Here is a 56,889-nt window from a genome sequence, read left to right as displayed (position 1 = left end):
AATCTGCCGACGAGCTGCGCCAGCTCGAGCTCGAGGCCCGCATCAAGGCGGTCCTGCGCGGCCACTACAAGGTCGGCGTCATGGGCAAGGGCGGCGTCGGGAAGACGACAATGTCGGCGAGCATCGGCTCGATATTCGCCGAATTGCGCCAGGAGGACCGGGTCGTCGCGATCGACGCCGACACGTCGTTCGGCAAGCTCGGCAGCCGCGTCGATCCCAAGGCCATGGGGTCGTACTGGGAGCTCGCCTCCGATCAACACCTCGAGACGTTCGCGGACGTGCGAAGCAGGGTCGGCAACAACGCTGCCGGGTTGTTCGTGCTCGCAGGCGAGGCCAGCCCGGCGCGCAGACGCGTGCTCGATCCGGCGATCTACCGGGAGGCGACCTCGCGGCTGGACCGCTACTTCTCCATCTCGATCATCGACTGCAGCTCGACGATGGACTCGCCCGTCACTCAGGAGGTGCTACGCGACCTCGACGCGTTGATCGTCGTCTCGTCGCCGTGGGTCGACGGGGCGGCCACCGCCGGACAGACCATGGACTGGTTGGCCAACCGCGGCTTGACCAGTCTGTTGCGGCGAACGGTGGTGGTGCTCAACGACTCCGACGGCCACGCCGACAAACGCACGCGGGGCATCCTCGCCAACCAGTTCGCCGGGCAGGGTCAGGTCGTCGTCGAGGTTCCCTTCGACGGTCACCTCCGACCGGGTGGGGTCATCGCGGGCACCACTGAGTTGGCACCCGCGACGCGACGCAAGTTCATCGAGATCGCCGCAGCGCTGGCCGAGCACTTCCCGCCCCCCGACGAACACGGCCGCGAACGCCGCTGAGGCGCAACGTTATTCGAGCTGTCCCAGTAGGACTTCGATCAGCTCCGCCGATGGCGCCGACACCGGTTGCTCCATCTCGACCTGGGCGATCGCGTCCTCCGGCACGCCCGCGGCCTGGGCCGTTTCCGCGATGGTCAGGTTGGCGCGACGGCGTGTGGCGTACACGCGCTGACCAAGGGAGGCCGTCGGCGCCGCGGCCGCATGCATGGTGAGCTCGTGGAGTTCGCGGCGAACCGTGCTCAACGCCTTGATGAGCGGCGGGGTCACGCGGCCGATCCGCGCGGCCCTGGCCGCTACCTGCTCGAGTTGACGTAGGTCCGTCAGGATCGCCGTCGCCCGTGGGGTGAAGGCCGGATCGTCGAGGGCCGGCAACGCAGCTATCGTCGCGCCGAGCGTGTGCACCGCTGCTTCGACGGCTTGCGCGATCAACGGCACCTCGTCGGCGACCGCGATCGGCACGCTCGGCTCGGTCGGAGGAGGGGCTTCGGCGCCACCGGTCCTAAGCTGCGCGATCGTGCCCTCTGGCCACTGAAGGACTTCCTCGAGCTTGGCCCGCGTCCGGTCGCGTGGCCAGCTTCGCCCCTTCTCGAAGGCGATGAGCGCGCCGGCGTTGATGATGCCGTCGGCCGCCAAACTCCTTTGAGAGATGTCCAGCTCGCGGCGCCGTGCGGCCGCTGCGGCACCCGCCCGGACCATGCCCGGGTGGAGGGCAACGGTGGCGTCGTCGTCCGGCGCGACGAGCGTGGTGTGCTCCGGGTCGGGCGCGACGCGCGACTCCGTGGGGGCGACGTCGAATTGCACAGTGGGCCCGGCCACCGGATCGCCCAGGCGCACCGTCAGCCCGTCGGTGACCGCTACCGAGTGCGCGCGCGAGCTCCCAAGGAACATTCCGTTCATGCTGGTATCGACGGCCCGCCAGTTGCCGTCGACGAATTCCACGCGTACGTGCACGCGGGAGATCCGGGCATCGTCGATCTTCACCTGGGCGTGCGGGTCGCGACCGATGGTGGCCACGCCAGCCCGCGGCGATACGACATAGGAGAAGCCGTTGGTCCGGACGACCAACGAGCCTGGTTCGAGACTCGGTTCTGGTCTCGTCATCTCCGGTGATGCCTCAAATCGGGTCTCCGTGCGTCGCTGCGGTGAGGTAGCTGCGGTGAAGGTAATCGTAAGCCAAATCCGATGCACTGCTATGGCTTGGGCTCAATTTACCCGAAGCATGTCACGCAAACCGCTGCGGTTCCGCGACCGGGTAACCATCTCATCGCTACGGCTTCGCGCAACGGGTCATCCTGACGTGGAAATGCCGTTGAACTGGGGTTACTGATTGCAACGCGGTTGAATATCGTCGCCTTTAGTGCCAATCGCTATCAACCTTCGGCATCCCGCCACGCTTCCGCTCGACTCAAACTGTTGCGTCGCTACGGTTATTGCTATACATTTCCATCCATCGCGCCGCACCCGACTGCAGCGCTCGGACGAGGGAGTTGGAAATGAACGCAGTAGCACTGGACGGGCTGCCCATCGGCGCATGCACTCGCAACCCCGATCGCTGGACCTCGGCTGCTGACGATGAGGCCAAGACCATCTGCCGGATGTGCCCGCGCCGGTGGGCGTGCGCACGCGAGGCCGTCGAACTGCCCAAGGCCGAAGGGTTGTGGGCCGGCGTCGTCATTCCCGAAGGGGGTCGCGGCCGGGGTCACGCGCTTCGCCAGCTGCGCGACCTCGCCGAGCGCAACGGCTACCAGGTGCGCGCACGCCGGATCTTTCTCGAGCCCGCAGAAGCTCTGCTAGAAGCGTCCTGACGATCGTCGCCCTCGCTGCCGATCAATCGAGGGGGCGGCAGCGGGGGCGATCCCGTCCCGTCGCGCGGCGGTGATGTCGTTGCGACGCTGGATCTTTTGGCCGGAGCAGAGCCCGCCCGGAATACGCGCGGCCACCCCGTCGTTGACGAGGCGACGGTGTCGGATTTTGCCCCGGGTACCACCCCAGAACTGTCGCCTCGAGCGACCACTTGCCGAGAGGCGCAAGCCCGGCACCGTCCCCCGAGCCGCCGACGTTTTGCGTCGGCGGCTCGGTCGTTTTCTCCAGCATTTCGGCCTGTGGATAACTTCTGGCCGCTGTCGGACCGCGCTCCTAGCGTGGGCGCCATGACGTATTGGATAAACACCGTCAGTCGCGGGCACGTGCAACGCGGCGTGGCGGGCGGATTCACACAGGCCAACCATGGCAAGCCCCACATGTTGCGCCGGATGGCGCGCGGCGACTGGATCGTCTTCTACTCACCCAAGACCGACTATCCCGACGGCGCAGCGCTGCAGGCCTTCACCGCAATCGGTCAGGTGGCCGACGACGAGGTGTATCAGGCCGACCTCGACCCGGAGTTTCAGCCGTGGCGACGCAAGGTCGAGTTTCTGCCGACCAGCGAGGCGCCCATTCGTCCGTTGCTCGACGAGCTCGGGTTCATCGAGGACAAGACGCGCTGGGGCTACCCGTTCCACCGCGGTGTGTTCAAGATCGGCGAGCAGGACTTCGAGGTCATCCGCTCGGCGATGACGGGCTGACGCGACGCGCTAGTGTGGTCGGGTGAGCAACGTCGAGGCCGAGCCCGATGAAGTTGCTTGCGGTGCTTCGACATTCACTGGGGTACTGCATCCGCGCGACGTCCCACTGGGCGGCCCGCGAGCCATGCGCGTGCGACGGACACTGCCGCAACGGGAACGGTCGCTCATCGGCGCCTGGTGCTTCGTCGACCACTACGGCCCCCACGACGTCGGCTCGGGTGCGGGCATGGACGTTCCACCTCACCCCCATACCGGCCTGCAGACGGTGAGCTGGCTGTTCCGCGGCGAGGTGGAGCACCAGGACAGCGCCGGAGTGCGGGCGCTGGTCCGCCCCGGCGAGCTCAACCTGATGACGGCCGGCGCGGGCATCTGCCACTCCGAGGTGTCTACACCGGCGACCACCGTGCTCCATGGCGTACAGCTGTGGGTGGCGCTTCCCGACGAGCACCGCGACACTGCGCGCGACTTCACGCACTACGCGCCCCCGGTGCACGAGCACGACGGCGCGCGAATTCGGGTGTTCCTCGGCGACCTCGCGGGCGCGCACTCGCCGGTGCCTAGCTTCACCCCGCTGCTCGGCGCGCAGGTCGACCTGCGGCCCGGCATCACCGTCCGGCTGCCGGTCGCACGCGACTTCGAACACGGGGTGCTGGTGGACACGGGGGCGCTGACCGCAGGCGGTACCCCGCTGGAGGGCGGCGACCTCTGGTACCAATCGCCCGGCAACGACGAGCTGGTGCTCGACAACTCAGATGGCGGTCCCGCCCGGGTACTCGTCCTCGGCGGCCCACCGTTCCCCGAGCCGCTCGTCATGTGGTGGAACTTCGTCGGCCGCAGTCACGCCGACATCGTCGAGTACCGCAGGCGGTGGGAGGCGCACGACGAGCGCTTTGGCTCGGTCGACAGCTACCCCGGCGCCCGGCTGTCCGCCCCAGCGCTACCGAACGTCGAACTGCGGCCCCGTCGCAATCCCCCGTCGCAATCCCCCGATCAAGGAGCCCGATGACCACTACCCCGGCTGACAAGACCGGCGCGTCCACAACGGTGTCCCGGGAGCCCGACCGCTTCACCATCGCCGTCGACGGCAGGCAGGCCGGGTTCGCGGAGTTCACCGACGCGGGCGGACGGCGCACGTTCCCTCACACCGTGGTCGACGAAGCGTTCCAAGGTCGCGGGCTCGCCACGATCCTCGTCGCCGCCGCGTTGCAGGCGACGCGCGCCGACGGACTGCGCATCGTCGCTCCGTGCTCGATGGTCGCGAACTACCTCGACAAGAGCGGCGAATACGACGATCTTGTCGATCCGGTCTAGGCGGATCCGGTCTAGGCGGGTCCACCGTGGGTCGACGTACCGGGCTCCCCTTGCCCGTCGAGGGCATACCTGGCGATGCGGCGGCCACGCGCCTTCGCCACGTACATCGCTCGATCCGCCTGACGCAGTAGCTCCGCTGCATCGAGGAGCTCACCGTCGGCGGGGTCGACTACGCCGATGCTGCCGCCGACGCCCACCGTCAATCCGGCCACGGACATCGGCTCACTCAAGCTGGCGCTGATCCGATCGGCGAGGTCACCAGTCTCCGCGGCGCCCAGCGGTCCGGCGACCAACACCACGAATTCGTCCCCCGCTAGCCGGTAGACGCTGTCGTCCTTGCGAACGGTATCCCGAATACGTTGGGCCGCACGCTGAATCACTTCGTCACCCGCGTCGTGGCCAAGGGAGTCGTTGATGCTCTTGAAGTCGTCGAGGTCGACGAACAGCACCGCACCGAGGGCGCCGTGCTCAAGCAGGCGATCCGCATGCGCGATCAGGTGCACCCGATTGGGCAACCCGGTCAGTGGATCGTGCATGGCCTGATGGGCGAAGTGCTCGGTGGCGTTGCGGACCGCAGTGATGTCGCGGAAGGTGATCAGCACCGCCGAACGGCCACCCTCTTCGGGATTGAGCCTGCGCGAGCTGACCGACAGCCAGCGCCGCTCACCGTTGGGTCCGACGCTATACGCCTCTCCGCTGAACGGGACGCCGGTCGACAAGGTATTCCGTACCGGGCGGTCGACGCCGCAGGGCGGTGCGACCTCCGGGTCGAGCTTCCAGCGCTCCGCAACGGTGCGGTAGTCCGGACCCTCGTCCTCCTCGGTGATTCCGAATACCCGCCGCACCGCGGGGTTGGCGGAGATGAGCAACCCGGTGTGGTCCAGCACCACCACGCCCTCTTCGAGCGATCGGACCACGATCTGGAAATGCTGCTCGGCACGCCGCAACGCCGTCTGGTCCGTGCACAGCAACACGTACCCGCCGTCCATCTCGGCGGCCGAGAGCCGGATCGCGAGAGCGGAGCCGTCCATGCCACGGTGGGTGACGCTGACTCGTCCGCCCGCCGCGATGATCTCAGCCGGATTTAGTTCGGCGCCAACGGCTTCGCTGACCGGCAGGCCCAACGCGTCGGCGGCAGGTCTGCGGTAGATCGTCTCGGCAGCCGGGTTCCAATTGGTCACCACACCGGTCGCGGTCGTGGCGATGATGGCATCGCTGACGTGATCGGCCAGGGCGGCCTGGAAGCGCAGGGCGGCCTGAGCGACCTTCCTCGCCGTGACGTCACGGAAGATCACCTGGTAGGCGGGTTCACCGTTCCACACCGTGAGTACCGACACCGCTTCGACGTCGAGCTCGGTTCCGTCGAAGCGGAGCATCACCGCTTCCGATGCCTCCGAGATGTCGCCCTGATGGCGCAACGCCGATATGCGATCCAGCATGGCGGGGATGGACTCTGGTTTGACGAAGGTCGTGATGGCCTGGCCGACCAGTGCGTCGGGTGAAGGCGCCGCGATCCAGTCCACCCCGGCCTTGTTGACGTAGACGAGCCGACCGTTCTGGTGCACACAGATCGCATCGGGGCTGTGTTCGAGCAACCGTTGGTAGCGGTCTTCGGCGGATTCGCTGCGGGCCCTCGACAACTCGGCCGAGGTGTCGTCGGTGACGCTGACGTCCTCGGCGGCGCGATCTGGGTCCCCCACAGTCACCGTCTCCCCTCGGCTAGCGAACCAAACTAGCACCGAATCGGCGCCCAACATCTCGGTCGGTCCAATCGCCTGACTGGTCAATTGTGCCTGATAGGGGGTTAATCAAGAGAGGTCCAAACGGGCTCCCCCAAACAGAATTTAACGGAGACGTCAATGGTGCTACAGGGTGCGCCCGGCGCGAACATCGTCGGCATCGGCGCGGTGACGGGTTACGGCTGGGGTGCCGATGCCCTGTGGGCCGGACTGCTCAGCGGCAAACCGGCCGCCGATCTCGTTCAGGGCTACGGTCACGGTGGCGAAAGTGCCTGGCTGGCAAGGGTTCCGGCGGGAGGTGAGCAGCGCGACGGCGCCAGCCGATCAGCGCGCGCCATGCGGTCCGCAGCCAGGGAGGCGCTCGGCGACGCCGCCGCGCGCGGCTGGACCCCTGGGCGGCGGGTCGGGCTACTGCACGCCGTGGTGATTCCCGAGGTGGAGGGCTGGCGGCAGTTCTACGTCGCCGAGGGTGGTCACCGCAGCGTCCGCGACTACCTGGCGTTGATGCCGTCCACGCCTGTGTCGATGCTCATGCAGGAGCATGGGTTCCACGGCCCCGCCATGAACGTCTCTGCGATGTGTGCGTCCGGCAACGCCGGGCTGATCACGGCGAAGATGTGGCTCGACACCGGATTCGTCGACGACGTGGTGTTCATCGCCACCGATCTGTCGCTGACACCCGAGAACGTGGAGCACTTCGTCAAACTGGGCGTCGCCGTGGTCGACACCGAGCCACTCGACGCGTGCCGCCCGTTCCAAACCGGCAGCCGGGGGTTCGCCGTTGGCGAGGCGTCGGTCAGCTTCGTGCTGTCGGCGGGCCCGATGGACGGCGTCTACACGACGGTCCTTGGCGGAGCCATGACGCACGACGCCTTCCACGTCACCTCGGTCGACCCGGCCCGCACCCACGTCGACGAATGCGTGCGCGATGCACTCGAGGCGGCCTGCGTCGATCCGTCCGAGGTGCGGTACATCAACGCCCACGGTCCGGGCACCCAGCAATGCGACGCGGCCGAGGCGGGCATTCTCGACGAACTGTTCGACGGCAAGCCCGAGATCTTTTCGGTCAAGCCGTTGGCCGGACACTGCCAGGGCGCGGCAGCCGCCGTCGAGGTCGCGGCGACCGCGCTCGGCTACGAACACGGGGTGATTCCTGCGCCGCCGACCGTCGCACCTGGCCATGCCCGGCTGCTGGACGGCACGACGCCCATGGCCGAAGGGCTGACCCTGAAGACCTCGCTGGGAATGGGCGGGCAGAACTCGGCGATCGTGCTCGCACCTCCCGCCCAGCGGGCCGCGTGAGCCGGTGGCGGTACCGATGACACCCGTCGATATCGTCTGTGCCGATGACCATTCCCCTGCCGACCGCGTACTTCCTTCCCGACGGTGACGCGTTCGTCCCGACCTCGATTGCGCGCGGGCCGTGGGGATCGTCGATCAGTGGCAACCACGTGGGCGGGCTGCTCGGGTACGCGATCGAACGCGATGCGAGCGATCCGGAACTCCAGCCTGCGCGACTGACCGTCGACCTGTTGCGGCCCGCGGCCATGGCGCCGCTCGAGGCCCAAAGCACCGTCGTCCGGCAGGGGCGTCGGCTCAAGCTGGTGCACGCCGAGCTGACCCAATCCGGCGTCGTCGTGGCACGCGCGAGTGCGCTGTTGCTGCGGCGTGGCGAGCAGCCGCCCGGCGAGGTGTGGAGCAGCCCGGTCACCATGCCGCCGCGGCCGCCCGAGCCCGAGGGGCCGCTCGACGCAGTGACGATGATGGTCTGGGCCTACGGAAAGGACGCCGCAGCGGCGGGCCTGAGCTTCGACCTAACCGAGTGGGGGCATGACGGCCCGAAGTACGTGTGGCTCCGGGACCGCAAGCAGTTAATCGACGGTCAGCCCATGTCCGCGTTCACCCGCGCCGCGATGGCCGGCGACGTAGCGAGCTCGCTAACTCATTACGGCACAGCGGGTTTGCACTACATCAACGCGGACTACACCGTCACGCTGAGCCGGCTTCCGGTCGGAGCCGACATCGGCTTGGCCGCGTTGACGCACTCCAGTCACGAAGGGGTGGCTACCGGATCCGCGGCGATGTTCGACAACCAGGGCCCGATCGGAAACGCGACGGCGACCGCACTGGCCAATCCAGGCTTTCAGCCGCCGCGGGCGGCGGGCTAGCGCTAGAGGTATTGCGCGGTCGACCCCGACAGCGGCATGTCGCCTAGTCCTAGCTTGCCGTGATCCCAGCTGCGCAGCCGATTGGGCACCACGCGGACGGCGATCCTGTTGTTCATCATCTGGTCGACGAAGGGTCTCATCTCGTCGGTGTACGGGCCGGTGTACCGCTCCCAGACGCTGATGCCAACGCGCAGAAGCAGATCCGGATCGTCGTCGACGATTTCCGCCGTCCCGTCGATGGAGACGCCGCGCAGCGTGTTGTAGGTCTGCCCGTCCTCGATCATGACGGTGATCGTCGGATCGCGGCGCACGTTGACGGCCTTCTGCGACTTGGCCTTGGTCTCGAACCAGATTTCGCCGTCGAGCACCGCGTACCACATGGCGACCAGGTGAGGTCGTCCGCTGGGCAGCACCGTCGCCATGGTCGCGGTGCGACTGCGCTCGATGAACTCCGTGATCTCGTCGTCGGTCATGACGATCTTGCCGCGCTCGTTCTTTCCCACGGATCGATACTTACAGGTCGAGGGAACGGCGACCGACCCGGGATGCCGTTGCGCGCCGCCGTTTGAGTGCGCCGGGTAACGACGTCGACCAAGGAGTGCGCTCGTCGTCACCGCGGTCGGTATACCCTCAGCGCTGATCCAGGTACCTTCTCGCGAGATTCGTCAGGATATGAACCAACGCGCAACGGCATTGAAGAAGTCGCTGGGGGTCGCTTGCGCGGCTCTGCTCTTTGGCGGGCTCGTTGCCGGTTGCGGCGGCGTCACCCAGGGCCACGCAGTCTCCCCGCTCTACGACCCGTTCCGGGCCGGCGGACTACCCGCGGCGGACGGGCCCAGCGGCGTGCGGGAGGACGCCCCGGCGCCCGTCGGCGACGTCAAGGACACCGACGACGGACCCGTCGACAAACTTGCACTGCTCGCCGTCAACGACGTTGCCGAGTACTGGAGCAAGAACTACCCAGACTCGTTCCACGGCAAGTTCTCGCCCATCGAGAGGCTGCTGTCCTGGGATTCGGAGGACCCGTCGAGTCCGACCGTCTGCGGCACCGAGACCTACCAGGAGCCCAACGCGTTCTTCTGCCCAAGCAAGGACATCATGGCGTGGGACCGCGGCGTGCTGGTCCCGATCGGCAAGCAGTTCTTCGGCGACGTGTCCATCGGCGCCCTGCTCGGTCACGAGTACGGCCACGCCATCCAGAACATGGCCGGCCTCATCGACGACAACACGCCCACCATCGTCGCGGAACAGCAGGCCGACTGCTTCGCAGGGAGCTACACCCGTTGGGTGGCTGAAGGGCAGTCTCCGCGATTCCGACTGAGCACGGGCGACGGGCTGAATCATGTTCTGGCGGCTGCGATTACGCTGCGCGATCCCATCATCACGCCGACCGACACCGACATGCTCGAGCAGGGCCACGGCACCGCACTCGACCGTATCAGCGCATTCCAGATGGGTTTTGCCGGCAGCCCAGGCGACTGCGCCACGATCGACATAGACGAGATCGAGCAACGGCGCGGCGACCTCCCGATGGAAATGTCGCTCGACCAGAGCAGTGGTGACGTGCAGAGCGGCGAGGTGACACTCGACGAGAGCACGCTCACCGACCTGATGGAGGTGCTCGGGCAGATCTTCCAACTCAAGGAGACCCCGACGCTGAAGCTGGGCACCGAGGACTGCTCCGACGCGAAGGCGAGTCCCCCGGCCTCCTACTGCCCGTCCACCAACACCATCTCGGTGGACCTGTCGGCCCTGCAGGACCTCGGCCAGGCCGCCACGGAACGCAACAAGGTGCTCATCCAGGGGGACAACACCGCGCTGTCGGTGCTGACGTCGCGATACGCCCTGGCGGTCCAGCACGAAAAAGGCGACAGCCTCGACTCGCCGACGGCCGCACTGCGCACGGCGTGCCTGACCGGCTTCGCCCAGGCCGCGATGTCCAAGCAGGTCGACGTGCCCAGTGGCCGGGGGCTGACGCTGACCGCCGGCGACCTCGACGAAGCGGTGGCCGGGCTGCTCACCAACGGCCTGGTGGCCAGCAACGTCAACGGCGAAACGGTGCCTGCCGGCTTCACCCGCATCGTCGCCTTCCGCTCCGGCCTTGGCGGCGACCAGGACCTTTGCTACGAACGGTTCAAGTAGCTTGCTGACGGAGGGCGCACAGGTCGCGGGCTATCGGATCATCCGTGAGCTCGGCAAGGGCGGAATGGGCGCCGTGTACCTGGCGGCCAACCCGACGCTGCCGCGTCACGATGCGTTGAAGGTGCTCTCGCAGGAACTGTCCCGCGACCCTGACTTCCGCACCCGCTTCCTGCGGGAGGCGGACGTTGCCGCCGGCCTCGATCACCCGAACATCGTCTCCGTCTACAACCGCGGCCAGAGCGAGGACGGTCAGCTGTGGATCGCCATGCAGTTCGTCGACGGCACGGACGCCGACGCAGCGCAGCGCTCCGGAACGATGTCGCCGTACCGCGCCGTGCACATCATCACCGAGGTCGCCAAGGCCCTCGACCATGCGCACGCACACCAGGTGGTGCACCGCGACATCAAGCCGGCCAACTTCCTGCTGTCGGGGCCCATCGGCCCGAGTGAGCGAGTGTTGTTGGGCGACTTCGGAATTGCCCGCGCGCTTGGCGACATCGGATTGACGGTGACGGGCGCGGTGCTCGCGACGGTGGCCTACGCGGCGCCCGAGGTGTTGGCGGGCGAGCCGTTCGACGGCCGCTCCGACATCTACTCGTTGGGCTGCACGCTCTTCCGATTGCTGACCGGCCGCGCACCCTTCCCAGGCACCAACGGCATGGCGGCCGTGATGATGGCCCACCTGCAGCAGCCCCCGCCGCGCGTCACCGACCTGGTGCCGACGCTGCCTCCGGCCATGGACGCCGTGATCGCGATCGCCATGGCGAAGGACCCGGCCGCGCGCTTCCCGACGGCGAGCGCGCTCGCGGATGCGGCGATCAACGCGTTGCAGAATCCGCACGCCGTGCTCAGAACGCCTGCGGCACCATCATTTCCGGGTCCGCCCGCGGTGCGGCCGCTACCCCCGCGCCGCCGTCGGACTGCGCTCATCGGCGCTATCGCCGCGGTGGCCCTGCTCGTCGTCGGGACCGTCGCGGTCATCGTGTGGCCCAGTGGCGACGACCCATCGGCTGCCAGCGGTTCCGGCCCAGAACTGACCCGTCAAACGACCTCGAGCACGCAAGCCGGCCCGCCTGCCACCGACGTGGCCCCGGCTGCGCTGCGCGGGATTCTGCTCCCGGCATCCGCGGTCGGCGACGACGGTTCCGGCGCTCCCCTGGTGCTCGAACAGGACGGTTCGGAGCTGCTGAACGACACCGCGACCGTCAACGACCCCCAATGCCTTGGCGCGTGGCTTCCCGCGCAACAGCCGGTGTACGCCGACACGTCGATCAGCCAAGCAGTGCCCACCGGCAGTGCCGTTCAGGTGCTGCGTGCGCTCAACAAGAGCTTGTGGCAGGACAGCGTGATTCAGGCGGCCGTGGCCTTTCCTGCCAAGGGTTCGACACCAGCCATGCCGGTGGGGATGGCGCGAACCGTTCAACAGAACGGGTGGGAGGCGTGCGCCGGGCACGACATCGTGGTGACACCACCCGGCGAGACCCCGCAGACGTGGACGTTCGGCCCGACGCGAAACACGTCGGGGGTGGCCACGCTCGAGGCCACCCTCAGCGGCGGTGGCGGCTCCTGCCAGCGTGGAATGCTCATCCGCGGCAACGTGCTGATCGACGTGCGGCAATGCCGCTCAGCGGGCGGCAACGACGTGGCGAAACTGGTTTTGGCCATCGCCAACCGGGTGCCAAATCAGTGACACGGGCTACTCCGTCCTGGCCCTAGGCTAAGAACAACCGCCGTTCTCCTAGTTCCCGGAGGTTTGCCCGTGATCGCGCTAGCGCGTCTCCTCGTCGTCGCCACTGCGGCGGCCCTGCTCGCCGCGTGTTCGAGCGCCGAACAGCAGGCTGCGCCGTCGGCCAGCTCGTCGGACACCTCGGCCGTCGCAGCATCGAGCACCCCACCGCCCGCGGCGCCACCGCCTGCGCCGCCGCCCATGTCCGACAAGGACCAGGTCATCGCGGCCCTGCAAGCGGTCGCCGACGCGTACAACACGAAGAACTGGGACGCGTACCTGGAAATGCAGTGCCCGGCCATGCGGGCCAAGTTCGTCGGGCCGGTCCTGGAGATGCTGAAGCAGACCCGCGACAAGCAGGGGCTGAGCACGTTCAAGGCCATCGACGTGACGATCAACGGCGACTCCGCGAAGCTCAAGGTTCAAGCCTCGAATGAGTCGCTTGGCACCCAGGAGATCACGATGCCGATGGAGCGCAGCGACGGTTGGAAGCTGTGCGCCCCGAACGGTGCCTCCTGAACGTGCGCGCTTGCGCGTTCGTCGCAGCGATGACCTTGCCCATGGTCGTTGCGGTGACGGTGCTCGCCGGATGTGGCGGCGCCCCGGTCCAGGGCAAGGCGGTCCCGGAAGGCAAGGACGCCGCTGCGGCCCGAGTCGACGTGGGCAAGCTCGACACCGGCAAGTACCCCATCGCGCCGCTGGCCCCGCTCGGCGTCGCCGGCAGCCCAGACGCGGGGCGCCGGCTCGAGGCCCAGCTGATGGCGCCCTACGTGCTCGGCCCGTGGCAGGTCGACGACACTCTGACCGAAGGCAGCGCTCCAGCGGGTTCTATTGTCTTGAGCAAGGACGACTTTGCGTTCAATCTCCGGGCGAGAGTCGCCGCGGGTTTGTACGGGCAGCCCTTCGTCGTCGGCTTCGTCGCCGACCGGCACAACGCCGACTCGTCGGCCCCGATGTCACTGCGCAATGGGGTGCTGCGGTTCGCCGACGACAGAGCCGCGGCCGACGCCGTCACGTCGATGACCGCCTCGACGATGACGCTGCCAGTCGACGCGAGCGTCCATCCGGTGCTCATCGAGCCGCCCGTCGCCATCCCGGTGCCCGGCCATCCGGCGTCGTCGGGGTCGCTACAGAAGTACAACGACGACGACACCATCAAGCAGGAGGTGACGGCACTCACCGCCCACGGACCCTTCGTGGTGTTCGACGTGGCGCAGCACCCGAATGGCCCCGACGCAGCGGCTGCGCTTGCGGCCCGCGCGATCGACCTCCAGCTTCCGCTGCTCGACGGCTTCCAGCCGAGTAACCCCACCTTCTTCCCTGAGCTGCCGCTCGACCCCACCGGCTTGGTGGCCCGCACGCTTCCGACAGCGCCCGACGAAGCGACCCCCATGTCCGGTTCGGCCTACCCGCCCGCGGGCGCGCTGCACGCCGAGGCCAACCCCGTCCTGGTGGGTCCACAGCTGGCCGCGGCAGGCGTCGACGAGGTATCGATCGGGGCATCCACGCTCTACCGGGCCAAGGACGCAGCGGCGGCGATCGCGCTGGCGAAGGACTTCGAGGACGCGGCCACCAAGCAGCCGTCGACTCAGTCAGCAGCGGGCGTGCCAGGGCTGCCCGACAGTCGTTGCCTGTTGGTGGCCGACGCCAACGGACTCGTCCCGAAGTACCTGTGCCTGGCCTCCCGCGACCAGTACGTGTTCAAGACCTCCGCGCGAGACTTCACGCGCGCTCAGCAGCAGCTTGCCGCGCAGTACCGCATGCTCGGGGGCTAGTTGCGTCGCCGCGGGCACGACCTTGACGCAGATCTCGACGGGCGCCGTTGCGTGTCTGGCGATTTTTGTCGGTGCCAGCTCATAGCCTCGGAGCTGTGTTGACTGAGCCGGCCGCCGAACGGCGTGGGTGCCATGCGGATCGCCGCGAGATCGCGGACATGGTGCGCAGCGCGCGCGAGTCCTGCGGGCTGACGCAGCACGAACTCGCCATTCGGATGGGCTCGACGCAGTCCACCGTCGCCCGCTGGGAAACCGGGTCGCATCAACTGACGCTGGCCACCCTCGACCGCATCGCGAACGCACTCGGCGTCGCGTTGCAAGTGCAATTCGGGCCACGCCGATGAAGCGGGTCGCGGAGCCCTACCGCAGCGAGGTCGTCGGGGGTAAAGGCTCGGTGTTCTACCGGGCGCACAGTTACCACACCAAGGTTCCACCCGAGGGCATCGTGCGCATGATCGAGCACTACACCGATCCCGGCGCCGTCGTCGTGGATCCCTTCTGTGGCTCCGGCATGACTGGCGTCGCGTGCCTGCAATCCGGACGGTCCGGCCTGCTGTCCGACCTGTCGCCCGCCGCCGTGCACATCGCGTCCGGGTATGCGGCCGCCCCGCATGCCCCCGACTTCGACGCGGGCGCCGCCGCACTGCTCGAGGAGCTTGCCCCATTGGAGCAGGAGCTCTACGGGACGCGCTGCGTCCACTGCAGGAAGTCGGCGCGCATCGAGTACACGGTGTGGTCCGACACGCTCGACTGCCCGTCATGCAGGCACCGAATCCGCTTCTGGGACGCGGCCAAACAACCCGACGGAACCCTGTCGAAGACGCTGCGCTGCCCGCATTGCGCGAGCACCTTCCGCAAGGGCGAGGCCAAGCTGGCCGCCCAGGTGCCCGTGCTGGTGTCCGTGTCGTGCCCGCACTGCCGCCGCCGCGACCAGCGCCCGCCCACCAAGCGCGAACAGGCCGCGGCGCTGCGCTCGCGGCGCTCCGACATCACCGACTGGTATCCCACCGCGCCGTTCGAGCCGTGGCGCGAGATGTGGCGCGGCCAACATCGCACGCTCGGAATCCACACGGCTGCAGACTTCTTCACCGACCGCAACCTCTGTGCGCTGGCGGCGGTGTGGCGCGCAGCCAATCAGTCCACGCAGGCCGCGATGCTGCGGTTCGCGGTGACCGCCGTCGTCAACCGGGCTTCCCGCCGCTACCAGTGGAATCCCAAGCGCCCCACCAACGTGTTGTCGGGCACGCTCTACGTCGCGTCGCTGACCTACGAGTTCAACGTGTTCTCACTACTGCGCCGCAAGCTCGCCGCCGTCGGGCAACTCGTCCGTGCGTTGTCCGACGCCCCTGGCACGTGTCGAGTCGTTCCGGCGTCGGCCACCGGCCTGCACCACATCGATTCTGGCAGCGTCGATTACGTATTCACCGATCCGCCGTTCGGGGCCAACATCTACTACTCGGACGCGTCGTTCCTCTGGGAGTCCTGGCTGGACGACTTCACGCCCACCGCCGACGAGGCGGTCGTGTCGACGTCGCTACCCGTCGAACACGGCGCCAAGACCCTTCAGGACTACGAAAAGCTGATGTCGGCAAGCTTTTCCGAGGTGGCGCGGGTGCTCAAGCCGCAGGCGTGGGCCAGCGTCATGTTCCACAACAGCGACGACGCCGTCTGGAGTGCGCTGGAGCGGTCGCTGGAAAGTGCCGACCTGCGGCTCGAGTCAGCGATTGCGTTCGACAAGACGCAGCCGAGTTTCAAAGGAATCAAACAGATTACCGATCAGGAGCGGGTGTCGAGCTTCGATCTGGTGCTTCACCTGCGGTCCACGCGCATTCGGCGGAAGGCGGCCGCGCGCGCCGATGCGTTCCCGCGCGAGAGGCTCGTCGCGGCCATCGGGGCGCACCTGGAGTCGGCGACCCCGCGGCGGCGCACCACTCCGTACGTCCATTCGTTCGTCATGCGTACGCTGCTCGAGGCCGGTTGCCCGCTGGCGGGATACTCCTACCGCGACGTCGAATCCCTACTCGCCGAACACTTCCTGGCCGTCGGTGGCGCGTGGACGAACAAGCCGTGACGCCCACCCTCCGCGCCATCCCGGCTACCACGTCGGCGTCCAAGGGCAGCAGTGCCTACCAGGTGCACACCTACCCGACCAAGGTCCCACCCGCCGCGATCGAACCGTTCATCCTGGCCAGTACGGAGGCCGACGGGCTGGTGCTCGATCCGTTCTGCGGGTCCGGCATGACGGGCCTGGCGGCGCTCAACGTCGGGCGGCGTACCATCCTGTCCGACCTCGGCCCTGGCGCAGTTCACCTCGCCCACAACTACACTCACCCCGTCGCACCGGACGCGCTCGTCGACGCGCTCCGCAAGCTCGCAACGGCAACTGGCACGTTCGAACAGCGGCTCTACCGCTCGGCCTGCCCCACGTGCGAACGTCCAAGCACGCTGCGCCACCTGGTCTGGACCGATGTCCACACCTGCGCGAGCTGTGCCGCCCCCATCCGGATATGGGACCAGAAGAGCGAATCCGGTCACACCGCACGCACACTCACGTGTCACACGTGCGGGCACACGCAATCGCGCTCCGGGATCAGCGGTGTCGCAAGCGAGCCGGCCGAGAAGGCCGTCGCCTGCGCCGCGTGCGGGAAGCTGCAGCGGGGCCCCGTCGACGCGGCGGATCTCGTGCTGCTCGCGGCCATCGCCAAGCGGAAGGTGACACGCTGGCTGCCGTCGGTGCCCCTTGGACCGGATCGCGAAATGCACCGTCGCTCCGCACTTCAGCTGCGGGATGTCACCGACGTGGCCGACTTCTGGAACCACCGCAGCAAGCTCGCGCTCAGCGAGCTGTGGCACCTCATCGCCCAGCTTCCCGACGAGCGCGTCCGCGCAGCGCTTTCCTTCGCGTTCACCAACACCGCATGGCACGCCACCCGGATGCGGCGCTACAACGCGTACGGCGGGCAGCGTCCACTGACCGGCACGCTCTACATTCCCCAGCTCGTCGCCGAGGGCAACGTGCTCGAGATCTTCCGCCACCAGGTCGCCCAGGTCGCCCGGTTCTATGCCACCCACCCCGCCGCCGACCGCACCGACGTGCCCGCGTTCGTGCGGCGCTCGTCGGCCACCGACCTGTCGTGGTTGCCCAGTTCGAGCGTCGACTACGTCTTCACCGATCCGCCGTTCGGCGCCAACCTCTTCTACGGCGACTGCAACGTCGTGTGGGAGTCGTGGCTCGGCGACGTCACCGACACCAGCGCGGAGATCGTCGTCAACCGCTCCCTGCCCCCCGCCGCGGGCGGCAAGACACTCGACGACTACGAGAAGCTCCTTGCCCAGGCGTTCAACGAGATTCGACGGGTACTGCGCCCCGGCGCGCGGGCCAGCGTGGTCTTCCACAACGCCGACGACAAGGTGTGGTCGGCGCTGCTGGCCGCCACCGACCACGCCGGACTGATCCAGACCGACGTCAGCCTGCTCGACAAGGTGCAGCGCTCCATGAAGGGCTACCGGGGCCGCAGCGGCGCCGAGTTGGTGCCGTTCTACGACCTGGTGATCACGTTCACCGCAGGCTCGCGCGCGCCGAACCCCCGACGCACCGGCGCACTCGACGTCGCGATGGACGCCGTGAAGGCGCATCTGCGTGCGCTCGGCGACGACCCCACCGATTCATCGCAGCGCAGCCTCGAGTACCTCTACTCACTGTCGGTCGGCGCAGTCATCGCCTCCGGCCGTCAGCCCACCGGATTGTCCTTCCGGGCGTTCGAGCAGCGGCTCCGGGAGATGGCACCGTGACCGCGGTAGACGACGTCGTCGCGGCGTTCGACGCGGCCGGATGGACGGCGCTCAAACAACAGAGCGTGCACGGCGGACGCAGTGTGAACCCCACCCGCGTCGACCTCGCCCGCGGCAGGCAGTATCTGCAGCTGCTCGTCTATGCGTGGAAGATCACCGGCGAGGGCAAGGGCCGCGTCGGCACCAACTACCGCATCCAGACAACCCGTAGCCACGACGGCGATCTGATGTCCGAATCATCTCGCCTCACTCTGGGTTTCGGCATCGACGAGGAACGCGGCGTGCTGGCCGTGTTCGACGGGTGGACCAAACGCGCGACGGGCGGTTCGTCGAGCGTCCACATCAAGCGCGAAACCCTCGAGGGCGCGGTCGAGGCAGGCTTCGCCGAGCAGTCGCCCCTGTGGGACAGCCGGGCCGCGGTCCGGCTTCCGTCGGTCGAGCCGCTACTGCCGTGGATCGCCCGTCAAAGAGACCGCCGGCGTACGGCGGTGCACGCGAAGGAACTCGTCATCGACGCGAAGGGCGCGCGGATCACGTGCGATCTCTGGGACGCCGCGCCCGCGGCGTGGTTGCGGCCGAAGGACCAATTGATGGTCACCGATCCGACGGGCGTCCAGTTCGTGGACCCGTCGCTATGGGAGGTCGACGACGTCACGCTTACGGTGACCACACCGGGCCGCAACGCGCGCCGTACCGTGACGTTCGACTGCCACCGATACGGGCGGGTACACGCCGCCGCCGCCAAGCCTTTGCTCCACGAACTGACGGGGAGAGCTCGTGGTTGACCTGAAGCCGTACACGCACCCGCGCGGTGTTTCGCTGCTCTACTTCGACGAGAACTACGCGGCCGCAGAGTCGGTGGCCGCGCTGAATCTGGAATCGGCTGACGTGCAACGAATTACCGCGCGAGTCAGGGACCTCGCCGCCGCACGACATCTGGTGTTCCCCGAATCCGAGACGCTGCTCGAGCGGTGTGTCATCGCGCTCCTTGGCGGCCACGTCATCCTCCAGGGGCCTCCCGGCACCGGCAAGACGACGCTCGCCTATGCGCTGGCCGAGGCCTTCGACGCGACCACGCGACTCGAGACGGCGACCGCGGACTGGAGCACCTACGACGTCATCGGCGGCCTCCACCCAACCTCCAAGGGCGGCATCGAGACCCTCGAGCCGTGGCTCGGACACGTACCGCGGGCGGCCCTGGAGTGCGCCAGCGTCGTGGCGCGGCACGAGGACGCCGAGGAGCACGAGCCCAACCAGGCGCACTGGCTGATCATTGACGAGTTCAATCGCGCGGAGATCGACAAGGCCATCGGCCCGCTGTACACCGTGTTGGGTGGGGGCAGCGCCGACAACCGGCTTCCACTCTGGTTCGGCGACGAGAACGGCAGCGGCACTTCGGTGTGGATCCCCAAGCGGTTCCGGATCATCGCCACAATGAACACCGTGGACGCGAACTACGTCTACACGCTGTCTCAAGGCCTGAGTCGGCGCTTCCAGTTCATCCACGTCGGCGTGCCCGACCCCCCGCGACTCGATGACGAACTGCGCCAAGCCAGGCACACGGCCGCCGAGTGGTACGCGGCGACGTATGGAGCGGCGGATTTCGACGCGGATGGCTTCATCGACAGCGCCGCGGTAGCCCTCGCGACAGACGTATTGCGAGACATGCTGACGTCGCTGCGCTACGACGACGAGGCGACCGGTCGCGCTGGCTGGCCGTTGGGTACCGCGCAGCTCGTCGACGTGTACCGGCAGCTCGTGTTGCGGTTGCCCGGTAGCGAGCGGTCCGACGAATCCGTCTTGCGTGCAACCGATCTCGCGCTTGCCGACCGAATCATCCCGCAGGCCGGAAATCTGAGCAGTGCTCAACTCTCGGCGATCGAGGCGTGGCTGACGACGGCGGGTCTTCCGACGGCCACGCTCGCGCTGCGGCAGCTGCGGTCGGCTTCGGCTACCGGGTACTGATGTCCGACGACGACGTCGTTGTCGGCGGTCAGTTCACCGCGGGCGGCCGGCGCAGCGCGATCGACGCGGCTTTGCCGCTGCTGGTCACGTACTTCGCGGGCGCGCAAACGTGGAACCTCGAGGTCAGTCCCCAGTTGGGCACCGGCGCCGAAGACGCGGAGCTGGCCGAGTTCGCCGCGGCGACGCGCCTTAGGGCGTCGTTGGCGGCCGCCGGTCGGTTGGTGGATGTCGTCGGCAGGATCATCGCCCGTCCGACCTTCCGTTACACCCATGTCGCCTCGGAATCCGTTGGCACCATTCAAGGTCGGCTCGATCTGGCCCGCTACAGCCGGCAACGAGGTCGCGTCGACGTGCCGCGGCGCTATCCCATTCGGCTCGTCGAGCGTGCCACCGCCACACCGGAGAACATCCTGGTGACCTACGCGGTCATCTGGATGAAGCGCGACCTCGAGCGGACGCCGTCGCGGCTGCTGCCCGTCGGATCGCCCGAGTTCCGGGAGCTTCGTCGACTGGTCGACGTGCTGGCGCGATTGCAGGCCGTCCCGTTGCTTGCCCGCACGGTGCCACAGGCCACGGAGGTGTGGCACCGCTCGACCGTCGATGCCTTGCTGGACCGGGTGACGCAGCGGTTGGCGGCCGGTCACATCGCCCACGCCAGGCCGTACCAGGAGTTGGCCGACTGGATGAGCACCTGCCTCGCGGGTGATCCCATTGCCGCTCCGGGCGAACGAGATTGGAGCTTCTACGACGAGCGCTTCGACACCAAGCTGTTCGAGATCTGGTGTTTGACGAAGCTCGCGGCAGCCATCGCGCGGCACCTCGGCGAGCCCACTGGCAGGCCCACCAGCCTGGCCACCCGGGCGCATGCCCCGATCTATCAGTGGACGGTCGGGGAGCACGTGATCCGGCTGCACTTCCAACCGCCGCTGCACACACTGACACCTGGCGGCGTGCACTGGCGATACGAGCCGGGCGGCGGACCGCTGATGGGGTTCCCCGACCTGGCCGTCATCGCCGACGGTCCGGACGGAAGAAGCATCGCCATGTTCGACCCGAAGCTGCGCAGGCGCTCGACCGCGCCCACCGAGGAGATCTACAAGCTGCTCGGCTACTTCGCGAACCTGCAACACGACCAACCGCCGCGGGGCGCGATCCTCTACTACGGCCCTGGCGCACCCGCGTCGTACGCACTGCGAACGGCCGGGCGCGGCGACATTCGTGCGCTGGCCGTCGACCCTGAGGCCACCGACGATGAGTTGTTCGACATCGCCGCGCGCATCGCCGTGCCGACGAGCGCGTTCAGTACCGCGCTCCCGCTCATCTAATTGTCCCGCTGGCCCTATTTAAGCCGCCGATCTTGATTGTCGTTTACAACGTTTCGATCACGATGCACATCACGATCAATTAAGAAGGCGCGTGAATTCTTGAGAGCATTGGCGTTTGGACGGGTTATTCGACTGAATTTGAGAGCAGGATCACCCGTCGAACCTGTAACGCCCTGAACTCGGGGTTCGCGCAGCGTGACGTCGCTCGACCGGCCATTCCCGTGGCCGCTACCGTGGAATTCGGGTCGGGTAAATCATCGACGAATCGCGGTATCCGCGACGGAGGAAACAATCACATGAAGTTCACTGGAACAAACGCGCGCCGGAGCATTGTCGGCGTCACCGCTACCTGCCTGCTCGGCGGCCTCGGCGCGGCGACGGCGCTGGCCCCTACGGCCTCGGCGGCGACCGACTGCAGTGCCGGCGCCGTGGCCAACACCGTCAGCACGGTGACCGGCTCGGCCCGCGACTACCTGGGTGCACACCCTGGCGCCAATGATGTCGTGACGGCCGCCTACCACCAGCCTCGCTCGCAAGCGGCGGCCAACATCCGCGGCTACTTCACCACCAATCCGCAGGAGTACTACGAGCTGCGGAACATCCTGGCTCCGATCGGCGATACCCAGCGCACGTGCAACGTGACTGTGCTGCCGCCGGACCTGGCCTCGGCTTACTCCGCATTCATGGCTGGCTGAACCGTCAAGTAGTGCGCGGCGATGTCGTCCGTCGTCGTCAGCCACGCGTCGGGCTGCGCCCCAAGGTAACTCAAGGCCTGCTCGAGGTACTTGTGCCGAAACGCTTGGCCGATCACGAAGGGATGTAAGGCCAGGGCCATGACCCGGCCACCTGTCGTCGAGTCGGCGCGCAGTTGCTCGAACTGGTCGATGACGATCTGGACGAAGTCCGGGCCCGTCAGGCCCTTCGCGAACAACAGCAGATCGTTCAGTTCGACGGAGTAGGGCACGCTCAGCATGCCGGGGATGGTCAGCGGATAGGGCTGATCGTCATTCGTCCAATCGAGCACGTACTGGAAGCCCAACTCCGACAGCAACTGCGGCGTGTGGTGCGTCTCGGTCAGACCTGGTCCCATCCACCCCAGTGGGCGCCGACCCGTCGCTGCAGCGATGTCCTCGGCGATCCCCGCGAGCACCCTGCGTTCCTCGTCGAGGCCAAGGTCGGTGTGCAGAATCGAATTGGTCAGCCCGTGCGCCAGCCACGTCCATCCTCTGGCCAGGCCGGCCGACACGATTTGCGGGTAGGCGTCGATGGCTGCCGAGTTCAACAGCACGCTGGGTCGAATGCCGTGCTTGTCGAGTGCGTCGATGGTCCGCCAGATGCCAACCCGTGCGCCGTAGTCCCGCCACCCGTAGTTCAGCGCATCCGGTCGTAGCGCTGCGGTACCGGGCCAAATGCTGGTGGACGGCTCGTCCAGCACGAAGTGTTCGACGTTGAGGCCGACGTAGACCGCGACTTTGGCTCCGCCAGGCCAGTGCAATGGGGGCCGCTCGGTGATCGGGCGGTAGTCGAAGGGCGGCCGATTGGGTGCATCCGTCATGTCCCGCACCGTAAGAGGTGACACCGGTGTCAGGGTCAATCCACCGGTATAACGGGTTCATGCGCATTGGTGAGTTGGCGCGGCGTACAGGCGTGAGTGAGCGTTCGCTGCGTTATTACGAGCAGCAGGGCATGTTGGTCTCCGATCGAACCCCCGCCGGACAGCGCGAGTACCGCGAGGCCGCCGTCGACCGGGTGCTCCACATTCAGGAACTGTTCGCCGCGGGTCTGCACAGCGGAACGATCGCAACGTTGCTGCCGTGTATGCGCGATGCGGACGGCGGTCCTGCTGATTCCGCCACGGCGCGGCTCGGCCAAACGCTGGCGGCCGAAGGGCTGCGGCTGGACAAGCAGATTCGCGAATTGACGAACCATCGCGCCGTGCTCGACGAAGTCATCACGGCGGCCGCAGGCGACGTAGCCGTAGCGCCAGACTCAGTCGAACAAGTTGTCGCGCAACATAATTTTGCACCGAACGCTAAGCCGCCGATTCGGGCTCGCTGAGCTCGTCGATGTCGGGCAGCGGCAGCTGACACAGCCTGCGCGCGTCCTTGGCACTCATCCCGAACAGCCGGAGCAAGTCTTCGGTGAATCGATCGGACGTCTCGGCGTCGTCCCGCTCGGGCTGAGCCATCAGCAGCTGACCGAGTCCGAGTAGGGAGCCACCTGCGATCGCCAGGCCCAGCTCGGGGTCGGGCACGTGGAAACGTCCGGCTTTGGAGGCGGCGATGATGTCGCGCAGCGCGCGTGGCGCCAAGCCGCGGTCGGCGGACATCAACGGCAGCCCGTTGCTCAACAACACGGCACTCTCCTGCGGGCGGTGCCGGAAGAGCCGCCCGGTCAGCCGAAAGCTGCAGGCGAACTGCTCCGCCGGGTCCTCCATCGACTCGGTCAACTTGTCCAGCCGTGCGCCGTGGAGGTCGAGGACCTCGTTGACCGCGGCGGCGAAGAGTTCTTCCTTGCTGTCGAAGTGGTTGTAGAACGAGCCCATGCCGACATCGGCGGCCTGGGTGATTTCCAGCACCGGCACGTTGAGCTTGCCTGCAGCGATGAACGACTGAGCGGCCGCGATCAGCGCTGCGCGAGTGCGCTGTTTTCGTCGGGTCAACCGGTTCGGCGGCTGGTCCTGCTGATCGGCTTCACGTGTCGTTGCCACCGCTGCTCCTCTCAGATCTGGCGAGTATATCCGGTTCCGTCACTTTTGAAGATTTCGTCAGAATCCCTTGACTGAGGATAGCAGCGTATGTGACGATTTCGTCAGATCAACGAACGTAGTGGTGATGAGCCTGAGCGCACACACCGACCTGCACAGTGAGCTGGGCGCGCAGCGCGGTGAGCACCCCGGCCGCTCCCGCACTCCGGTGATCAAGGTGGCCGACATCGCCTGGTTGGAGTTCGAGAAGCCCGACCTCCGGCGGGCCGAGGCATTTGCCCAGGCCTTCGGATTCTCGACGCTGCTGCGGACGACCGACGAGCTTCAACTGCGCGGCACCGATGCCGCCGCCCCCTGCGTGCTGGTGCGACGCGGCCCACGCTCGAAATTCGCCGGAATGGCGTTCACCGCGCAGGACGAGGTCGACGTGTTGCGCGTGGCCGATGCCATGAACGCCCCCACCCGGGCGCTGCCCGAGAGCATCGGCGGGTTGGCAGTAGACCTCGTCGACCCGAGCGGGGTTCCGGTCCGCGTCGTCGCGGGCACGCACGACCTGGCCCCGCTGCCTCCCCAACGACCTCATGTGCTCAACGTCGGCCATGAACTTTTGCGTGCCAACACAACCCAGCGGCCACCGCGTTTCCCGCCCGTGTGCAACGGCTTGGACACGTCGTGCTGCAATCAACCAAGTACGTCGAGGCGTTCAACTGGTACCTGGACAACCTCGGCATGATCGTCAGCGACTTTCTGTACTTCCCCGGCCAGCGCGCGCTGGGTCCGACGATGAGCTTCATCCGCTGCGACCGCGGCGATGAGCTCGCCGACCACCACACGCTGGCCATGGCGCTGGGCCCCAGCAACCGCTACGTGCACTCCGCGTATCAAGTGGCCGATCTCGACGCCATGGCCGCCGGCGGCGAATACCTGCGCGAGCACGGCTACCAGCGGTCATGGGGCATCGGACGGCACATCCAGGGCAGCCAACTCTTCGACTACTGGCGCGATCCCGACGGCTTCATGGTCGAGCACTTCACCGACGGCGACATGTTCGACGAATCAGTCGAACCCGGATGGGCGGCCTTCACGGCGTCCGGCCTCGCCCAGTGGGGACCGCCCGTCACCAAGGACTTCCTCGGCTTGGCGCCGGGCCGGGAGTCCGTCGCCGAACTGCGCTCGATGTACAGCGCCGTTCGCGACCACGACAACGAATTCACCCTCACCCGCCTGCGCGGCCTATTGAAAGTAGCGAGCTCGTGACCACCACCATCCTGCACACCGCCGACGCGTGGTACGTCGTGACCGACACCGGCGCCGCGCAGATCGACACGGCGGCATCCACCACCGGTGAGCTGCTCGAGGACCGGCCCGCGATCGGCGCGGCCGCGGCTAGTGGCGGCACCGTCGTCGTCGAGACCCTCGACCTGGTCTCCCCCGTCACCGCACCATGTCGCGTCGTCGCACAGATGACCAACTTCGTCTCACACGTCAAGGATGCCGGGCTGGACCCGGATACCATCCCGCTCACCTTCTTCCGCAAGGCCTCCGGCTCGATCAACGGGCCAGTAGACGACATCGTCAAACCGGCACACGTCCGGTTCCTTGACTACGAGGTCGAGATCGGGCTCGTCATCGGCCGCGACCTGCCCGTCGGCACCACCGTCACCGAGGCGGACCTACCCAAATACGTCGCGGGCCTCGTCGTCACCAACGACGTGTCGGCCCGGGATATTCAGCTGCCGAAAACCCAGTTCTACGAAGCGAAGTCGTATCCGACGTTCACCCCGGTCGGTCCTGCGCTGGTGTTGCTCGACGCCGCCGAGCTGAAGCGCTTCGGCGACCTGCGACTCCAACTGCGCGTCAACGGCGAGCTTCGCCAAGACTCGATCGTCGGTGGCGACATGATCTATCCGCCGCTGCGCGCACTTCAGGAGTTGACGCGGTTCCAGCACATGGCCGTCGGCGACCTGCTGCTCACGGGCACCCCGGTCGGCACCGCGCTCAGCGCGCCGGCGAAGCCGATCGAGTTCATCGGATCACTGCTGCCGCCCGCGCTGAAGTGGAAGGCCTTCTTCAAGTCCCAGGCCAGGAACGCCAAATACCTGCACGCGGGCGACGTCGTCGAGGCCGGCGTGGCCACCGACGACAAGGCCATCGACCTCGGTACCCAACGCGCCGTGGTCCGCTACGCATGAGCACTGCGGTCCCGCATGTGCCGGTCGTCGTCATCGGGGCCGGCCCCACCGGAGTCACGGTGGCCACGCTGCTCGCCCAGTACGGCGTCGACAGCCTCGTGCTCGATCGGTGGTCGACCGTGTACCCCCAACCGCGCGCCGTGCACCTCGACGACGAGATCTACCGCATCGTGGCCCGACTCGGCGTGGCCGACGAGTTCGCCGCGATCTCACGACCCGCCCTCGGCCTTCGGCTGCTCGACGGCTCGATGAAGGTACTTGCCGAGTTCACCCGCGATACGGGCCTGAGCGCCAACGGCTTTCCCCAGGTCAACATGTTCGACCAGCCGGAATTCGAAGCTCTGCTGCGGGCCAACCTCCAGCGCTACCCGCACGCGAAACTACGCGGCGACGTAGAGGTCATCGACGTCGCCGAGGATGGCCATGGCCGCGTACGCGTCACGTACACCGACCGAGCAGCTCGCCGCGAGCACGTCGTCGAGGCCGATTACGTGCTCGGATGCGACGGCGCCAACAGCATCACGCGCGCCAGCATCGGCTCGAGCATGGAGGAACTCGGGTTCGAGCAACGGTGGCTCGTCGTCGACGTCGCCACCTCCGCCGACCTCGATCAGTGGGAGGGTGTCCATCAGGTGTGCGACCCGGCCCGCGCGGGCACCTACATGCGCATCGGTGCGACGCGCTACCGCTGGGAGTTCCGACTTCTCGACGGCGAGCGAGCCGACGACTTCGACACGCTCGACGCGCTCGGTCCGTTGCTGAAGCCGTGGGTCGATGGGGTATCCACCGACGAGCTGAAACTGTTGCGCGTCACCGAGTACACATTCCGGGCGCAACTCGCGGACCGCTGGCGTCGAGGCCGAATCCTTCTGCTCGGCGACGCCGCCCACCTGACTCCCCCCTTCATCGGCCAGGGCATGGGGGCCGGGGTGCGCGACGCGATGAATCTGGCGTGGAAGCTCGCCGGCGTGCTCCAGTCGAACTTGCCCGCGAACGTACTCGACAGCTACGAACGAGAGCGAAAGCCCCACGCCCGGCACCTGATCCGGCTTGCGCGCGGAGTCGGGCGGGCGATGACCGCGGGTGGTGAATTCGGCGACCTCATCCGCCGCGTTGTCGTTCCTCGGCTGCACCTCCTGCCCGGCCTCAGTGCCAAGGTGCTCAACAGCCGAACCCCGGCGCTGCGCCGGTCGACCATGGTCCACAGGGCCAGAACGCCGTGGCAGCTGGCAGGCTCGCTGTGCCCGAATCCTCTGGTAGCCGGGAAGCAACGCCTCGACGCCACCCTCGGGAACGGCTTCGCAATCGTCACCACCGTCACGCCGGGGCCGGCCGAGCGCGCGCTGGCCGAGCAGCGCGGCGCGGTCATCCAACTGGCCGCACCCGGCACCGAGTTGGCGCGATGGCTGCGCCGCGGCCGGGCCCGCGCCGCCGTCATCCGACCGGACCGCACCGTGATGCTGGCGGGTCGCGCGCTCTGCGCGATATGTGATGCCCTCCCCCCGTCTGCCACCATAGCCGAGACGGCGGCGCAGGTGCCCGAATGATCAGGCACCGCAATGGCATCCCTAGCTATCGCCCCGACATCTACTCGACGGATGCGATCGTCGACCCCTATCCGCACTACGCGCGACTGCGCGAGCTCGGACCGGCTGTATGGCTGCCCCGCCAGCGCGTCTACGTCGTGGCCCGCTATGCCGAGTGCAAGTCCGTGCTACGTGACGACAAGACCTTCAGCTCCGGCAAGGGCGTGGCACTCAATCCAGTCTCGAATCGCCTCGGCGAGGGCACCACGCTCAACAGTGACGGGGCGGATCACGACCGGCGCCGCAAACTGGTGGCCCACCGGATGCTGCCTCGGGCGTTGCGTGCCATCAGCGACAACGTCGACGAACAGGCGGCCGCGGTGGTCGACGCCGCCGTGGCCTGCGGCGAAGTCGACGGGGTCTCCGAGGTGGCAACGGCGTTGCCAATGGCAGTGGTACCCGATCTGGTGGGCTGGCCGCGGCACCGGCGCGATCAGCTGATCGCCTGGGGCGGGGCGACATTCGACATCCTGGGGCCGATCAACCGGCAGGCCGCCAAGGCCATCCCCGACACCGTGCGGATGTTGAGGTTCGCTCGCGGCGTCGTGCGCGACCGCACCATGCTCGAAGGCAGCCTCGGTCACGACGTGTTACTCGCCGCGGATGACGGCCGGCTGACCCACCGCGAAGCCGCTGCCCTGATGATCGACTACATCGCACCCTCGATCGACACCACTATGAGCGCCATCAGCAACGCGCTACATCTGTTCGCCACTCATCCCGAGCAATGGCAGCTGCTCAAGGCCGATCCCACGCTCGTCCCCGCCGCCATCAACGAAGTCATCCGCTACGAGACTCCGCTACGGGCTTTTTCCCGAAAGTCGGTCAGCGAAACGACCTTTGGTGAGGCGCCGCTGCCCGAGGGCGCTCGGGTACTGGTGATCTACGCCTCCGCCAACCGGGACGAGCGGGAGTGGGACGACCCGGACACCTTCGACATCCGCCGCGACGCGGGCCGCCACCTGGGCTTCGGCAACGGCACACACGCCTGCGCAGGACAGGGCTTGGCGCGGCTCGAGACCACCGCCATGCTGAACGCGCTGCTGCAACGCGTCGAACGCATCGAGCTAGCCGGGACCCCGACATGGGCCATCAACAACATCATTCGCCGACACGAACGGCTGCCACTGAAGCTCATCGGCAACTAGTCGAGCAGTCGCGTCGCGTTGGCGGTGGTCAGCGTGCGCCAGTCCGTCGGCTCTTCATCCAGCAGCGCCACCTGGTGGGCGGCGCCCATGGCGGAGATCCGGCGGCTCGAATTCCGCCATCACCGCACACTCGACCCGGAGCTACCCGACGTCTGCGAACTCGTCGCGGATGCAGTCCAGGTTGGTCTGCATGTTCTGCCGCCATTCGGCCAGCCGGCCCGCGACGATCCGGGCCTCCTTGTCCGGCTTGGCGGTGATCGCGTAGGTCAACCCCGACGGACCCGGGCCCATCCGCGCCCACTGCCGAATCAGCGCGCCGTCACTGGTGGGTTCGACTTCGAAGCCCCACGTCGCACACACGCCGTCGGCGCCGATGACATTCCACACCCAGCGGCGGCCATCTTCGACCTCGACGACCTCGCACTCGGTTTGCCAGGTGCCCATGGCCGCGTGCTCGTTACTGCCGCGAAACCTGGCGCCCACCTTCACTCCATCGGCGCCGCCCAGCCACTCCACGCGCTGCAGTTCAGGTGAGCACCGCGCAGGCAGTCCGATGTCGGTGACGCGTGCCCAGGCGGTGGGCACGTCACACTTGACGCGTTGGGTCACCTCTATCGTCGGCTGGTCCCGATAGCGCATGCTGGGCAGCCTGCCATAGTGCACGTAACGCATCGGCAGAAACGAACCAGGAGCGACAGTGAAGCTCGGAGCCCTCATCGAGCCCCGCTCGCCCGGATCCGCGGACTTCGCCATCGCCGCGCAGCGGATCGGTGTCTCGTCACTGTGGGTACCCGAGGTCTGGGGTTATGACGCACTCACCGGGCTCGCATACCTCGCCGCCAAGACCACCACCATCGGTCTGGGAACCTTTGTCGTGCAACTAGGTTCGCGCAGTCCGGCACTGCTGGCCACCTCGGCGTTGAGCCTGCAGGAACTGTCGGGCGGCCGGTTCATGCTTGGTGTGGGCACGTCTGGACCCGGGGTGATGGAGGGCTGGCACGGCGTCCGGTTCACAAGGCCTGTGCAGACGACACGCGAGACCATCGAGATCGTCCGGACCGTCAGTCGTGGGGACCGACTCGAGCATTCGGGCGAGATATATCCACTTCCGTTGCCCAACAGCGCAGGAAGCGTGCTGCGCCCACTCGTCCGCCCGGATCACGTGCCCGTGTACGTCGCCGCAATGGGCCCGCAGAATCTCCGCCTCACCGGCGAGGTCGCGGACGGTTGGCTCGGCAACGCGTTCATCCCCGAGGCCGCCGACGTCTTCCTCGGCCCGCTGGGAGAGGGCGCGGCGCTCGCGGGCCGCACGCTCGCCGACCTCGACCTGGTCGCGCCGGTCGCAGTGGAGTTCACCGACACCGAGGAAGAGGGCGATGCCGCAGCACGCCGACACGCGGATGGGTACGCGTTCACCATCGGCGCGATGGGGGCGGGCGGGAAGAACTTCTACAACGATGCCTTCACCCGACTCGGATACGGAGCAGGGGTGGAGACCGTCGCCAAGCTTTGGAAGGACGGTCGGCGCGAGCAGGCCAAACGAGCAGTGCCGATCGATCTCGGCCGGCTCACCAACCTGCTGGGCACCGACGATGCGATCGCAGAGCGCGTCGCGCGGTACCGCGAGGCCGGAATCACCACGTTGCTCGCCAAGCTCGAAGGACCCTTCGGACAACAACTTTCGGTGCTAGAGCGGCTGATCGGGATCGTCGCAGCGCACTAGCAGTGTCGCAGCGGGCTCACTTCGGCTGCGGACAGGACGTGTGGTCTTGAAGCGCCTCTCCGCCCGCGGTATCGCCTGCGGCGACGTCGACGTGATCGGCGAGCACGACGAATCCCGGTTGACCGTGAGGACCGTACGACCCCACGACGACGAGCGTCTGCGCACCCATGTCCGAGCGCGCGCCCGCGACGCCGTCGGCCAGGAGTAGGAACGGATTGACCGCGTCGAGATCCTCGCCGTCGACCGCGATCGCGCTGTAGCGGTGACCCATGAGCGGCACCGGGAAGGGCGCCCAGCGCGGACCGATGTCGGCGGCATGGCGAGTCAGCGCCGCGCGCACGGCGGGCCGGATGCAGTCGACGTGGATGTGCAACTGGTCCTGTGTCCGTGCGTCTTCGGAGTTGATCGCCAGGCTGACCCAGTCCCGCGGCAGCGTCCATCCGGCGCGCTCGTCGACGAAGGAGCGGGCCCGCCAGGCCGCCGCAAAGTAGTTCGGTGCGTCCAGCGCCAGCAGCGTCGGACTCTCGATCCCGGTGACCCGACCGGTCGGGATGAGCAGGAATTGGGTTGCGCCGACGAGGTCCTTGAGCACCGCGGTGCCCTTGTCCTCCCCGGCGCCCAGGTCGACGTCCGCGCAGGGGGCAGGGTCGCCGTGCTGCTCCTGGTCGGGGACGCAATGGTCGTTGACGATCTGCCAGAGCGCATTCGGATCGGCGTGCGCCACCGCCGGGCCGGCGCCGACGACGGCCACCACGAAAGCTGCCGCGGCTTTCGACCAACACACCATGCAGGCAGCCTGCCACAGCGCGGGCGCTGCGCAGCCTAGGCCATCTGGAGTTCCCGCATCGCCGTGCGCAGTCCCCTTCGCTTGCCGGTCTCGGGGTCGACGCCGAAGGTCTCGCGGACTCCGTCACGAATGCGGAACTTCAACTCCGAGTGGGTTTCCGGTGCGTCGTCGGGAGTTCCCTTCAGGAACCTGTTGGGCAGTGCGAGCTTCGCGATCGTCCAGAAGGATTGCCCGTACTGTCGCACCAGCGGGCCCGTCGTGTACGGCAGGTCGTACTTCTCGCACAGCGCCCTGACCCGCTCGCCGATCTCGGCGTAGCGGTTGCTGGGCAGATCCGGGAACAGATGGTGCTCGATCTGGTAACAGAGGTTGCCGCTCATGAATGCCATCAGCTTCCCCGCGTTGAAGTTCGCCGAGCCGAGCATCTGTCGCAGATACCACTCGGCGTGCGTCTCCGTCTCGTACTCCTCCTTGGTGAACTTCTCTGCGCCGTCGGGGAAGTGCCCGCAGAAGATCACCATGTAGGACCAGTAGTTTCGGATGAGGTTGGCGACCGCGTTGGCGCCGAGGGTGTGCTTCCAGGCCGGTCCGGTCAAGGCGGGGAAGACGACGTAGTCCTTGCCTACCTGCTTGCCGACTTTTCTCCCGATGATCTTCATGTCCTTGAGCACCTCGCCCTTGCTCTTCTCACCCTTGCGGAACTTCGTCGTCTCCAAGCCGTGCGCGGCGACCCCCCATTCGAACAGCGTCCCGAGCAGCAGGTTGTAGATCGGGTTGCCGATCATCCACGGCTCCCAGCGCTGGTCGCGGGTGAGCCGCATGATGCCGTACCCGACGTCGTCGTCCAGCCCGACGATGTTGGTGTACTTGTGATGGATGAAGTTGTGCGACTTCTTCCAGTGCACTGTCGGAGACGTTGTGTCCCACTCCCATTCGGTGGAGTGAATCTCCGGATCATTCATCCAATCCCACTGCCCATGGGTGATGTTGTGCCCGAGTTCCATGTTTTCGATGATCTTCGCCAGCGCGAGCATGCCGGTGCCAACCGTCCACGCGACCTTGTTTCTACTCCCGAACAACGCGATGCGGCCGCCCGCCGCGAGCCCGCGCTGAAGTTGGATGGCGCGCCGGATGTAGCGAGCGTCGCGCTCGCCGCGAGACTCCTCGATGTCGGTCCTGATCGCGTCGAGCTCGCGCCCCAGTTCTTCGACGTCCTCTGGGGTGAGGTGGGCGTATTCCTTGAGGTCGCTGATGGCCATGTCTGAACTCCTAGATGTTGAGTGTGCAGTCGCCGGAGGCGGCGGAAATGCAGGTCTGGATTCGGTCGCCTTCGCCGTGTTCGGTGCCGGACCGGAAGTCGCGTATGTGGCCCGATTCCAAAGGCAGCACGCAGGTTTGGCAGATGCCCATGCGGCATCCGAACGGCATCTGGATGCCCACCTGTTCGCCGGCTTCCATCAGCGAGGTGGCCCCGTCGGCTTCCACGGTCTTGTCGGACAGCGCAAAGGTGACGGTGCCACCCTCGCCACCCTTGTCCGTTCTCGCGATGACGAAGCGCTCCATGTGCAACTGGTCCTCGGAAACGTCGGCGTCTTTCCACACCTCCTCGATGGTGTCGAGCATCGCCGGCGGACCGCAGGCCCAGGTGGGCCGGCCCTTCCAGTCGGGGACGAGTCCGTCGAGCTCGGCCTCGAAGTCGAGGTGTCCCATGTCGTCGGTCAGTTGGAGGTGCAATCGGTAGTCGTCACCGTCCTCACCTAGCCGCCGCAGCTCGTCGTGAAAGATCACGTCACGCGCCGAAGGCGCGGAGTGGATGTGCACGACATCGGGGTCACGGCCCCGCTGCCGAAGTGATCTGAGCATGGCCATCACGGGCGTGATGCCGCTGCCCGCCGTTACGAGGAGCAGCTTCGCGGGCGGTGGGTCGGGCAGCGCGAAGTCGCCCTTGGGTACGGCAAGGCGAACGATCGTTCCGGCTTTCACACCGTTCACCAAGTGCGTTGACAGGAAGCCCTCGGGCGTCGCCTTGACGGTGATCGAGATGAGCTTCCTGTCACGCCGCGGGATAGACGTCAGTGAGTACGACCGCCAATGCCATCGCCCGTCGATCCGTAACCCGATCCCGACGTATTGGCCGGGCTGGTATTCCCCGGAGAAGCCCCAGCCAGGTTTGATGGTCACGGTGGCGGAGTCTTCGGTTTCTCGCTGCACGTCAACGACCTCGCCCCGCAGTTCCCGTGCAGACCACAGCGGGTTGAGCAATTTCAGGTAGTCGTCGGGCAACAGCGGCGTGGTCGCCCGCGCCGCGAGTCCGCGAAGCACGTTGATCTTCGGGGTCGACGCCGTCTCGACGTCCTTGGCGGGGGCCTCGCTCCAGCGCGTGAAGTCGCGCAGCTTCAGAGCCATGGCGCATGCCGCCAATCGAGGTCAGCCTGACTTTCTGGTGAACACATGTACACCGACTACCCGATGGTGACGGCGTTCACACCTGGCCAACCCATTCGATCCAGCCGACGCGGTTCAGTCCTGGCCGGTGGGACCGCCGCCGGCCGAATATTCCTGGAAGGCGATCGTCAACTGGACACGCGACTTGACGTCCAATTTCTTGAACACTGCCCGCATGTGCGTGTTGACGGTATTCGGCGAGACTCCCAATTCTGCTGCCGCAGAACGGTTCGCGTGTCCCGCGCTGATCAACTCGACGACACGCAGTTCGGTCGGCGTCAGGGCCGCCCAACCCGTTTGAGGCCGGGCCGCCGCCTGGGGTATCCGAACGCCTCGGATACCTTGTCTGCGAAGGAGATTCGCTATCGATCGGACGCTCGCCGACGCGCCGATGCTCTGATAGAGCTCCGACGCCTCCAAGAGCGCGTCGGCACCGGCGGTCGGCTGATCCTGCTTCAGCAGGGTCGCCCCGAGGTCTTTCAGCGCGTCGGCAAGCAAGAGCGGTCGGGGGGACTCGCGGAGTGTACGGACTGCGTCGCCGAGCAGTCCGGCATCGTCGGCGATCAAGCCGTGAATGTGTAATGCCGTGCCATCCAACGTGGCCACACCTGGATTGCGTTGCGCGACAAGATCGGCGATCGCGGCGGCCTTGTGCGCCAACGCCTGATTGCCGGCGTCAAGCCCGATGCGGGCAAGTGTCCGCATCCACGGCGGGGACCACGGCCACGGATCGCGAAACTCTGCGGCGCCGTCGAGCAGCGGTTCCAGCATCGCCAGGCCGGCCCCGGCGTCACCGGTGCCCGCCTTCAACCAGCCCTGCATCAACCGCAGGCTGGGGACGCTGCCTTCATGGGGCGCGTCATCCTCGACGGAGGCCAGCACCTCGGCCACCCGCGGGTGCTCGCCCCGGTGCATCGCCGCGGCGGCCAGCACCATTTGTGCGCTGAGCCGATATCGGTGGTTGCCCGTCTCGTCGGCAAGCGTCAACAAAGTGCTCGCCCCCGCTTCGGCGGCATCGAGGCGCGCGAGATTGTGGTCTTGCCACATCTGCGCGTACAACATCGACGGCAGCGCCTTGTCGACATCGTCTGACGCCTCGCGAATCTTGATGAGCATGGCCTCGGCGTCGTCGTAGTGATCCAGATGTTGAAGCGTCCGGATCTCTTCGGCCTGGTACGCGGAATCCGACAGTCGCCGCAGGTCGGTGAAGCGGTCGAGGGCGAGGCGGTGTCGGCCCTCGTTGCGGGCATTCTCGATCAGCGCGACCACGGCCAGCCTTTGGGAGTAGAAGTCTCCGAGCCTGCGGCCCTCGGCGAGTGCGTCGTCGGCCATGGCAGCGGCGACCGCAGGAGACTGCGTCCTGGTCGCCGCAAGCGCCCTGGCCGAGGCCAGTTGCGCGCGCGACACCGCGGACACCCCGGGCTGGCTCATGCTGGCGCTGGAACGCCTTTCCATCTGTTCGCATTCGCCGACACACCAGAGCGCGCGGCAAGCCTGCAGTTCGATCCGTGCGATGAGCTCGGCCTCGGAGGCAACGGCGAGCAGCCGGTCCGCGACGACGAGGGCCTGGCGGTCGTGCTGGGCGTTGACCTGCGTCTCCACCGTCCGAATACCGGCCACGAACCACAGCGGGCGTCCTGGTGAGCTCAGCGCGAACGCCTGCTGAGCCAGTTCGGCGGCCTGATCCGGCATGGAGACGAGGCATTCGCGAGCGGCCTCCTCCAGTGCGACGATGGCTTCCTCGTCGTCCTGCACCGCGCTCGCCCGGAAGTGGGCAGCGGCGGCCAGGGCCGATCCGCCGTCGCCGACGACGTAGCGGGCGCAGGCTCGATGGAGTGCCCGTCGGTCAGCAGGCGCAATGTCGGCGTAGACGGCCTCGCGGACCAGGTCGTGCGGAAAGAACACGGCGCCTTCGGCGCTGCCGAGCAACCCGTTGTCGACGCCTTCGCGCGCCAGAATTCGCACTTGCGCATCGGAGACGTCACCCAGCAGGATGCCGGCGTCGGGCATGCTCAGCGCTCGGCCCCAGACGGCCGCCAGCCGAGTCAGCGCGGCGCCCTGAGCCGACAGCGCGTCAAGTCGCGCACGCACGCCCACCGACAACTCTGCGGACAGGTCGCCGACGTGCTGCCTCCGCTCGCGTCGGCGGGTCCAACCGTCGATCACCTGGACCGCCCAGAATGGATTGCCTCCGACGCCGCCCAACAGAGTCCGGAGCTGTGCAGCCGGCTCGGCGCCGAGGCGGTCGGACGCAAGTTCGTCAATGTCGTTGGGAGCCAACGGGTCCAACGCGATGCGAGTGATCGTGGTCGAGTCGTCGGTGCCTGCGATGACCTCGTCGAGCGCAGCGCGTGGGGCCCACCGGCTGGTCACCAGCCACACCACCGGAGAGCCCGACAGCCGGGCGGGCAGCACCCGGAGCGCGAACCTGGTCAGCCGGTCCGCCCACTGCAGATCATCGATGGCGACGAGTACCGGCGCGGTCGCGGCCAACTCCTCCAGCAGCGCGCCGATTCGATCGACCAGCCACAACGGCTTGTCGTAGAGCGGCGCGAGGCTGGCGAACGCGTCGCCGGGCAACAGCGGTTGCGGGCCCGATCGAAGGGAGACCAGCAGCGGGGCGCCCGGGGCGATCTGGTCCCCATGCTCGGCCTTGCCGCTACCGACGATGAAGCCCGACCGGCCGGCTTGCTCGACGACGGCGCGCAGCACCGCCGACTTACCGATGCCCGGTTCTCCGCTGATCACGACCAGGGCACCCTGCCCGGTGCGCGCCGCGCGCCGCAGCGCGCTCAGCGCCTGCGACATCGCCTCGCTGCGCCCCCTGAGCAGGGTTTGCGCCATCAACCATCCGTTCGATCAACCCCAGATTCCGACCATACTCACGCCGCCTCGGGCTCCCCTGTGGCCAAGCGAACGGCCCTGACGCGACGGCGTAGAGATCAACACCGAGTCCGTCGAAAGGCTTCCCGACCTGGGTTCACAGCAGTACGGATGTCGGCGTCGTGCTCCCTCCCGCTGCCCTCACGCGGCACCCCCAGGAAGCCAGTTCCGCACCCCGGGAAGGTAACCCGCGGGCTTGTCCCCGACCTTGACGCCTGGGCTGATGAGTTGGTTCTGGTAGCCAGGTGTGAACATCCGATACACCGACTCGGGCGGTACCGCGCTGGCCTGGTCGAGTTCGGCGCGTAGGGCTGCGGGCAGCTCGAAGTCGAGCGCTGCCATGGTGGCCTCGATTTGGTCCGCGCTGCTCGCGCCGACGATGGCCGACGCAATGCCGGGCTGGGTGGCGGCCCAGTTGATCGCCACCTGGGCCATAGTCACGTCAAGCTGGTCGGCGACGTCACCAAGCGGCTTGAGCAAGTCCCAATCCCTTTCGGTCAGGTCGAGTCCGGACGCTCCCGCGATGCTCAGCCGGCCGTCACCGGACAGGCCTCGATCGGCGGCGCGATACTTCCCGCTGAGGAAGCCGCCTCCTAGCGGGCTCCAGACCGTGATGCCCAGCCCAAGGGTCTGGGCCATCGCCACGTGCTCCACCTCGATCCCCCGCTCGACCAACGAATAGGGCAGTTGCAGGTTGATCATGGGCGGTAGGGAATGCGCGTCGGCGAGCGTCTGGGCTTGCGCCGCATACCAACTGGGCACGTCGGACAGTCCGGCATAGCGGATCTTCCCGGCCCGCACCAGATCGTCGAAGGTGCGCAAGACCTCGTCCACCGGAGTGAGCCTGTCCCACGTGTGCAGCAAGAAGAGGTCGACGTAGTCGGTGCCGAGCCTGCGCAGGGAGTCGTCGAGCGCCCGGATCATGTGCTTGCGCCCGTTGCCTCCGGCGTTCGGGTCGCCGGGGGCGACGCTGTTGGTGAACTTGGTGGTGAGCACCACCCGATCGCGCACCTTGGCCTCGGCGATGAGCCTCCCGACGATCGTCTCGCTCTCCCCCGCGGTGTAGAAATCGGCGGTGTCGATGAAGTTTCCGCCGCCGTCGAGGTATTGGCGAAAGATGGGGCGCGCCTCGTCCTCGGTCTTGCCGTAGGCGGCGTGGTAGCCCCCGGTGCCGAAGTTCATCGTGCCGAGCGCCAGTCTGCTGACCCGCAGTCCTGAACGTCCGAGCAGATAGTACTGATCCAGTGCCATGAGAGTTGCTCCGTAACAAGGTGATTTCGTGGCTTACGAAATCGAGCTTGCCTTCGCAAAAATGGACCCGCAAGTCCAATTTGTGATCGGTGGAACGCCACGCCGAGCACGTGGACGCTGCTGTCAGTCCTCGTTGTGGTTCGGGCACACGACGTCGACGTACACGGTGTCACCCGTCTTGGGCGGCGAACTGGAGGGATTGTTGACGCCAGTCACGGTGCACACCGCCGAGGTTTGGAGGCGCCGTTGATCCAGTTGATATTCACCAGGTAGCCCTGGGCCTGCAGGTCGGCGATGGTGCCGTCGGCACCGTCGGCAGCGGCCGTCGGTGCACCGATCAGCGCCGCCACCGTGGCGCCACCCGCGAGCATCGCTGCCACGACCGACCTCGGCTTGAATGCCATCAGACCAACGATCCGCCGCTGACCCGAGTGCAACCTGAGCTTTGGCAATGGTTCAGCTGTAGGAGTGCGAGATCATGTCTGGTCGTCTGATTGACTCTGGCCATGCAATTGTGGCGACGCGCGACATGGATGTCGATGCTGCTGGTGTTGGCACTGTCCGTTCTTCCGATGGCCGCGGCTCGCGCCGCCGTGCCGGACTGGTCGGGGCTCGATGCGCGCTTCTTCGCCGGACCGATACCTCCGCCGGGGACCACCGTCGCGTCCGTGCCGTTGGATCCCGCGTTGTCGCTGACCGGCGCCGGCCCCGCGTACCGCGTGCTCTATTCCACGGTCAACCAGCACGACCAGCCCACAGTCAGCACCGGCGCGGTGTTCCTGCCGCCCGGCCCGGCGCCCGAAGGTGGATTCCCGGTCATCGCGTGGGCGCACGGCACCGTCGGCCTTGGTGACGACTGCACCCCGTCCGCGCTGCCGCGTACCCCTCGCGACGACGAGTACCTGTCGCACTGGCTGGGCGAGGGCTACGCCGTCGTCGCCAGCGACTACGCCGGCCTCGGAACCCCCGGCTTGATGAGCTACCTCAACAGCGTGACCACCGCCCACGGCGTCGTCGACTCCGTGATCGCGGCACACGACATGGGGCTGCCGTTGTCACCCAGATGGGCCGTCGTCGGCCAGTCCCAGGGCGGCGGCGCCGCCATCAGCAGCGCTCGCTGGGCCACCGAATTCAGCAAGGGCTCCGGTCTTGACTACCGCGGCGTGGTGGCGACCGGCACCCCCGCCAACATCGACAAGCTCGTCAAGCAGACCGGCCCAGACCTCAAGCTGCCCGAGCTAGGGCCGATCGCCAACGCCTACGCCGCCTACATCCTTGCCGCGCTGCGCGAGGCACGACCCGACCTCAACATCAATAGCGTGCTCAGTCCCGCCGGGCTACATGCCGCCGACCGCGCCGAAACCGTCTGTACCCTAGCCCTTTCCGATGAACTCGCCCACCTGACGCCAGCGGCATTGTTCACCGCGCCGCTAAATTCGATCCCCGGCATGGCCGACGCGCTCTACGCCTTCATGGGAACCCCTGCCACCGGCTTCGACCGACCCATTTTCCTTGGTGTCGGGCTCCTCGACCGCGACGTGCCACCGGAGTCGACACTGTCGTTCTACGACCAGCTGGTCGCCAACAACCAGAACGTCACCCTGCACATCTATCCCGAAGAAGACCACAGCGGCACCGTGCTCGCATCGATGGTCGACTCCACACCGTTTCTGCGCGAAGCGTTCGCCGCCGACGACTAGGGTGCGACGCTCATTGAGGCGCCCAGTTGGATCTGAGGCAAGTGGATCTGATCGTTCACATGCCGAGTCGGCCCGAGAGTCGATTGAGCCGTTCGAGGCTGGCGCCGTCGAGCCCGGTGAGTCGTACGGTCTTGCCTCGCGCGTGGTACTTGCCGCGGACGGCGTCGAGGGCGGCCACCGAGGATGCATCCCAAATATCGGTGTCGGACATGTCAATCAGGACGTCATCGGGATCGTTGGCATAGTCGAATTGGTGCACCAGATCGTTACTGGAGGCGAAGAACAGTTCGCCGCGCACGCGGTAAGTGCGGGTGCCGCCGTCGTCGACGCCGGGTTGGTGATCTGATTCGACGGTGGTGAGGTGGGCCACGCGGCGAGCGAAGGCCACCATCGCGGTGAGCACGCCCAGCGAAACGCCGATGGCCAAGTTGCCGGTGCCGACGGTAGCGAAGACGGTGACGACCATGATCAGAGTCTCGCTGCGCGGCAGCACTTTTAAGGTGCGGGGTGCGACGCTGTGCCAGTCGAAGGTGGCGACCGACACCATGATCATGACGGCGGCAAGCGCCGCCATCGGAATCCGACCGACGAGGTCGCCCAGGGACACGATCAGCAGCAGCAAGAACCCGCCGGTGAAGAAGGTCGACAGTCGTGTTCGGCCGCCAGCGACTTTGACGTTCATCATGGTCTGGCCGATGACTGCGCAACCGCCCATGCCGCCGAAGATTCCGGTGACGATGTTGGCGATGCCTTGACCGCCCGCTTCGCGGGTCTTGTTCGACGGGGTGTCGGTGAGGTCGTCGACGAGTTTGGCGGTCATCAGTGACTCGAGCAGTCCGACTAATGCTGCGCCGGCCGCGTAGGGAGCGATGATTCGTATTGTCGCCCACGTTACGGGTATGTCCGGTAGGGACGGTATCGGAAGTGAATGGGGCAGTGCCCCTTGGGCTCCCACGTCTGGGACGTGCCAGCCGAAGCCGATCACCGCTGCAGTGAGCACCAGCACGACCACCAGTGGCGCGGGTACGGCGGTCATGACCTTCGGCAGCACGACCATGATCGCGATGCCGGCTGCGGTGAGCGGATACACCAGCCAGGGGACACCGAGCAGGTGCGGCAGTTGCGAGACGAGCACCAGGATGGCCAGTGCGTTGACGAAGCCGATCATGACGCTGCGCGGGATGAAACGCATCAGCTTCGCAACGCCGACCATGGCCAGCAGCATCTGGAACACACCGGCCAAGATGATCGTCGCCACCAGGTAGCTCAGCCCGTGTTCGTGGGCGACCGGGGCGACCACGAGCGCCACGGCTGCGGTGGCCGCGGAGATCATCGCCGGCCGGCCGCCGGCGATCGCGATGGTGATGGCCATCGTGACCGAGGAGAAGAGCCCGACTCGGGGGTCGACCCCGGCGATGACCGAGAAGGCGATCGCCTCAGGGATCAACGCGAGGGCGACGACGAGGCCCGCAAGCAGTTCGGCGCGCAGTCGCGTCGGTGAGCGCAGTGTCGTCATCACCGACGTACTGCGGTGCTCTTCACGGGAGTTCACGCCGGGAAGGGTGAGACTCACGCGGTCGCCGCAGGGCTGTGGCCGAGGAATTCGAGAATGGCCTTTCGGCGGAGCTGATAGGTCTGCTCGAACTGCGCCGCCGGTGTGCGTGGTTGATCGATGGTGATGAAGTCGACGACGGTCGCGGGCCGGTGACTGAGCAGCACGATCCGGTCGGCGAGCAGCAAGGCCTCGTCGACGTCGTGGGTGACGAAGAGGATGGTCATCTTCTGCTGCTCCCACACCCTCATCAGCAGTTGTTGCATGTCCAGTCGCGTCTGAGCGTCCAGGGCGCCGAATGGCTCGTCCATCAGCATCACCTTTGGCTCGCACGCCAGGGTGCGGGCCAACTGGACGCGTTGGCGCATCCCGCCGGAAAGTTGGCTAGGCAGATGGTGCCCGTAGGGCCCAAGCCCGACCTGTTCGAGCCGTGCCTGCGCCGAGGCCTTCAATTCCTTGCCGCCAATTCCGCGCAGTTTGATCGGGTATTGCACGTTCTTGGCAGCCGTGCGCCACGGAAGCAATGCATCTTCCTGGAACACCATGGCGCACTGTGCGGCATTGCCGACGACGGGTGCACCGTCAACGGTGGCATGACCGCTCAGCGGGGTGAGCAAGCCAGCGAGTGCGCGCAAGATCGTCGACTTGCCGCACCCGGACGGGCCGAGAAAGACGACGACTTCGCCAGGACGAGCGGTGAAGGTGATGTCTGCGGCCAGAACACCACCGAATCCGAGTTTGAGTTGGTCGAGTATCACGGCGCCGGCGCTCATCGGGCACCCCGGGGCAACCAGTGATTGACGCGACGGCCGATGCGTTCTACCACCCATGCGGTAATCAGGCCGAGCGCGCCAATCGAGATCATGCCGACCACGACGCCGGCGTAGTCGAGCAGGCCATAGGACTGCCAGGTGTAGTAGCCGATTCCGAACTGTCCGGAGATCATCTCGGCGCTGACCACGCAGATCCACGCAACCCCCATCGCCACCGAGAGTCCGCTGAAGATGCCTGGTAGTGCTCCGGGCAACACGACGTGCATTAGCAGCGAGAGCCGACCCGCCCCCATGGTCTTGGCGGCCTCCTCCCACACCATGGGCAGTGAGTCCATGGCGTGGATGGTGCTGATGAGGACGGGGAAGACGGCGGCGAAGAAGGTGATGAACACGATGCCTTGTTCACTGGAGGGGAACAGCAGGATGGTCAACGGCACCAGGGCGATCGCCGGAATGGGCCGGACGATTTCGATGAACGGCCGCAACATCATTCGCGCGATATCCGAGCGGCCGACGAGGATACCCACCGCAACGCCGATCAGCGCTGCCAGCCCGAAGCCGAGCAGGATGCGTTGCAGGCTAGCCACCAGGTCTTCGTAGTAGCCGCCGGAGTTGACCCGGGCGAGCAAGGCATCCAGGACGCTCATCGGGGCGGGCATTCGGTTGAACCGCAGCCAGGCGACCACGCTGTGCGCGGTCAGCACCTGCCACAGCGTGACGAATACGACGATGGGGATCAGCGGGAGAACCGCCGCGGCGGCGCGTAGCCGAAGCTTGGTGGGGATGCGGCCGCTCAGTCGGGCGCGCAGCGTTGGTGCGCCGGGCTCGGCTGGGGTGGCTGGGACGGGCCGCGCGAGCGCGCCGTCCATTGTCAGTGTCGGTGTCATGGGTTTCCTTCCTTGACGCTTTGGTGGGTGGCTAGCCGGACGTACGTGACTGCGTCACTGCGGTCGCGTATGTCACCGGTTGGGTTTCGGGGTGTCCGGAGCGGTATTGCTGGGCACCTTCGGCGGTGGCGAAGGGCTTGTAGCGCTGCGTGGCCGGCGCGGTCGGATCATCAAGCCACACCGCGTGATCGGCGAAGAGCCGGGTAGTGGTGAGGGTGTCGGGCACGTAAGCGGCGCGCACCTCAGCGGTGGCCGCGACGCGGCGCAGCAAGCAGGTGGGGGTCGCCGACACGTGGGTGACGTCGGCGCCGCGGGCCCACACCTCCGAGGCCAGTTTCGGATCGCCGACCGGTAGCCGGCATAGTTCGTCGTAGCCGCTCAATGACGACGGGTTGGTGAGGTCCTCACGGCGGCGCTGGTAGTCACCGCCGAACAGTTGACGTAGATAACCGTCGTCGACGAAGGACGCGACGTCGAAGGTCATGGCCACGGAACCGCGGTTGACCAAGAAGGTCTTGATGTTCCGCAGCGCCGCGGTGAACTGGTCTTTCAGCGTCATGTCGAAGGACACCAACCCGTTGGGTCCGTTGTAGAGATAGACCACCTCGGGTTCGACGCCGGTGAGTGCGCTGACCCGTAGTGCGGCGGCCAGTGGGTGGCTGACGATGTATTCGGTGGTGGACTTCATGGCCTGCATGAAGGCGGTCATCACCTCCGGGTTTCCGGCGGCGAACTGTTTGCGCACGATGACGCCATGGAAGGTCGGCACGCTGTTGTCCCCGCCGTCGTAGAGCAGCCGGCCCTGGCCGCGGAATATCACCAGTTGCGGCCACGGAACGAATTGCGCCAGCGCGTCGACCTGTCCGCCGTCGATCGCCGACGCGCCGATCGACGGGTCCTGGTTGACGGTGTGCACGGCGTCAGTGGAGATGTGGTTGCGCTGCAGGGCGGTGGTGAACATTCCGTCACCGGCCGAGCCGAGGCTGGTCGACACCCGTTTGCCGGTGAGGTCGGCCAGTGTGTGGACGGTGGAATCGGTGGGAACCACGACTTGGTTGAGCGAGCCTCGCAGGTTGTATCCGGTGGCGGCGATCAGCTCTGTTTGGGCGTCGCTGTACTTCGCGGTCTTGGATCCGTTGGTGAGCAGCGGGTAGTCGCCCATGGAGCCGATGTCGACGTGGGTGGCGATCATCTGTGCGGTCAGGGGTGCGCCGGAGGAGAAGTCCTGCCAGACGACCCGGTATTTCTTTCCGTTGGCCGCCCCGAGCCTCGTGAGAGCTTGTTCGAATTCGCCGCGGTCGCGCATCAGGGTGCCGGCGTTGACGGTGTTGATGGTCTTGGACTGATAGCCCACGTTGATCACCACGGTGTCTTCGGTGAGCAGGCCACCGGCGGTCAGCAGCTGTGAGGCCCCGGCGAACGCGACCGTCACGGCGACCACTGCCCACGCGCACCACATCGGTGACGGTCGGGTGCCGCGGGTGCGGGGACCGGGATGACGGGATTGCATTTCGTCGTACACCCAGTCCAGCGTCCGGGCGTTCTATTACCGCGCCGTCACCAGAGGTTGCGCCGCAGTTACGCCAGCTGTCCTGGTAGGGCACATCAGGTCAGCGATTCGCGGCGCGGTCGTCCGATCGGAGTCCGCCAGGGCGTCGCGATCGGAGCCGCAGGCCCGGCCATCGGGAAGGTGAATCCTGAGTTACGCCACCGCCCATCCTCTGGTCTTTCGACGCTGTCGCCGAAAGACTGAGTGATCGTGGAGAATTCAAGCCTGCCAACCGCTTTAGACCCGGCGACGGCATCATCGTCAGCACCGGCGACGCCCGTCCTGGAGCCGGACTACCGTTTCACCCTCGCCAACGAGCGCACGTTTTTAGCGTGGCAGCGCACGGCGCTGGGTTTGCTCGCCGCGGCAGTCGGCGTCGTGCAGTTCATGCCCGAGTTGGCCGTCCCCGGACTGCGCCACGCACTCGGGGGCGCGATCGGGGTGTTGGCGACGCTGACTTCCGGTGCGGGCCTGCATCGGTGGGCGCAGGTCGATCATGCGATCCGCCGCGATCGGCCGCTGCCACGGCCATCGGCCCCGATCTACCTGAGCGTGACGCTGATGGCGATCGGCCTGGTGACGGTGGGCCTCGCATTCGCGGCGACCACCGGCGGCCGATGACCCCCGCCGCGCCGTCAGCCGATCGCGGAATGCAGGCTGAACGGACGATGCTGGCGTGGACGCGAACGGCGTTGTCCGTCGCCGCGTCTGGCGTCTTGGTTCTACTCAAGGACCACGGTGCGGCCGACGTGCGGGAGCACCCGGGCCGCCTCATGACCGCCGTTGCGGCGGCGCTGCTCGCGCTGGCGGTGTACGCGGTGGGGCTGTGGCGTCGCCGGGCGCTCGCGATGCGCCCACTGCCTGGTCCAGCCAGCGCGCGACGCGCAGTGCTGCTGACGGGAGCGTCGATCCTGGTGTTGGCGCTGCTAGTAGTGACCTACCTGCTGCTGTAGTGCCGGTTCTGATTCAAATGTCCAGGAAACGCACGTCTTTCGCGTTGCGGGTGATGAAACTGCGTCGGGCTTCGACGTCTTCGCCCATCAGGATGGAGAACAATTCGTCGGCCGCAGCGGCGTCGTCGAGGGTGATCTGGCGCAGTACCCGCACGCTCGGATCCATGGTGGTCTCCCACAGTTCCTTGGCGTCCATCTCACCGAGGCCCTTGTAACGCTGGATGCCATCGGCCTTGTTGATTCGCTTTCCGGCCGCTTGGCCGGCGGCGAGCAGACCGTCGCGTTCGCGGTCGGAGTAAGCAAATTGGGGCTCTGCGCGTTGCCATTTCAGCTTGTACAGCGGCGGCTGCGCCAGGAAGACATGACCATCCTCGACAAGCGTGCGCATGAACCGGAACAGCAGCGTCAGCAGCAGCGTCGAGATGTGCTGGCCATCGACGTCGGCGTCGGCCATCAATACGATCTTGTGATACCGCAACTTGGTGATGTCGAACTCGTCATGGATCCCCGTGCCCAGCGCAGTCAGGATCGCCTGAACTTCGGTGTTCTTCAACACGCGGTCGATGCGCGCCTTCTCGACGTTGATGATCTTGCCCCGCAACGGCAGGATGGCCTGGAACATGGAGTCTCGGCCGCTCTTGGCCGAGCCGCCCGCCGAATCACCCTCCACCACATACAGTTCCGATTTTCGAGGATCGGTGGAACGGCAGTCGGCCAGCTTACCCGGCAGGCCCCCGAGGTCGGTGGCGCTCTTGCGGCGCACCAGCTCGCGGGCCTTGCGCGCGGCCAGGCGGGCCCGCGCGGAGGAGGCGGTCTTGGCGATGACGATCTTGGCTTCGGCCGGGTTGGCCTCGAACCAGTGCGTCAGTTTCTCGTGGCACATCTTCTGTACGAACGATCGGACCTCGGCATTGCCCAACCGGGTCTTGGTCTGGCCCTCGAACTGGGGCTCGGCAAGTTTAACTGAGACCACCGCGGCCAGTCCCTCCCGGATGTCGTCGCCGGTGAGGCTGGCGTCCTTTCCGGCGAGCAGCTTCTTTTCCCGGGCGTACTTGTTGACCACATTGGTCAACGCCGCCCGAAACCCCTCTTCGTGGCTGCCACCCTCGTGGGTGTTGATGGTGTTGGCGAAGGTGTGCACCGACTCCGAGTAACCGTCATTCCACTGCATCGCGATCTCGATTTCGTGGCCCGGTCCGTGACCGGAGAATTCGATGACGCTCGGCTGAATTGGGGTCTTGGTGCGGTTGATGTGCTTCACGAAGTCGGCCAGACCCCCGGGATGGTGGAAGCTGCGGGTGCGGCTGTGCCCGCCGTCGGCGGCCGTGGCTCCCTCGCGCTCATCGGTCAGGGTCAGAGCGAGCCCTTTGTTGAGGAAGGCCATCTCCTGCAGGCGCCGCGCCACGGTCTCGGCACTGTAGAGCGTGGTCTCGAAGATCTCGGGGTCGGCCCAGAACCGCACCGTGGTGCCGGTGCGGGTCGTCGGCGTCCCCCGGGTCAAGGTGCCGGGTACCGAATGGTCGTAGTGCTGGGACCAGCGGTAGCCATCCCGACAGATTTGAACCTCGAGCCGTGTCGAGAGCGCATTGACCACCGAGACGCCGACACCGTGCAATCCGCCCGACACGCTGTAGGAGTCCGAGTCGAACTTCCCGCCCGCGTGCAGTTGGGCCATCACGACGTCGATGGTGGGGATTCCGGTCGCGTGCATCGCAACCGGAATCCCTCTCCCATCGTCGGTGACCTCGACCCCGCCGTGGGCCAGCAAGGTGACTTCCACCCGACTGGCCTGCCCTGCCATCGCTTCGTCGACCCCGTTGTCGACCACCTCCCAGATCAGATGGTGCAGACCGCGCTCACCGGTGGATCCGATGTACATCCCGGGTCGTTTGCGGACGACGTCGAGCCCCTCCAAGATGGTGATCGACTCGGCGCCGTAGGCATTCGGGGTGTTCCGCGCGGCCACTCGTGTACTCCTAGCTCGTTCGGGTGGGAACGAAGTCGATGGGCGCACCGGACGGGATGAGTTCCTCGGTCTTGACGCTCTCGTCGAACTCGTTGATGAAGCGATAGGCGTGCTGCATGACCCACCACCGCACCCAGGTCTGGTTGACCGCCTCCCGTTCCTTCGGGTCCTCCAGCAGGTTGGTGATGCGAGCGAACCCCAGGGGGATTTCGGGGTCGTGGAAGTGCTGCTGGCGTTTGAAGTTGATCTTGAACTGTGACCACTTGACGGCGTGCAGCTCTTCGTTGAGCCACACCATGCAGCCGTCGCGCTTGGATTCCTCGGCTTCACCACTGAAGAATTCGCGTTGGTCGATGCCGTCGATGATCCGATCGTCTGGAACGTCGCAGCCGGCCCAGCGCAGCAGCGTGGGGAACATGTCGGTGACGTGCACCATGTCGTTGCTCTCCCGTGGCGCCACCTTGTCAGGCCAGCGGATCAGGCACGGTGTGCGGATACCGCCCTCGGCCGAGCTGAAGTAGGAGCCGTCGAAGAATCCCGCGGTTCCGCGGCCGGCCAGGTGGTCTTCGGCGCCGTTGTCGCCGGCGAAGACCACGATGGTGTTGTCCTCGATGCCGAGTTCGGTCAGCGTGTCCAGGATGCTGCCGAAGTCGTGGTCGAGCATCAGCAGCGAGTCACCCCAGTTGCCGTTGGTGCTCTTGCCCTTGAACTCGTCGCGCACTTCCATGGGGAAGTGCATCAGCGAGTGGTTGTGGTAGAGGTAGAACGGCTTGTCGGCGTCGACGCTGCGCTTCATGAAGTCCTTGGCGCGGCGGTCGTACTCGCCGTCCATCTGCCCCTTGAGCTTCACGGTCAGCTGCTGGTCGGTGGTCGTGACGCCGTCGGCCTTGGTGCCGTCGTACATGTAGGAGTAGCCGTCGCGGTCGCCGTCATACCAGGGGTCATCTGGCCAGAGGCATTCGTCGTAGGTCCGGGCCGGGCCGTACCACTCGTCGAATCCGTGGTCGGTGGGCCAGCGACCATCCTCGGCGCCGATGTGCCACTTGCCGAAACACGCTGTGGCATAGCCCGCTTCGGAGAGGATGTCGCCCATCGTGCGCTCCCAGGCGACGATGCCGCCGCCGTTGCCGCCCAGCGCGATGGTGTGGTTGCCCGAGCGGATCGGGTATCGCCCGGTCATCAACGCAGACCGGGTCGGTGTGCACTGCGGTTCGACGACGAAGTGGGACAGCTTCAGCGACTCGGCGGCGAAGGCGTCCGCCCGAGCGGTGTTGGCGCCGCGCAGGATTCCTCCCCCGTAGCATCCGAGTTCGCCCATGCCGAGGTTGTCGACGTGGAAATAGACGATGTTGGGTTGTTCGGGCATGCTGAATACACCTCTCTTGTTGGTTGTCTTGAATCAGTACGTGTAGAAGGTGAGGAGGACGGCGCCGACTACGGTGGCGGCGAGGTGGATTCGCGTGCCGCCGTGGTCACCAAAGAGCACCGGTCACCGCGATACCGCACGGTCTCGAGGTCGAACGGCGTGCCGTCCTCCAGGTGGGTCAACCGGTGCAGCAACAGCAGCGGTGCACCGGGGCGGATTTTGAGTAATTCGGCGGTTTTCGCGTCCGCCGCAACGGATTCCACGGTGATCTCCGCCCAACCCAAGCGGACGCCGAGTTCCTGCTCGATGAGCGCGAACACGTCCTGCTGAGTCAGTTCGGCGTCGACCGGGATGGCGCCGATCCGCAGCGACGTGGTGTCGAGCGAAAGCGGCAGGCCGCCGACGGATCGCAGCCGCTCGATGAACAGGATCGGCGCGTTCTCCGGGAGCTCCAGTTTGGCCGCGACGAACGGGGTGGCGGTGGACTCGCGCACCGACAGCACCTCGTTGTCAACCGGTAATTGATGTCCCGCAAGCGATTCCGCCAGACCCTCCAACCGGTCAAGGTGCTGTCGTAGTTTCGCGCCGGTGACGAACGTGCCCGATCCCTGGACGCGGGTGATGAGACCCTCGCCGCGCAAGAGTTCCAAAGCCTCACGGATTGCGTTGCGGCTCACGCCGAGTTCTGCGGCAAGCTCCGACTCCGACGGGAGCGCCGGGCGGGCGGCGGCCAAGCCGCCGAATGCCCCTTCAAGGATCTGACTGCGCAGGACGTCGCGCACCCACCGCGCCGCATCGGCACGGGTACCCGCGTAATCCCGCACCGACGGACGCGGAAAGTCCTTCGGGGGAACCTTGGGTTGCCTTGGCATGCACTCACTGTGCCACCTCATCGAGGGGGTGGCGGTAAGCGGAATGTTACGCCACTCCACGTCGAGAAAATGCTCAGGCCAGCGCCTTCTCGGCGGCGTTGCTACTCAAGTTTCGCCACTTTCGGCACCTTGCGCCGGTCAGGTGACGCAGCGGAAACCAATGTGAGTGGTAGCGCTGTCCTGGGACTGCGACGACCGAGCAGCCGGTCGGTAGCGGTGGCAATACTCCGGCGCGCACAGATGTGACCCGCCCTTGAGTGCTTGGTGTACCCCCGGATCACCTAACGGCGACGGCGGCGGACAGCAGCCCTCGGCCGGTTCGTCGGGTCGGCGGCGTCGGGTGAACTGCGTCGTTGTCCACTCCCAGACGTTGCCGATCATGTCTACGAGGCCCAAGCCGTTGGGCGGGAAGGTGCCGACAGGCGAGGTTCCTGCCCAGCCCAGTGCGCCGTCGTTGCGGTGCGGGAAGCGTCCTTGCCAGGTGTTGGCCATCAACTGGCCGTCCGGTCGGACCTCGTCTCCCCACGCGTACGCAGTCGTGGAACCTGCCCGTGCCGCGTACTCCCACTGCGCCTCGGTGGGCAACCGGCGACCCGCCCAGCTCGCGTACGCGACGGCATCCGGGTAGGAGACTTGCACGACCGGGTGCTCGAGGCGGTCCTCGATCGTCGACTCGGGTCCGAACGGATGCCGCCAGGACGCGCCAGGCACCCACGTCCACCATTGCCGCCAGTCCAGCAGGTCGACTGGACCGGCAGTCGGCGTGAATACCAACGCACCGGCAACGAGGTCTTGGGGGGGCACCGTGGGGAACGCCTCAGGATCCAGCGCCCGTTCGGCCACTGTGACATAGCCAGTGGCAGTGACGAATTCGGAGAACTGCGCATTCGTCACCGGATGACGCTCGATTGCGAACGGCGCCACCGACACCGTATGAACCGGGGCCTCCTCGGGATAGAAGTCACTGGACCCCATGTGAACTAGACCACCGGGGATTTCGACCAACTTGCTCAGCATCACGACAGGTTATGCGCTTTGTCGAAGACGGCCCCAGCCGCCGAGGTGTCTTCCGTAGTGCGGGGACTATCGGCGCTGGCTATCGAGCACAGATCTGCGCAATTGGGTCAGATAGCTGCACCGCTGCGGCTGTACAGCTGGCGGCCGTGCCTTCGCAGCTGGTGACGTGGCGTAAGCGGTCGGCGAAGTCGCGGGCTTGTGTCGGTGAAACGACGGATCGTTGGCTCCGTGGATGATGAGGAATGGTGGTGCGTCAGGGTTCAGGTGGTGGATCGGCGACATCGCAACGATAGAGGTCCGGACCTTGGGTGCGGCTGCGCTTGAGGACGATTCGTTCGAGGACCCACGTCATCAGGGGGTGTATCGAACCGTGGGAATCGGGGGCAATGCCGAGACCTCGAACGCGAGGATCACCTCGGAACGCTTTGTGATCACCCAACACGGACTAGTGTATGCCGCCGGGTGGAACGAGTCGCGCCGGGCGCTGCATTACATGGCCACCCCGCTCGCGTTGTTCCATCCGTTCGTCGATCAGGTCGAAAAGACCGAACTACGTGAGGGCACGGTAGTCGTGGTGTACGGCGGGTTCGGCCACGACCTCGCATCCGATGGACACCGCGCTGCGCCGGATACTCGATGAACACCTGGCGCTGCGGGTGGATCTGCCCGGGTAACCTTTTTCGCCGCGGGCTTCTTGGCGGGCGCGTCTTTCGCCGTCTTGTTGGTGGATAGTCCTTGGCGGTCCCGATTGTGGTCAGCATCAGCAGTGAATCCTTTGCTGGACAAGAACTTAAACAATTGGTAGTTCGTGAGGGACAATGACCACCATCCACGGTATCCTCGTAAAGTACTGTCAGACAACATATCTAATGAGCCTCCGTCCGACGGAGTGCCTTCGAGGCAAGCGAGCGTCCTGTTTTTGAATGCGCGACCACCAGCGTCGTCGGATAGCGGTCCGCCCCCGTCGGATTTCCGGTCATGGGATGTTCTCAGCGGCGAGCGGTATGGCGTCATGTGACGAAACAACCAGCGCTCACGCGACCGTACGCACGCCTCTGTGTCACCGTCTGGCACGGACGGTGAGGCGGGCTCAAAAAAGTGACACGAATTTGAGACCAATCCCAGATGACATCGGGCGAGACATATTGCAACATAGCAGGTCAGAGCGTCGCGAGATGACATTGAAATTGCGCCCCACCGCCAACAGGCCGCGGTACGACGCCACCGGGTGCTCGCGCACACCGACCACGTTGGATTGGGCGTTCAGGCCGCCAGAGGCGACGACGGCCACGTAATCCTGCGGGACGAACAGCGTTTCGATCAGCCACGCGGGACCGTATGACCCCATGACTTCGATTCCGTGGACCAGCTCGCCAATGATGTTGTCGGGCTGGAGGTAAGCCGGTGCGGGCTTCAATGGGATGAAGCTGTCTGGCAGACGATCATCCGGACGGAGACCCGTCACGGCGTCGCGGGCCTCGAGCAGAACCGGCCGCTCCTGCGCGAGTCTTGTCGCTGCGCCCGTGCATTCGCCGCGAAGGCGGCGGCGAGTTCTTCGGTGATCGCCGGGTCCGACCTGGCCCGCACCCTGCCCGCCGAGTTCGGCGAACACGTCCTGCTGCTCATCAAGGCGTCCTTCGGAGTAGCGATGCAAGACGCCACGTGGGTCGCGGTCGGCGCATGTTGGCTGGGTGCCCTGATCGCGTTCATCGGACTGCGGCCCACCCGCACCGGCACTCGCGCCGATGCGAGGCATGGGGGCGATACCGACAACGCCGTCCCGACCGCGGGCCTACGGTTCGAAACCTGACGCGCCGCCACGTCTAGTTCCGAGGCGGTGGCAGCGGGCCAGCGCGCCGCATGTTTTGAGAGCGGGGCGTCGCAGTGTCAGTCTCAACCTGAAGCGGTGAGAACGGACGTGATCAGTTCCACCTCTGTGAGCATCATCGTTTTCGGTTTGTCAGCTGCGCTCGGCTCGCTCTGGAGAAGTGTTGTGTGGCACCGCAAGTGCGGTGCCGAGGATCCAGACGAACAGGAACGCCGGCATCACGGTGATCGAGATGCCTTCAAGAGAAAGCGGACCTTCGCTGACGATGAAGGTCCCGAGCAGGAGTGGATGAACGACGGCGCCTGCCGTGGCCAAATGCGCGGTGTAGCGCGGCAACAACGGGTGGGCATACACCGCAACGGCGAACGATCCGAGCGCAACCACGGTAGGCAGACCGGACATGGCCAACAGTCCGAACGTCAAGTCGTAGAGCAAGGTTGATATCTCGGGGCCGTGATCGCGGTACAGCAGCAGGTTGAAAGCGGTGAATCCGCTGAGCAGCAGGACCACACAGCCGACAAAGCTTGCTCCGAAGCACATCGGAAGCATCGAGTGCGCGGGAAGGCGATCGCGAAGGACTGCATATACCGCGGCGCCGAATACGAGCCATAGTGTGACACCAACGGTGTTGAGCAGCATCGTCACAATCAGCCGGTCGTGGTTGGCCGTCGCCCAGCGCGCCACTTCGGTACCGGCAGTCTGAGTCCCGGGAAACGACCAGATCGGGTAGGTGGCAAGGGTGAGTGCTGGTAGCGCGAACCCGATGACGCCGGTCCACTGCGCCACTCGCTCCGAATGCCAGGCTCTCGCACGCCTGTTTGTGGCCGGCTCAGAGTTGCTCATCAACGCCCCTCAAGCTACTAATCTTTCCAACGGTAAGTTCAGGGTCGATGCTGATACTGCCGCAAACGGCGGAACTTATCAATGGTCAGATTCCCGGTACCGTGGCTGTTCATGGCAACGAGTCCGCGCCCGTATCACCACGGCGATCTCGAACGCGCGGCGATCGATGGCACGGTCGAGGAAGTCAGAACCGTCGGAGTTGCCTCGGTCAGCATGCGGCGCATCGCACGCCGCGCAGGCGTGTCGCACGCCGCGCTGGCCTATCAGTTCGGAGACAAGACCGGGATCTTCACCGCGGTGGCGGCCGAGGGGTTTCGGCTGCAAGCCGAAGCGCTGGGCTCGGGTGTGAATGGACCTGATGGGTTTCTTCAGGGCGGCCAGGCCTACATCGCTTTTGCCCTCGCCTATCCCGGTCACTTCGAGGTGATGTTTCGTCCCTATCTGTACCGCGGCGATGATCCAGCGTTGTTGGCCGCCAAGGAAGCCGCGTTCGGGATGCTGCACGACACCGCTCGGGCGAGCCTGAGTGCCGATCGGTCGGAGCCCGTCACCGAGGACGAGGTCAGCTCGCTCGCACTCGCGGGCTGGTCGTTGTCACACGGGTTCGCAACACTGGCCTTGACGTCCAACATCGTTGAGCTGCGCGACGCCGACCCGTCCGCGGTGGTTGAGTCGATCAAGCAGGGGGTCATCGCGTTGGGGAAGTTGGCAGCGCGCCAAAGTGACTGAGCGAGTGACACCTTGGAGTTACTCGCCAATCAGGGGCAAAGCACCCAATACCGGGGCGGCGCTTTACTAGGGATTCCTAGGCACTTTCAGCTGGTGAATAGCGATCAGGCGGCGAAGACGGTGCGGACGATGGACTCGTCGCCGTCGATCTCGACCAGTGCGAGGGTGCGGGCGTCGTCGAGGGTGAGGGCTCCGGCGGCGAGGCCGAGGACGTAGGTGGGGTCGGCGCGGACGGTGGCGTCGAGGTCGCGGCCGTCATGCGGACCGACTTCGAAGCCAGCACGCGACGCGCGGAGCTGTAGCAGTGACTCGTCACCGATGTCGAGGCCGACCGTCGCCGAGGAGCGAACCTTGACCCGGGCACCGAGCAGGGCAGGGATGGCGAGGGCGAGCCACTCGGGGCGGAAGGAATCGCCTTCGGGGCCGCGAATCATCAGTGGGGTGGACCAGCGGATCAGGCTCTCGATCGGCTGGCGTAGCTCGGCGCCCCACGGCGTGAGGGCGTACTCGACCACACTGCCTTCGTCGGCGAGTCGCCGCTCGACCACACCCAAGGACTCGAGGTCGCGAAGCCGGTCGGCGAGAAGGTTGGTCGCGATGCCGGGGAGGCCGACGACGAGGTCGCGGTAGCGGGCGGGGGCGACGAGGAGCTGGCGGACGATCAGCAGGTTCCACCGGTCACCAACGACCTCAAGGGAACGCGCGAGCCCGCAGTACTGCCCGTAGCTGCGCATACATTCTCCCTAGTGCTTGAGTTATTCAAGCATATATGAAACCGTCAAGTAATCGAGCAGGCTGGCACACCAGGGGGCATCATGACCGAATCCACCAAGAACGCGCGACCCACCTGGGTCGACGACGACCTGTTCCCCTTCGAGAGCCGCTTCATCGATATCGACGGGCATACCGTGCACTACGTCGATGAAGGGTCAGGTCCCACACTGCTTTTGCTGCATGGCAACCCGACCTGGTCGTTTCTGTGGCGCGACGTGATCTCCGCGCTCCGAGATGAATTTCGGTGTATTGCGTTGGATTACCCGGGTTTCGGGCTCTCCACGGCCAAGCCTGGTTACCGCTACTTTCCCGAGGAGCATGCCGAGGTGGTCACCGGGTTCGTCGACGCCCTCGGCTTGAACGGGGTCACGCTGGTCGGGCAAGACTGGGGTGGCCCGATCGGCCTAGCCGCCGCGCAGCGGCGCCCAGGCGTCTTCGATCGGCTGGTACTCGCCAACACTTGGGCGTGGCCGGTCAACGGTGTCCTGCACTTTGAGGCCTTTTCCCGCATCGTCGGCGGACTCCCGATGCGATTGCTGGTCCGGCAGTTCAACCTCCTCGTCAACGCCTTCATCCCCGCCGGGCACCGACGGCGCCAGCCGACGGCTGCAGAGATGACCCACTACCGGCAGGCACTCGATACCGCTGAGCGACGGCAGGCCTGTGCCGTGCTCCCGAGCCGGGTCCTTGCCAGCCGCGCTTTCTTCGCCGAGGTTGAGGCCGGCCTCGCCGGTCTCGCGCACCTGCCGACGCTGATCGTGTGGGGTGATGCCGATATCGCCTTCCGTGCCCAGGAGCGTCAGCGTCTGGAAGTTGCCTTCCCCGAGCACGAAACGGTCATCGTGGACGGTGCGGGCACCTACGTCGAGTCCGACGCCCCCGAGGAGTTCGTCATAGCGATCCGCGATTGGGCAACGACGCAGCGCAGCGACGGAAGTCGCCAGGGTGAAACAATCCTGTAGGCCGTCGACTTCGCTGGGTCACGTGACGAAACCTCACAGCCAGGAACCTATTGGGCAAGATCAGTGCGGCCTGACTCCAATGCGCGCCCCGCGTGCGAGTGGACACCAACGTGAGAATTTGAAGGATGGACAGCAGGTGAGAACGCAACTGTCCGCGCAGCTCAGGAGATCGCTGGTGGACAAGAAGTTTGAGAAGCCACACGCGGCGGTGTCAGTTCTCAAACCTGATGTCATCGTCTCAGTTTCAATGTCATCGCGATGTCATAAATGACACGTGAGTGAGAACCGCGGCCGACCCCTTGCGTACCGCTAGCCTAGACAGAAGGTTGAGCCCGCGACAGACGTCCTTTCAGCGAGCACCGGCTCGGGGAGGTGATGTCGTGAACTGTCTCGAGATGGCCACCGCCGAGCGGACAGACCTGGCCGATTTTCTGGCGACTCTCACGCCCGGGCAGTGGGAGGCGCCGTCGTTGTGTGCGGGCTGGCGTGTCCGGGACGTGGTCGCTCATGTGATGAGCTTCGACGGCGTCAGTCTGCTGGGCATGTTTCGCCGGGCCATCCGCGGTCGGATCGTACACATCAACCAGGTGAGCGTTGACGAACTCGCATCGCTCACTACCGAACAGCTCCTCGACCGGCTACGGTCTCAGCTGCGGCCACAGGGGCTGGCCACCACTTTCGGGGGCCGGCTCGCCCTGCTCGACGTCACGATCCATCATCAGGACATCCGCCGCCCCCTTGGTCTACTACGCCAGATCCCGGCTGAGCGCTTGCGATGGGTCCTGGCCGACAGCGTGCGTAGTCCAGAGCTCCCGGGGTGGCGCCTCGCCCGCGGTGTACGCCTGATGCCGACCGATCTGGACTGGAGCCACGGGTCGGGACCGGAGGTGACCGGACCGGCGGAAGCCGTGCTGATGGCGATCACCGGTCGGGCGAGTGCCATCGGCGAGCTAGACATCCCAGGTTCGTAAGTGTCAAGCGGCCTGGGCGCCGTGGTTGTGTTGACGGTGCGCCCAGGCTTTGTGTTCGTCGTAGTGGGTGCGGTGTCGTAGGCAGCCG

General features: G+C 66.4%; 54 protein-coding genes and 1 pseudogene (1 of these 55 only partly in view). 32 read left to right on the top strand and 23 right to left on the bottom strand.

All coding sequences use genetic code 11. From position 1 onward, the window contains the following. Positions 1-830, top strand: partial view of a MinD/ParA family protein gene (locus tag SLQ30_RS31420; protein WP_319451083.1) — the 3' portion only. Its footprint begins 610 nt before the window's first position; 830 of the gene's 1,440 nt are visible here — the last part of the coding sequence; the start codon falls outside the window, past its left edge; it ends in the stop codon at positions 828-830. 9 nt (positions 831-839) lie between these two features. Here the strand turns inward: SLQ30_RS31420 and SLQ30_RS31415 are convergent, their stop codons facing one another. Further along, positions 840-1,931: an FHA domain-containing protein gene (locus tag SLQ30_RS31415; RefSeq protein ID WP_319451082.1), complete on the bottom strand. Its 1,092-nt coding sequence runs from the start codon at positions 1,929-1,931 to the stop codon at positions 840-842. Positions 1,932-2,323: 392 nt separating this feature from the next. On the opposite strand from SLQ30_RS31415, the gene SLQ30_RS31410 reads away from it, so the two are divergent. The 4 genes from SLQ30_RS31410 to SLQ30_RS31395 all read left to right on the top strand — a co-directional run bounded on the left by SLQ30_RS31410 (position 2,324) and on the right by SLQ30_RS31395 (position 4,705). After that, complete coding sequence (locus SLQ30_RS31410; RefSeq protein ID WP_319451081.1) at positions 2,324-2,635, top strand: WhiB family transcriptional regulator; 312 nt, start codon at positions 2,324-2,326, stop codon at positions 2,633-2,635. A gap of 345 nt (positions 2,636-2,980) precedes the next feature. Then, on the top strand, positions 2,981-3,394 hold the full coding sequence (locus SLQ30_RS31405) for an EVE domain-containing protein (protein WP_319451080.1): 414 nt from the start codon (positions 2,981-2,983) through the stop codon (positions 3,392-3,394). 22 nt (positions 3,395-3,416) lie between these two features. Continuing rightward, complete coding sequence (locus SLQ30_RS31400) at positions 3,417-4,400, top strand: pirin family protein (RefSeq protein WP_319451079.1); 984 nt, start codon at positions 3,417-3,419, stop codon at positions 4,398-4,400. Next, positions 4,397-4,705 carry a GNAT family N-acetyltransferase gene (locus SLQ30_RS31395; RefSeq protein ID WP_319451078.1) on the top strand — a complete coding sequence of 103 codons (309 nt, stop codon included), beginning with the start codon at positions 4,397-4,399 and terminating at the stop codon, positions 4,703-4,705. Before SLQ30_RS31400 ends, SLQ30_RS31395 begins: the two co-directional genes overlap by 4 nt. 11 nt (positions 4,706-4,716) lie before the next feature. Here the strand turns inward: SLQ30_RS31395 and SLQ30_RS31390 are convergent, their stop codons facing one another. Beyond that, positions 4,717-6,411, bottom strand: a complete 1,695-nt coding sequence (locus tag SLQ30_RS31390; RefSeq protein ID WP_319451077.1) for a bifunctional diguanylate cyclase/phosphodiesterase — start codon at positions 6,409-6,411, stop codon at positions 4,717-4,719. A 153-nt stretch (positions 6,412-6,564) separates the two neighbouring features. On the opposite strand from SLQ30_RS31390, the gene SLQ30_RS31385 reads away from it, so the two are divergent. Next, a complete protein-coding gene (locus SLQ30_RS31385; protein WP_319451076.1) occupies positions 6,565-7,746 on the top strand; it encodes a beta-ketoacyl synthase N-terminal-like domain-containing protein in 1,182 nt (393 codons plus the stop codon). 44 nt (positions 7,747-7,790) lie between these two features. Next, the gene (locus SLQ30_RS31380; protein WP_319451075.1) at positions 7,791-8,612 is read left to right on the top strand and encodes an acyl-CoA thioesterase domain-containing protein; all 822 of its coding nucleotides are present in this window, start codon (positions 7,791-7,793) and stop codon (positions 8,610-8,612) included. A gap of 2 nt (positions 8,613-8,614) precedes the next feature. Here SLQ30_RS31380 and SLQ30_RS31375 read toward each other — a convergent pair whose 3' ends face one another. Continuing rightward, entirely contained in the window at positions 8,615-9,115 is a 501-nt protein-coding gene (locus tag SLQ30_RS31375) for a PPOX class F420-dependent oxidoreductase (RefSeq protein WP_319451074.1), read from the bottom strand. Between the two features lie 169 nt (positions 9,116-9,284). On the opposite strand from SLQ30_RS31375, the gene SLQ30_RS31370 reads away from it, so the two are divergent. The 11 genes from SLQ30_RS31370 to SLQ30_RS31320 all read left to right on the top strand — a co-directional run bounded on the left by SLQ30_RS31370 (position 9,285) and on the right by SLQ30_RS31320 (position 22,032). Further along, positions 9,285-10,754: a neutral zinc metallopeptidase gene (locus tag SLQ30_RS31370; protein ID WP_319451073.1), complete on the top strand. Its 1,470-nt coding sequence runs from the start codon at positions 9,285-9,287 to the stop codon at positions 10,752-10,754. Position 10,755: 1 nt separating this feature from the next. Continuing rightward, the gene (locus SLQ30_RS31365) at positions 10,756-12,444 is read left to right on the top strand and encodes a serine/threonine-protein kinase PknH/PknJ (RefSeq protein WP_319451072.1); all 1,689 of its coding nucleotides are present in this window, start codon (positions 10,756-10,758) and stop codon (positions 12,442-12,444) included. Between the two features lie 69 nt (positions 12,445-12,513). Beyond that, positions 12,514-12,999, top strand: a complete 486-nt coding sequence (locus tag SLQ30_RS31360) for a nuclear transport factor 2 family protein (protein ID WP_319451071.1) — start codon at positions 12,514-12,516, stop codon at positions 12,997-12,999. A 29-nt stretch (positions 13,000-13,028) separates the two neighbouring features. Continuing rightward, a complete protein-coding gene (locus SLQ30_RS31355) occupies positions 13,029-14,255 on the top strand; it encodes a hypothetical protein (protein WP_319451070.1) in 1,227 nt (408 codons plus the stop codon). Positions 14,256-14,350: 95 nt separating this feature from the next. Continuing rightward, the gene (locus SLQ30_RS31350; RefSeq protein WP_319451069.1) at positions 14,351-14,599 is read left to right on the top strand and encodes a helix-turn-helix transcriptional regulator; all 249 of its coding nucleotides are present in this window, start codon (positions 14,351-14,353) and stop codon (positions 14,597-14,599) included. Beyond that, positions 14,596-16,326: a DNA methyltransferase gene (locus tag SLQ30_RS31345; protein ID WP_319451068.1), complete on the top strand. Its 1,731-nt coding sequence runs from the start codon at positions 14,596-14,598 to the stop codon at positions 16,324-16,326. Before SLQ30_RS31350 ends, SLQ30_RS31345 begins: the two co-directional genes overlap by 4 nt. Further along, positions 16,323-18,047, top strand: coding sequence for a DNA methyltransferase (locus SLQ30_RS31340; protein WP_319451067.1), 1,725 nt, complete (start codon positions 16,323-16,325; stop codon positions 18,045-18,047). The genes SLQ30_RS31345 and SLQ30_RS31340 overlap by 4 nt, the downstream gene beginning before the upstream one ends. Further along, entirely contained in the window at positions 18,044-18,832 is a 789-nt protein-coding gene (locus SLQ30_RS31335; RefSeq protein ID WP_319451066.1) for a hypothetical protein, read from the top strand. Before SLQ30_RS31340 ends, SLQ30_RS31335 begins: the two co-directional genes overlap by 4 nt. Then, positions 18,825-20,012 carry an AAA family ATPase gene (locus SLQ30_RS31330; RefSeq protein ID WP_319451065.1) on the top strand — a complete coding sequence of 396 codons (1,188 nt, stop codon included), beginning with the start codon at positions 18,825-18,827 and terminating at the stop codon, positions 20,010-20,012. Before SLQ30_RS31335 ends, SLQ30_RS31330 begins: the two co-directional genes overlap by 8 nt. Further along, positions 19,934-21,337: a hypothetical protein gene (locus SLQ30_RS31325; protein WP_319451064.1), complete on the top strand. Its 1,404-nt coding sequence runs from the start codon at positions 19,934-19,936 to the stop codon at positions 21,335-21,337. The genes SLQ30_RS31330 and SLQ30_RS31325 overlap by 79 nt, the downstream gene beginning before the upstream one ends. A 296-nt stretch (positions 21,338-21,633) precedes the next feature. Next, on the top strand, positions 21,634-22,032 hold the full coding sequence (locus SLQ30_RS31320) for a heme-binding protein (RefSeq protein ID WP_319451063.1): 399 nt from the start codon (positions 21,634-21,636) through the stop codon (positions 22,030-22,032). Here SLQ30_RS31320 and SLQ30_RS31315 read toward each other — a convergent pair. Then, on the bottom strand, positions 22,008-22,892 hold the full coding sequence (locus SLQ30_RS31315; RefSeq protein WP_319451062.1) for a polysaccharide deacetylase family protein: 885 nt from the start codon (positions 22,890-22,892) through the stop codon (positions 22,008-22,010). The two genes, SLQ30_RS31320 and SLQ30_RS31315, sit on opposite strands and share 25 nt — an antisense overlap. A 59-nt stretch (positions 22,893-22,951) precedes the next feature. Here SLQ30_RS31315 and SLQ30_RS31310 point away from each other — a divergent pair, with 59 nt between their 5' ends. Further along, positions 22,952-23,395, top strand: coding sequence for a MerR family transcriptional regulator (locus tag SLQ30_RS31310; RefSeq protein ID WP_319451061.1), 444 nt, complete (start codon positions 22,952-22,954; stop codon positions 23,393-23,395). On the opposite strand, the gene SLQ30_RS31305 is transcribed toward SLQ30_RS31310, so the two are convergent. Then, positions 23,370-24,047, bottom strand: a complete 678-nt coding sequence (locus tag SLQ30_RS31305; RefSeq protein WP_319451060.1) for a TetR/AcrR family transcriptional regulator — start codon at positions 24,045-24,047, stop codon at positions 23,370-23,372. The two genes, SLQ30_RS31310 and SLQ30_RS31305, sit on opposite strands and share 26 nt — an antisense overlap. Before the next feature lie 124 nt (positions 24,048-24,171). Here SLQ30_RS31305 and SLQ30_RS31300 point away from each other — a divergent pair. The 4 genes and pseudogenes from SLQ30_RS31300 to SLQ30_RS31285 all read left to right on the top strand — a co-directional run bounded on the left by SLQ30_RS31300 (position 24,172) and on the right by SLQ30_RS31285 (position 28,970). Continuing rightward, a pseudogene (locus SLQ30_RS31300) lies at positions 24,172-25,301 on the top strand (VOC family protein). Then, entirely contained in the window at positions 25,298-26,236 is a 939-nt protein-coding gene (locus SLQ30_RS31295; RefSeq protein WP_319451059.1) for a fumarylacetoacetate hydrolase family protein, read from the top strand. The pseudogene SLQ30_RS31300 and the gene SLQ30_RS31295 overlap by 4 nt, the downstream one beginning before the upstream one ends. Further along, positions 26,233-27,783 carry a bifunctional 3-(3-hydroxy-phenyl)propionate/3-hydroxycinnamic acid hydroxylase gene (locus SLQ30_RS31290; RefSeq protein ID WP_319451058.1) on the top strand — a complete coding sequence of 517 codons (1,551 nt, stop codon included), beginning with the start codon at positions 26,233-26,235 and terminating at the stop codon, positions 27,781-27,783. Before SLQ30_RS31295 ends, SLQ30_RS31290 begins: the two co-directional genes overlap by 4 nt. After that, complete coding sequence (locus SLQ30_RS31285; RefSeq protein WP_319451057.1) at positions 27,780-28,970, top strand: cytochrome P450; 1,191 nt, start codon at positions 27,780-27,782, stop codon at positions 28,968-28,970. Before SLQ30_RS31290 ends, SLQ30_RS31285 begins: the two co-directional genes overlap by 4 nt. Before the next feature lie 141 nt (positions 28,971-29,111). Here the strand turns inward: SLQ30_RS31285 and SLQ30_RS31280 are convergent, their stop codons facing one another. After that, positions 29,112-29,609 carry an SRPBCC family protein gene (locus SLQ30_RS31280; protein WP_319451056.1) on the bottom strand — a complete coding sequence of 166 codons (498 nt, stop codon included), beginning with the start codon at positions 29,607-29,609 and terminating at the stop codon, positions 29,112-29,114. Between the two features lie 58 nt (positions 29,610-29,667). Here SLQ30_RS31280 and SLQ30_RS31275 point away from each other — a divergent pair, with 58 nt between their 5' ends. Beyond that, on the top strand, positions 29,668-30,693 hold the full coding sequence (locus SLQ30_RS31275; RefSeq protein WP_319451055.1) for an LLM class flavin-dependent oxidoreductase: 1,026 nt from the start codon (positions 29,668-29,670) through the stop codon (positions 30,691-30,693). A gap of 16 nt (positions 30,694-30,709) precedes the next feature. On the opposite strand, the gene SLQ30_RS31270 is transcribed toward SLQ30_RS31275, so the two are convergent. From SLQ30_RS31270 to SLQ30_RS31245, 6 genes are all read right to left on the bottom strand, one after another. Continuing rightward, positions 30,710-31,480, bottom strand: coding sequence for a CDP-diacylglycerol diphosphatase (locus tag SLQ30_RS31270; protein ID WP_319451054.1), 771 nt, complete (start codon positions 31,478-31,480; stop codon positions 30,710-30,712). Between the two features lie 35 nt (positions 31,481-31,515). Continuing rightward, entirely contained in the window at positions 31,516-32,739 is a 1,224-nt protein-coding gene (locus tag SLQ30_RS31265; RefSeq protein WP_319451053.1) for a fatty acid desaturase, read from the bottom strand. 10 nt (positions 32,740-32,749) lie between these two features. Beyond that, a complete protein-coding gene (locus SLQ30_RS31260) occupies positions 32,750-33,886 on the bottom strand; it encodes a ferredoxin reductase (RefSeq protein WP_319451052.1) in 1,137 nt (378 codons plus the stop codon). A gap of 114 nt (positions 33,887-34,000) precedes the next feature. Beyond that, a complete protein-coding gene (locus SLQ30_RS31255) occupies positions 34,001-36,769 on the bottom strand; it encodes a helix-turn-helix transcriptional regulator (RefSeq protein ID WP_319451051.1) in 2,769 nt (922 codons plus the stop codon). Between the two features lie 180 nt (positions 36,770-36,949). Then, complete coding sequence (locus SLQ30_RS31250; protein WP_319451050.1) at positions 36,950-38,059, bottom strand: aldo/keto reductase; 1,110 nt, start codon at positions 38,057-38,059, stop codon at positions 36,950-36,952. Between the two features lie 212 nt (positions 38,060-38,271). Continuing rightward, positions 38,272-38,463, bottom strand: a complete 192-nt coding sequence (locus SLQ30_RS31245) for a hypothetical protein (protein WP_319451049.1) — start codon at positions 38,461-38,463, stop codon at positions 38,272-38,274. A gap of 129 nt (positions 38,464-38,592) precedes the next feature. Between SLQ30_RS31245 and SLQ30_RS31240 the strand changes: the two genes are divergently transcribed. Further along, a complete protein-coding gene (locus SLQ30_RS31240; protein ID WP_319451086.1) occupies positions 38,593-39,759 on the top strand; it encodes an alpha/beta hydrolase family protein in 1,167 nt (388 codons plus the stop codon). Positions 39,760-39,814: 55 nt separating this feature from the next. Here SLQ30_RS31240 and SLQ30_RS31235 read toward each other — a convergent pair whose 3' ends face one another. Genes SLQ30_RS31235 through SLQ30_RS31220 form a run of 4 tightly spaced genes read right to left on the bottom strand, consistent with a single transcriptional unit; the run spans position 39,815 to position 44,493 of the window. Continuing rightward, a complete protein-coding gene (locus SLQ30_RS31235) occupies positions 39,815-41,275 on the bottom strand; it encodes a SulP family inorganic anion transporter (protein WP_319451085.1) in 1,461 nt (486 codons plus the stop codon). Positions 41,276-41,328: 53 nt separating this feature from the next. Further along, complete coding sequence (locus SLQ30_RS31230) at positions 41,329-42,084, bottom strand: ABC transporter ATP-binding protein (protein ID WP_319451048.1); 756 nt, start codon at positions 42,082-42,084, stop codon at positions 41,329-41,331. Then, on the bottom strand, positions 42,081-42,971 hold the full coding sequence (locus SLQ30_RS31225) for an ABC transporter permease (RefSeq protein ID WP_319451047.1): 891 nt from the start codon (positions 42,969-42,971) through the stop codon (positions 42,081-42,083). Before SLQ30_RS31225 ends, SLQ30_RS31230 begins: the two co-directional genes overlap by 4 nt. A 31-nt stretch (positions 42,972-43,002) precedes the next feature. Next, entirely contained in the window at positions 43,003-44,493 is a 1,491-nt protein-coding gene (locus tag SLQ30_RS31220) for an ABC transporter substrate-binding protein (RefSeq protein WP_319451046.1), read from the bottom strand. 252 nt (positions 44,494-44,745) lie between these two features. Between SLQ30_RS31220 and SLQ30_RS31215 the strand changes: the two genes are divergently transcribed. Continuing rightward, positions 44,746-45,141, top strand: a complete 396-nt coding sequence (locus tag SLQ30_RS31215; protein WP_413468231.1) for a YidH family protein — start codon at positions 44,746-44,748, stop codon at positions 45,139-45,141. A gap of 29 nt (positions 45,142-45,170) precedes the next feature. Next, on the top strand, positions 45,171-45,473 hold the full coding sequence (locus SLQ30_RS31210) for a DUF202 domain-containing protein (protein ID WP_319451045.1): 303 nt from the start codon (positions 45,171-45,173) through the stop codon (positions 45,471-45,473). Positions 45,474-45,486: 13 nt separating this feature from the next. Here SLQ30_RS31210 and gyrB read toward each other — a convergent pair whose 3' ends face one another. The 4 genes from gyrB to SLQ30_RS31190 form a co-directional block, all read right to left on the bottom strand. Continuing rightward, positions 45,487-47,439 (bottom strand): DNA topoisomerase (ATP-hydrolyzing) subunit B, encoded by a 1,953-nt coding sequence (gyrB, locus tag SLQ30_RS31205; RefSeq protein ID WP_319451044.1) that lies wholly within the window; start codon positions 47,437-47,439, stop codon positions 45,487-45,489. Between the two features lie 10 nt (positions 47,440-47,449). Continuing rightward, positions 47,450-48,805 (bottom strand): arylsulfatase, encoded by a 1,356-nt coding sequence (locus tag SLQ30_RS31200; RefSeq protein WP_319451043.1) that lies wholly within the window; start codon positions 48,803-48,805, stop codon positions 47,450-47,452. Between the two features lie 68 nt (positions 48,806-48,873). Continuing rightward, positions 48,874-49,677 (bottom strand): GntR family transcriptional regulator, encoded by an 804-nt coding sequence (locus SLQ30_RS31195; RefSeq protein ID WP_319451042.1) that lies wholly within the window; start codon positions 49,675-49,677, stop codon positions 48,874-48,876. 138 nt (positions 49,678-49,815) lie between these two features. Further along, entirely contained in the window at positions 49,816-50,694 is an 879-nt protein-coding gene (locus SLQ30_RS31190; RefSeq protein ID WP_319451041.1) for a formylglycine-generating enzyme family protein, read from the bottom strand. A 493-nt stretch (positions 50,695-51,187) separates the two neighbouring features. Between SLQ30_RS31190 and SLQ30_RS31185 the strand changes: the two genes are divergently transcribed. Beyond that, on the top strand, positions 51,188-51,334 hold the full coding sequence (locus SLQ30_RS31185; RefSeq protein WP_319451040.1) for a hypothetical protein: 147 nt from the start codon (positions 51,188-51,190) through the stop codon (positions 51,332-51,334). 450 nt (positions 51,335-51,784) lie between these two features. Here SLQ30_RS31185 and SLQ30_RS31180 read toward each other — a convergent pair whose 3' ends face one another. Beyond that, complete coding sequence (locus tag SLQ30_RS31180) at positions 51,785-52,306, bottom strand: hypothetical protein (RefSeq protein ID WP_319451039.1); 522 nt, start codon at positions 52,304-52,306, stop codon at positions 51,785-51,787. A gap of 36 nt (positions 52,307-52,342) precedes the next feature. Between SLQ30_RS31180 and SLQ30_RS31175 the strand changes: the two genes are divergently transcribed. Continuing rightward, positions 52,343-52,504 carry a hypothetical protein gene (locus SLQ30_RS31175; protein ID WP_319451038.1) on the top strand — a complete coding sequence of 54 codons (162 nt, stop codon included), beginning with the start codon at positions 52,343-52,345 and terminating at the stop codon, positions 52,502-52,504. A gap of 150 nt (positions 52,505-52,654) precedes the next feature. Here SLQ30_RS31175 and SLQ30_RS31170 read toward each other — a convergent pair whose 3' ends face one another. Next, positions 52,655-53,365, bottom strand: a complete 711-nt coding sequence (locus tag SLQ30_RS31170; protein ID WP_319451037.1) for a hypothetical protein — start codon at positions 53,363-53,365, stop codon at positions 52,655-52,657. A 111-nt stretch (positions 53,366-53,476) separates the two neighbouring features. Here SLQ30_RS31170 and SLQ30_RS31165 point away from each other — a divergent pair, with 111 nt between their 5' ends. Beyond that, the gene (locus tag SLQ30_RS31165) at positions 53,477-54,094 is read left to right on the top strand and encodes a TetR/AcrR family transcriptional regulator (protein ID WP_319451036.1); all 618 of its coding nucleotides are present in this window, start codon (positions 53,477-53,479) and stop codon (positions 54,092-54,094) included. 104 nt (positions 54,095-54,198) lie between these two features. Here the strand turns inward: SLQ30_RS31165 and SLQ30_RS31160 are convergent, their stop codons facing one another. Further along, positions 54,199-54,828, bottom strand: coding sequence for a helix-turn-helix domain-containing protein (locus tag SLQ30_RS31160; protein WP_319451035.1), 630 nt, complete (start codon positions 54,826-54,828; stop codon positions 54,199-54,201). Between the two features lie 81 nt (positions 54,829-54,909). On the opposite strand from SLQ30_RS31160, the gene SLQ30_RS31155 reads away from it, so the two are divergent. Further along, the gene (locus SLQ30_RS31155) at positions 54,910-55,830 is read left to right on the top strand and encodes an alpha/beta fold hydrolase (protein WP_319451034.1); all 921 of its coding nucleotides are present in this window, start codon (positions 54,910-54,912) and stop codon (positions 55,828-55,830) included. Positions 55,831-56,210: 380 nt separating this feature from the next. After that, positions 56,211-56,801 (top strand): maleylpyruvate isomerase family mycothiol-dependent enzyme, encoded by a 591-nt coding sequence (locus tag SLQ30_RS31150; protein ID WP_319451033.1) that lies wholly within the window; start codon positions 56,211-56,213, stop codon positions 56,799-56,801. Positions 56,802-56,889: the final 88 nt, after the last annotated feature.

It is taken from the genome of Mycobacterium sp. RTGN4 (genome assembly GCF_033804635.1).
GTDB lineage: Bacteria > Actinomycetota > Actinomycetes > Mycobacteriales > Mycobacteriaceae > Mycobacterium.
The sequence above is the reverse complement of the archived record's forward strand: the minus strand, read 5'-3'. Positions and strand labels throughout refer to the sequence as shown.

Bases quoted from the DNA above. Each gene is read 5' to 3' on its own strand.
- SLQ30_RS31415 (WP_319451082.1), bottom strand. From the start codon at position 1,931: ATGACGAGACCAGAACCGAGTCTCGAACCAGGCTCGTTGGTCGTCCGG.
- SLQ30_RS31410 (WP_319451081.1), top strand. From the start codon at position 2,324: ATGAACGCAGTAGCACTGGACGGGCTGCCCATCGGCGCATGCACTCGC.
- SLQ30_RS31405 (WP_319451080.1), top strand. From the start codon at position 2,981: ATGACGTATTGGATAAACACCGTCAGTCGCGGGCACGTGCAACGCGGC.
- SLQ30_RS31395 (WP_319451078.1), top strand. From the start codon at position 4,397: ATGACCACTACCCCGGCTGACAAGACCGGCGCGTCCACAACGGTGTCC.
- SLQ30_RS31385 (WP_319451076.1), top strand. From the start codon at position 6,565: ATGGTGCTACAGGGTGCGCCCGGCGCGAACATCGTCGGCATCGGCGCG.
- SLQ30_RS31380 (WP_319451075.1), top strand. From the start codon at position 7,791: ATGACCATTCCCCTGCCGACCGCGTACTTCCTTCCCGACGGTGACGCG.
- SLQ30_RS31370 (WP_319451073.1), top strand. From the start codon at position 9,285: ATGAACCAACGCGCAACGGCATTGAAGAAGTCGCTGGGGGTCGCTTGC.
- SLQ30_RS31355 (WP_319451070.1), top strand. From the start codon at position 13,029: ATGACCTTGCCCATGGTCGTTGCGGTGACGGTGCTCGCCGGATGTGGC.
- SLQ30_RS31345 (WP_319451068.1), top strand. From the start codon at position 14,596: ATGAAGCGGGTCGCGGAGCCCTACCGCAGCGAGGTCGTCGGGGGTAAA.
- SLQ30_RS31320 (WP_319451063.1), top strand. From the start codon at position 21,634: ATGAAGTTCACTGGAACAAACGCGCGCCGGAGCATTGTCGGCGTCACC.
- SLQ30_RS31315 (WP_319451062.1), bottom strand. From the start codon at position 22,892: ATGACGGATGCACCCAATCGGCCGCCCTTCGACTACCGCCCGATCACC.
- SLQ30_RS31310 (WP_319451061.1), top strand. From the start codon at position 22,952: ATGCGCATTGGTGAGTTGGCGCGGCGTACAGGCGTGAGTGAGCGTTCG.
- SLQ30_RS31290 (WP_319451058.1), top strand. From the start codon at position 26,233: ATGAGCACTGCGGTCCCGCATGTGCCGGTCGTCGTCATCGGGGCCGGC.
- SLQ30_RS31285 (WP_319451057.1), top strand. From the start codon at position 27,780: ATGATCAGGCACCGCAATGGCATCCCTAGCTATCGCCCCGACATCTAC.
- SLQ30_RS31280 (WP_319451056.1), bottom strand. From the start codon at position 29,609: ATGCGCTATCGGGACCAGCCGACGATAGAGGTGACCCAACGCGTCAAG.
- SLQ30_RS31270 (WP_319451054.1), bottom strand. From the start codon at position 31,480: ATGGTGTGTTGGTCGAAAGCCGCGGCAGCTTTCGTGGTGGCCGTCGTC.
- SLQ30_RS31265 (WP_319451053.1), bottom strand. From the start codon at position 32,739: ATGGCCATCAGCGACCTCAAGGAATACGCCCACCTCACCCCAGAGGAC.
- SLQ30_RS31260 (WP_319451052.1), bottom strand. From the start codon at position 33,886: ATGGCTCTGAAGCTGCGCGACTTCACGCGCTGGAGCGAGGCCCCCGCC.
- SLQ30_RS31255 (WP_319451051.1), bottom strand. From the start codon at position 36,769: ATGGCGCAAACCCTGCTCAGGGGGCGCAGCGAGGCGATGTCGCAGGCG.
- SLQ30_RS31250 (WP_319451050.1), bottom strand. From the start codon at position 38,059: ATGGCACTGGATCAGTACTATCTGCTCGGACGTTCAGGACTGCGGGTC.
- SLQ30_RS31245 (WP_319451049.1), bottom strand. From the start codon at position 38,463: ATGGCATTCAAGCCGAGGTCGGTCGTGGCAGCGATGCTCGCGGGTGGC.
- SLQ30_RS31240 (WP_319451086.1), top strand. From the start codon at position 38,593: ATGTCGATGCTGCTGGTGTTGGCACTGTCCGTTCTTCCGATGGCCGCG.
- SLQ30_RS31235 (WP_319451085.1), bottom strand. From the start codon at position 41,275: ATGACGACACTGCGCTCACCGACGCGACTGCGCGCCGAACTGCTTGCG.
- SLQ30_RS31230 (WP_319451048.1), bottom strand. From the start codon at position 42,084: ATGAGCGCCGGCGCCGTGATACTCGACCAACTCAAACTCGGATTCGGT.
- SLQ30_RS31225 (WP_319451047.1), bottom strand. From the start codon at position 42,971: ATGACACCGACACTGACAATGGACGGCGCGCTCGCGCGGCCCGTCCCA.
- SLQ30_RS31210 (WP_319451045.1), top strand. From the start codon at position 45,171: ATGCAGGCTGAACGGACGATGCTGGCGTGGACGCGAACGGCGTTGTCC.
- SLQ30_RS31200 (WP_319451043.1), bottom strand. From the start codon at position 48,805: ATGCCCGAACAACCCAACATCGTCTATTTCCACGTCGACAACCTCGGC.
- SLQ30_RS31195 (WP_319451042.1), bottom strand. From the start codon at position 49,677: ATGCCAAGGCAACCCAAGGTTCCCCCGAAGGACTTTCCGCGTCCGTCG.
- SLQ30_RS31190 (WP_319451041.1), bottom strand. From the start codon at position 50,694: ATGCTGAGCAAGTTGGTCGAAATCCCCGGTGGTCTAGTTCACATGGGG.
- SLQ30_RS31185 (WP_319451040.1), top strand. From the start codon at position 51,188: ATGGCCACCCCGCTCGCGTTGTTCCATCCGTTCGTCGATCAGGTCGAA.
- SLQ30_RS31175 (WP_319451038.1), top strand. From the start codon at position 52,343: ATGCAAGACGCCACGTGGGTCGCGGTCGGCGCATGTTGGCTGGGTGCC.
- SLQ30_RS31170 (WP_319451037.1), bottom strand. From the start codon at position 53,365: ATGAGCAACTCTGAGCCGGCCACAAACAGGCGTGCGAGAGCCTGGCAT.
- SLQ30_RS31165 (WP_319451036.1), top strand. From the start codon at position 53,477: ATGGCAACGAGTCCGCGCCCGTATCACCACGGCGATCTCGAACGCGCG.
- SLQ30_RS31160 (WP_319451035.1), bottom strand. From the start codon at position 54,828: ATGCGCAGCTACGGGCAGTACTGCGGGCTCGCGCGTTCCCTTGAGGTC.
- SLQ30_RS31155 (WP_319451034.1), top strand. From the start codon at position 54,910: ATGACCGAATCCACCAAGAACGCGCGACCCACCTGGGTCGACGACGAC.